At 55.4% G+C, this 55,641-nt stretch carries 59 protein-coding genes and 3 pseudogenes (1 of these 62 only partly in view); 32 read left to right on the forward strand and 30 right to left on the reverse strand.

Annotated features, from left to right (window positions below; genetic code table 11):
• Positions 1-390: 390 nt before the first annotated feature.
• From ACQZ51_RS17750 to ACQZ51_RS17770, 5 genes and pseudogenes are all read right to left on the reverse strand, one after another.
• Positions 391-1,038, reverse strand: coding sequence for an HAD family hydrolase (locus tag ACQZ51_RS17750; RefSeq protein WP_448779234.1), 648 nt, complete (start codon positions 1,036-1,038; stop codon positions 391-393).
• Between the two features lie 685 nt (positions 1,039-1,723).
• Positions 1,724-2,336, reverse strand: a pseudogene (locus tag ACQZ51_RS17755) (tyrosine-type recombinase/integrase).
• 401 nt (positions 2,337-2,737) lie between these two features.
• Complete coding sequence (locus ACQZ51_RS17760; protein WP_448779236.1) at positions 2,738-2,941, reverse strand: DUF4287 domain-containing protein; 204 nt, start codon at positions 2,939-2,941, stop codon at positions 2,738-2,740.
• 845 nt (positions 2,942-3,786) lie between these two features.
• On the reverse strand, positions 3,787-4,392 hold the full coding sequence (locus ACQZ51_RS17765) for a DUF6985 domain-containing protein (RefSeq protein ID WP_448779238.1): 606 nt from the start codon (positions 4,390-4,392) through the stop codon (positions 3,787-3,789).
• 282 nt (positions 4,393-4,674) lie between these two features.
• A complete protein-coding gene (locus ACQZ51_RS17770; RefSeq protein WP_448779239.1) occupies positions 4,675-5,208 on the reverse strand; it encodes an SMI1/KNR4 family protein in 534 nt (177 codons plus the stop codon).
• 306 nt (positions 5,209-5,514) lie between these two features.
• On the opposite strand from ACQZ51_RS17770, the gene ACQZ51_RS17775 reads away from it, so the two are divergent.
• Positions 5,515-5,808 (forward strand): hypothetical protein, encoded by a 294-nt coding sequence (locus ACQZ51_RS17775; protein WP_448779241.1) that lies wholly within the window; start codon positions 5,515-5,517, stop codon positions 5,806-5,808.
• A gap of 843 nt (positions 5,809-6,651) precedes the next feature.
• Here ACQZ51_RS17775 and ACQZ51_RS17780 read toward each other — a convergent pair.
• The gene (locus ACQZ51_RS17780; RefSeq protein WP_448779243.1) at positions 6,652-6,993 is read right to left on the reverse strand and encodes a hypothetical protein; all 342 of its coding nucleotides are present in this window, start codon (positions 6,991-6,993) and stop codon (positions 6,652-6,654) included.
• Between the two features lie 96 nt (positions 6,994-7,089).
• Positions 7,090-7,602 carry a hypothetical protein gene (locus ACQZ51_RS17785; RefSeq protein WP_448779245.1) on the reverse strand — a complete coding sequence of 171 codons (513 nt, stop codon included), beginning with the start codon at positions 7,600-7,602 and terminating at the stop codon, positions 7,090-7,092.
• A gap of 248 nt (positions 7,603-7,850) precedes the next feature.
• On the opposite strand from ACQZ51_RS17785, the gene ACQZ51_RS17790 reads away from it, so the two are divergent.
• From ACQZ51_RS17790 to ACQZ51_RS17805, 4 genes and pseudogenes are all read left to right on the forward strand, one after another.
• Entirely contained in the window at positions 7,851-8,102 is a 252-nt protein-coding gene (locus ACQZ51_RS17790) for a hypothetical protein (RefSeq protein ID WP_448779247.1), read from the forward strand.
• Between the two features lie 81 nt (positions 8,103-8,183).
• Positions 8,184-8,918 carry a hypothetical protein gene (locus tag ACQZ51_RS17795; RefSeq protein ID WP_448779249.1) on the forward strand — a complete coding sequence of 245 codons (735 nt, stop codon included), beginning with the start codon at positions 8,184-8,186 and terminating at the stop codon, positions 8,916-8,918.
• Between the two features lie 48 nt (positions 8,919-8,966).
• Positions 8,967-9,446 (forward strand): hypothetical protein, encoded by a 480-nt coding sequence (locus tag ACQZ51_RS17800; RefSeq protein ID WP_448779250.1) that lies wholly within the window; start codon positions 8,967-8,969, stop codon positions 9,444-9,446.
• A gap of 63 nt (positions 9,447-9,509) precedes the next feature.
• Positions 9,510-9,692, forward strand: a pseudogene (locus ACQZ51_RS17805) (hypothetical protein); the annotation flags it as partial.
• 58 nt (positions 9,693-9,750) lie between these two features.
• Here ACQZ51_RS17805 and ACQZ51_RS17810 read toward each other — a convergent pair.
• On the reverse strand, positions 9,751-10,371 hold the full coding sequence (locus ACQZ51_RS17810; protein ID WP_448779252.1) for a tyrosine-type recombinase/integrase: 621 nt from the start codon (positions 10,369-10,371) through the stop codon (positions 9,751-9,753).
• 95 nt (positions 10,372-10,466) lie between these two features.
• Positions 10,467-10,931 carry a GNAT family N-acetyltransferase gene (locus tag ACQZ51_RS17815; RefSeq protein ID WP_448779254.1) on the reverse strand — a complete coding sequence of 155 codons (465 nt, stop codon included), beginning with the start codon at positions 10,929-10,931 and terminating at the stop codon, positions 10,467-10,469.
• Between the two features lie 175 nt (positions 10,932-11,106).
• On the opposite strand from ACQZ51_RS17815, the gene ACQZ51_RS17820 reads away from it, so the two are divergent.
• From ACQZ51_RS17820 to ACQZ51_RS17845, 6 genes are all read left to right on the forward strand, one after another.
• The gene (locus tag ACQZ51_RS17820) at positions 11,107-11,637 is read left to right on the forward strand and encodes a sigma-70 family RNA polymerase sigma factor (protein WP_448779255.1); all 531 of its coding nucleotides are present in this window, start codon (positions 11,107-11,109) and stop codon (positions 11,635-11,637) included.
• Positions 11,630-12,397 (forward strand): anti-sigma factor family protein, encoded by a 768-nt coding sequence (locus tag ACQZ51_RS17825; protein ID WP_448779257.1) that lies wholly within the window; start codon positions 11,630-11,632, stop codon positions 12,395-12,397. The genes ACQZ51_RS17820 and ACQZ51_RS17825 overlap by 8 nt, the downstream gene beginning before the upstream one ends.
• 19 nt (positions 12,398-12,416) lie before the next feature.
• Positions 12,417-13,133: a Bax inhibitor-1/YccA family protein gene (locus ACQZ51_RS17830; RefSeq protein ID WP_448779259.1), complete on the forward strand. Its 717-nt coding sequence runs from the start codon at positions 12,417-12,419 to the stop codon at positions 13,131-13,133.
• 25 nt (positions 13,134-13,158) lie between these two features.
• Positions 13,159-13,758, forward strand: a complete 600-nt coding sequence (locus ACQZ51_RS17835; RefSeq protein ID WP_448779261.1) for a DUF2076 domain-containing protein — start codon at positions 13,159-13,161, stop codon at positions 13,756-13,758.
• A 153-nt stretch (positions 13,759-13,911) separates the two neighbouring features.
• Entirely contained in the window at positions 13,912-15,489 is a 1,578-nt protein-coding gene (locus tag ACQZ51_RS17840; RefSeq protein ID WP_448779606.1) for a TerC family protein, read from the forward strand.
• A 59-nt stretch (positions 15,490-15,548) separates the two neighbouring features.
• On the forward strand, positions 15,549-15,740 hold the full coding sequence (locus ACQZ51_RS17845) for a CsbD family protein (protein WP_448779263.1): 192 nt from the start codon (positions 15,549-15,551) through the stop codon (positions 15,738-15,740).
• Between the two features lie 76 nt (positions 15,741-15,816).
• Here the strand turns inward: ACQZ51_RS17845 and ACQZ51_RS17850 are convergent, their stop codons facing one another.
• A complete protein-coding gene (locus ACQZ51_RS17850; RefSeq protein WP_448779264.1) occupies positions 15,817-16,113 on the reverse strand; it encodes a hypothetical protein in 297 nt (98 codons plus the stop codon).
• 249 nt (positions 16,114-16,362) lie between these two features.
• Here ACQZ51_RS17850 and ACQZ51_RS17855 point away from each other — a divergent pair, with 249 nt between their 5' ends.
• Positions 16,363-16,854, forward strand: coding sequence for a GyrI-like domain-containing protein (locus tag ACQZ51_RS17855; protein WP_448779266.1), 492 nt, complete (start codon positions 16,363-16,365; stop codon positions 16,852-16,854).
• A gap of 97 nt (positions 16,855-16,951) precedes the next feature.
• On the opposite strand, the gene ACQZ51_RS17860 is transcribed toward ACQZ51_RS17855, so the two are convergent.
• The 4 genes from ACQZ51_RS17860 to ACQZ51_RS17875 form a co-directional block, all read right to left on the reverse strand.
• A complete protein-coding gene (locus tag ACQZ51_RS17860; RefSeq protein ID WP_060642114.1) occupies positions 16,952-17,377 on the reverse strand; it encodes a VOC family protein in 426 nt (141 codons plus the stop codon).
• A 265-nt stretch (positions 17,378-17,642) separates the two neighbouring features.
• A complete protein-coding gene (locus tag ACQZ51_RS17865) occupies positions 17,643-18,389 on the reverse strand; it encodes an SDR family oxidoreductase (protein ID WP_448779268.1) in 747 nt (248 codons plus the stop codon).
• 54 nt (positions 18,390-18,443) lie between these two features.
• Positions 18,444-18,878 carry a MarR family winged helix-turn-helix transcriptional regulator gene (locus ACQZ51_RS17870; RefSeq protein ID WP_448779270.1) on the reverse strand — a complete coding sequence of 145 codons (435 nt, stop codon included), beginning with the start codon at positions 18,876-18,878 and terminating at the stop codon, positions 18,444-18,446.
• 133 nt (positions 18,879-19,011) lie between these two features.
• On the reverse strand, positions 19,012-19,632 hold the full coding sequence (locus ACQZ51_RS17875) for a tyrosine-type recombinase/integrase (protein ID WP_311273771.1): 621 nt from the start codon (positions 19,630-19,632) through the stop codon (positions 19,012-19,014).
• A gap of 461 nt (positions 19,633-20,093) precedes the next feature.
• Between ACQZ51_RS17875 and ACQZ51_RS17880 the strand changes: the two genes are divergently transcribed.
• Complete coding sequence (locus ACQZ51_RS17880) at positions 20,094-20,675, forward strand: LOG family protein (RefSeq protein ID WP_448779272.1); 582 nt, start codon at positions 20,094-20,096, stop codon at positions 20,673-20,675.
• On the opposite strand, the gene ACQZ51_RS17885 is transcribed toward ACQZ51_RS17880, so the two are convergent.
• Entirely contained in the window at positions 20,672-20,959 is a 288-nt protein-coding gene (locus tag ACQZ51_RS17885; RefSeq protein ID WP_448779273.1) for a hypothetical protein, read from the reverse strand. The genes ACQZ51_RS17880 and ACQZ51_RS17885 overlap by 4 nt on opposite strands.
• A 133-nt stretch (positions 20,960-21,092) precedes the next feature.
• On the opposite strand from ACQZ51_RS17885, the gene ACQZ51_RS17890 reads away from it, so the two are divergent.
• Positions 21,093-21,482, forward strand: coding sequence for an ACT domain-containing protein (locus tag ACQZ51_RS17890; protein ID WP_448779275.1), 390 nt, complete (start codon positions 21,093-21,095; stop codon positions 21,480-21,482).
• Positions 21,475-22,098 carry an alpha/beta fold hydrolase gene (locus tag ACQZ51_RS17895; RefSeq protein ID WP_448779276.1) on the forward strand — a complete coding sequence of 208 codons (624 nt, stop codon included), beginning with the start codon at positions 21,475-21,477 and terminating at the stop codon, positions 22,096-22,098. The genes ACQZ51_RS17890 and ACQZ51_RS17895 overlap by 8 nt, the downstream gene beginning before the upstream one ends.
• Before the next feature lie 371 nt (positions 22,099-22,469).
• Here the strand turns inward: ACQZ51_RS17895 and ACQZ51_RS17900 are convergent, their stop codons facing one another.
• From ACQZ51_RS17900 to paoA, 4 genes are all read right to left on the reverse strand, one after another.
• Positions 22,470-23,351: an XdhC family protein gene (locus tag ACQZ51_RS17900; protein WP_448779607.1), complete on the reverse strand. Its 882-nt coding sequence runs from the start codon at positions 23,349-23,351 to the stop codon at positions 22,470-22,472.
• A 99-nt stretch (positions 23,352-23,450) separates the two neighbouring features.
• The gene (gene paoC / locus ACQZ51_RS17905) at positions 23,451-25,646 is read right to left on the reverse strand and encodes an aldehyde oxidoreductase molybdenum-binding subunit PaoC (RefSeq protein ID WP_448779278.1); all 2,196 of its coding nucleotides are present in this window, start codon (positions 25,644-25,646) and stop codon (positions 23,451-23,453) included.
• Between the two features lie 2 nt (positions 25,647-25,648).
• A complete protein-coding gene (locus tag ACQZ51_RS17910; RefSeq protein WP_448779280.1) occupies positions 25,649-26,599 on the reverse strand; it encodes an FAD binding domain-containing protein in 951 nt (316 codons plus the stop codon).
• Positions 26,596-27,231: an aldehyde dehydrogenase iron-sulfur subunit PaoA gene (gene paoA, locus ACQZ51_RS17915; protein WP_448779608.1), complete on the reverse strand. Its 636-nt coding sequence runs from the start codon at positions 27,229-27,231 to the stop codon at positions 26,596-26,598. Before paoA ends, ACQZ51_RS17910 begins: the two co-directional genes overlap by 4 nt.
• Before the next feature lie 215 nt (positions 27,232-27,446).
• On the opposite strand from paoA, the gene ACQZ51_RS17920 reads away from it, so the two are divergent.
• Positions 27,447-28,871: an adenylate/guanylate cyclase domain-containing protein gene (locus ACQZ51_RS17920; RefSeq protein ID WP_448779282.1), complete on the forward strand. Its 1,425-nt coding sequence runs from the start codon at positions 27,447-27,449 to the stop codon at positions 28,869-28,871.
• A 44-nt stretch (positions 28,872-28,915) separates the two neighbouring features.
• Here the strand turns inward: ACQZ51_RS17920 and ACQZ51_RS17925 are convergent, their stop codons facing one another.
• Entirely contained in the window at positions 28,916-29,803 is an 888-nt protein-coding gene (locus ACQZ51_RS17925) for a LysR family transcriptional regulator (RefSeq protein ID WP_448779284.1), read from the reverse strand.
• Between the two features lie 214 nt (positions 29,804-30,017).
• Between ACQZ51_RS17925 and ACQZ51_RS17930 the strand changes: the two genes are divergently transcribed.
• From ACQZ51_RS17930 to ACQZ51_RS17950, 5 genes are all read left to right on the forward strand, one after another.
• On the forward strand, positions 30,018-31,139 hold the full coding sequence (locus ACQZ51_RS17930; RefSeq protein ID WP_448779286.1) for an MFS transporter: 1,122 nt from the start codon (positions 30,018-30,020) through the stop codon (positions 31,137-31,139).
• 73 nt (positions 31,140-31,212) lie between these two features.
• Positions 31,213-32,316 carry an alpha/beta hydrolase gene (locus tag ACQZ51_RS17935; RefSeq protein ID WP_448779287.1) on the forward strand — a complete coding sequence of 368 codons (1,104 nt, stop codon included), beginning with the start codon at positions 31,213-31,215 and terminating at the stop codon, positions 32,314-32,316.
• Positions 32,317-32,405: 89 nt separating this feature from the next.
• Entirely contained in the window at positions 32,406-33,152 is a 747-nt protein-coding gene (locus ACQZ51_RS17940; RefSeq protein WP_448779288.1) for an SDR family oxidoreductase, read from the forward strand.
• Positions 33,153-33,230: 78 nt separating this feature from the next.
• The gene (locus ACQZ51_RS17945; RefSeq protein WP_448779290.1) at positions 33,231-34,421 is read left to right on the forward strand and encodes a (R)-mandelonitrile lyase; all 1,191 of its coding nucleotides are present in this window, start codon (positions 33,231-33,233) and stop codon (positions 34,419-34,421) included.
• Positions 34,422-34,550: 129 nt separating this feature from the next.
• Positions 34,551-34,904, forward strand: coding sequence for a cyclophilin-like fold protein (locus tag ACQZ51_RS17950; protein ID WP_448779291.1), 354 nt, complete (start codon positions 34,551-34,553; stop codon positions 34,902-34,904).
• 137 nt (positions 34,905-35,041) lie between these two features.
• Here ACQZ51_RS17950 and ACQZ51_RS17955 read toward each other — a convergent pair whose 3' ends face one another.
• The 4 genes from ACQZ51_RS17955 to ACQZ51_RS17970 all read right to left on the reverse strand — a co-directional run bounded on the left by ACQZ51_RS17955 (position 35,042) and on the right by ACQZ51_RS17970 (position 37,789).
• Entirely contained in the window at positions 35,042-35,629 is a 588-nt protein-coding gene (locus ACQZ51_RS17955) for a DUF1349 domain-containing protein (protein ID WP_448779293.1), read from the reverse strand.
• A 135-nt stretch (positions 35,630-35,764) separates the two neighbouring features.
• Complete coding sequence (locus tag ACQZ51_RS17960) at positions 35,765-36,580, reverse strand: oxidoreductase (protein ID WP_448779295.1); 816 nt, start codon at positions 36,578-36,580, stop codon at positions 35,765-35,767.
• Positions 36,581-36,654: 74 nt separating this feature from the next.
• Positions 36,655-37,428 (reverse strand): SDR family NAD(P)-dependent oxidoreductase, encoded by a 774-nt coding sequence (locus ACQZ51_RS17965; protein ID WP_448779296.1) that lies wholly within the window; start codon positions 37,426-37,428, stop codon positions 36,655-36,657.
• A gap of 64 nt (positions 37,429-37,492) precedes the next feature.
• Positions 37,493-37,789 (reverse strand): YciI family protein, encoded by a 297-nt coding sequence (locus ACQZ51_RS17970; RefSeq protein ID WP_448779297.1) that lies wholly within the window; start codon positions 37,787-37,789, stop codon positions 37,493-37,495.
• Between the two features lie 123 nt (positions 37,790-37,912).
• On the opposite strand from ACQZ51_RS17970, the gene ACQZ51_RS17975 reads away from it, so the two are divergent.
• A complete protein-coding gene (locus ACQZ51_RS17975; RefSeq protein WP_448779299.1) occupies positions 37,913-38,350 on the forward strand; it encodes a winged helix-turn-helix transcriptional regulator in 438 nt (145 codons plus the stop codon).
• 153 nt (positions 38,351-38,503) lie between these two features.
• Here ACQZ51_RS17975 and ACQZ51_RS17980 read toward each other — a convergent pair whose 3' ends face one another.
• Together ACQZ51_RS17980 and ACQZ51_RS17985 are read right to left on the reverse strand one after the other, a co-directional pair.
• Positions 38,504-41,620, reverse strand: a complete 3,117-nt coding sequence (locus ACQZ51_RS17980) for an efflux RND transporter permease subunit (protein ID WP_448779300.1) — start codon at positions 41,618-41,620, stop codon at positions 38,504-38,506.
• Positions 41,620-42,732 carry an efflux RND transporter periplasmic adaptor subunit gene (locus ACQZ51_RS17985; RefSeq protein ID WP_448779302.1) on the reverse strand — a complete coding sequence of 371 codons (1,113 nt, stop codon included), beginning with the start codon at positions 42,730-42,732 and terminating at the stop codon, positions 41,620-41,622. The genes ACQZ51_RS17980 and ACQZ51_RS17985 overlap by 1 nt, the downstream gene beginning before the upstream one ends.
• A 98-nt stretch (positions 42,733-42,830) precedes the next feature.
• On the opposite strand from ACQZ51_RS17985, the gene ACQZ51_RS17990 reads away from it, so the two are divergent.
• Positions 42,831-43,418: a TetR/AcrR family transcriptional regulator gene (locus tag ACQZ51_RS17990; RefSeq protein WP_448779303.1), complete on the forward strand. Its 588-nt coding sequence runs from the start codon at positions 42,831-42,833 to the stop codon at positions 43,416-43,418.
• 509 nt (positions 43,419-43,927) lie between these two features.
• Positions 43,928-44,815: an IS110 family RNA-guided transposase gene (locus ACQZ51_RS17995; RefSeq protein WP_448779305.1), complete on the forward strand. Its 888-nt coding sequence runs from the start codon at positions 43,928-43,930 to the stop codon at positions 44,813-44,815.
• Positions 44,816-45,247: 432 nt separating this feature from the next.
• On the opposite strand, the gene ACQZ51_RS18000 is transcribed toward ACQZ51_RS17995, so the two are convergent.
• Positions 45,248-45,595, reverse strand: a complete 348-nt coding sequence (locus tag ACQZ51_RS18000; protein ID WP_448779307.1) for a winged helix-turn-helix transcriptional regulator — start codon at positions 45,593-45,595, stop codon at positions 45,248-45,250.
• Between the two features lie 95 nt (positions 45,596-45,690).
• Here ACQZ51_RS18000 and ACQZ51_RS18005 point away from each other — a divergent pair, with 95 nt between their 5' ends.
• Together ACQZ51_RS18005 and ACQZ51_RS18010 are read left to right on the forward strand one after the other, a co-directional pair.
• Positions 45,691-46,437 (forward strand): SDR family NAD(P)-dependent oxidoreductase, encoded by a 747-nt coding sequence (locus ACQZ51_RS18005; RefSeq protein WP_448779309.1) that lies wholly within the window; start codon positions 45,691-45,693, stop codon positions 46,435-46,437.
• A gap of 286 nt (positions 46,438-46,723) precedes the next feature.
• A complete protein-coding gene (locus tag ACQZ51_RS18010) occupies positions 46,724-47,047 on the forward strand; it encodes a hypothetical protein (RefSeq protein WP_448779310.1) in 324 nt (107 codons plus the stop codon).
• Between the two features lie 120 nt (positions 47,048-47,167).
• Here the strand turns inward: ACQZ51_RS18010 and ACQZ51_RS18015 are convergent, their stop codons facing one another.
• The gene (locus tag ACQZ51_RS18015; RefSeq protein WP_448779312.1) at positions 47,168-47,788 is read right to left on the reverse strand and encodes a response regulator transcription factor; all 621 of its coding nucleotides are present in this window, start codon (positions 47,786-47,788) and stop codon (positions 47,168-47,170) included.
• Positions 47,778-49,604 (reverse strand): PAS domain S-box protein, encoded by a 1,827-nt coding sequence (locus ACQZ51_RS18020; protein ID WP_448779313.1) that lies wholly within the window; start codon positions 49,602-49,604, stop codon positions 47,778-47,780. The genes ACQZ51_RS18015 and ACQZ51_RS18020 overlap by 11 nt, the downstream gene beginning before the upstream one ends.
• A 306-nt stretch (positions 49,605-49,910) precedes the next feature.
• Here ACQZ51_RS18020 and ACQZ51_RS18025 point away from each other — a divergent pair, with 306 nt between their 5' ends.
• From ACQZ51_RS18025 to ACQZ51_RS18045, 5 genes are all read left to right on the forward strand, one after another.
• On the forward strand, positions 49,911-50,639 hold the full coding sequence (locus tag ACQZ51_RS18025; RefSeq protein WP_448779315.1) for an alpha/beta fold hydrolase: 729 nt from the start codon (positions 49,911-49,913) through the stop codon (positions 50,637-50,639).
• Between the two features lie 123 nt (positions 50,640-50,762).
• Complete coding sequence (locus tag ACQZ51_RS18030) at positions 50,763-51,740, forward strand: MBL fold metallo-hydrolase (protein WP_448779317.1); 978 nt, start codon at positions 50,763-50,765, stop codon at positions 51,738-51,740.
• A 114-nt stretch (positions 51,741-51,854) separates the two neighbouring features.
• Positions 51,855-52,472, forward strand: coding sequence for a pyridoxamine 5'-phosphate oxidase family protein (locus ACQZ51_RS18035; protein ID WP_448779319.1), 618 nt, complete (start codon positions 51,855-51,857; stop codon positions 52,470-52,472).
• Positions 52,473-52,474: 2 nt separating this feature from the next.
• Positions 52,475-52,948: a nuclear transport factor 2 family protein gene (locus ACQZ51_RS18040; protein ID WP_448779321.1), complete on the forward strand. Its 474-nt coding sequence runs from the start codon at positions 52,475-52,477 to the stop codon at positions 52,946-52,948.
• Between the two features lie 56 nt (positions 52,949-53,004).
• Entirely contained in the window at positions 53,005-53,811 is an 807-nt protein-coding gene (locus ACQZ51_RS18045) for a GNAT family N-acetyltransferase (protein WP_448779323.1), read from the forward strand.
• 307 nt (positions 53,812-54,118) lie between these two features.
• Here the strand turns inward: ACQZ51_RS18045 and ACQZ51_RS18050 are convergent.
• A pseudogene (locus ACQZ51_RS18050) lies at positions 54,119-54,619 on the reverse strand (transposase); the annotation flags it as partial.
• 436 nt (positions 54,620-55,055) lie between these two features.
• Here ACQZ51_RS18050 and ACQZ51_RS18055 point away from each other — a divergent pair.
• Positions 55,056-55,641, forward strand: partial view of a GntR family transcriptional regulator gene (locus ACQZ51_RS18055; protein WP_448779325.1) — the 5' portion only. The gene runs 182 nt beyond the window's last position; only the first 586 of its 768 coding nucleotides appear in the window; the start codon lies at positions 55,056-55,058; the stop codon falls past the right edge of the window.

Here is a 55,641-nt window from a genome sequence, read left to right on the forward strand (position 1 = left end):
CTAGAGCAACTGAAAGAGATGACTGCAACGCTCCAGATGCAAATAACTTGCCGGATCGCTCCAGCAAATTGTCAATCTCTTTACGAATTGCGGTGTCGATCTGTGGCTTCCGCATCAGCATCTCCGGCGTGAAGAGAAAATATAATAGAGCATCTCCCCATCACCGCAATGACGCGATTTGCGCGAAGCGGATGGCGGTCATTGGGCCGTAACTGACAATAAATGTCATATAGCCGCAACGGGGCCGTGCTTTACAACCGTCGTGATGCACCAAGATGATCTGCCTGTGACCGATGCACTGATTCGTCAGCTCTTAGAGAGGCACACGCCTCAGTGGACTAACTTGCCTCTGGATCGAGTCACGTCTTTCTAAGCGGTCATCAGAGCACCTCAGGCGAGGATGCTTGAGACGACCCTGTCGATATTCGCGTCGGGCCAATGCTCAGCGTGGCTTAGCCCAGGCGGCAGATCGTACCCGACGAAATAGCTTTTGGACGCTAGGTTGAGCATGGGGATATCGCCCCAAGAATCACCTGTGGCCGCGAGCGCATTCGGGCCGAGGTTCAGTTCAGACAAAAGAGCCTCAAGATAGCTCGCTTTGTCCTCAGGCCAAAAATGCTGGACCGTGTCGTCGGCCTGCCATCCGGTACCAACAGCGTAATCCGCCTCCAGTTCGGCAGCGAGCCAATCGACCGCGAATGCCCAAGTTATGGAAACGAGAGCTGTTTTGATCCCAGCTTTCTTCAGACGGGCAAATCCGTCTTTTACGCCGGGCGCGAGCCGCAGCTCCATCAGATGCCTGGTCAGATTCTCCTTACCGAAAGGCAGATACCATTGAAGCATTGTATCGCGACCAGCGATAATCTCCTCGCGAGATCGCAGCAGTTCGAAGGCGTCCATCTCGTTTGAGCGACCAATATTCCGAGCGATACATCCGCAGATGTTTTCGCCGCGTAGCAGTGTGCCATCGACATCAAAGGCGGCTAATGTAATACCGGTAATTGTGGGTCCCCTCTCGACGCTCGAACCGTCGCCCATGGTAAGCAGAGACACGGTTTAACGCAACGACCGCTTCTGGCGGATACTGTTGAAAAACTCCAGCAGGCGGTTTTTCCTTCGGGCCCACTGAAATAATATTGCGCATGCCACGCTTCCCAGCACGTCAGGCGCAATGTGGTTTCATCTCTGCCGCACCGTCAGAAAACTATACCTGACGATCCGGACAAGGCGCGCCTTTACCGATGCCCAGGGGAGTTTTTCAACGGTATCGGCGCAACGCGGCCAAGGCAGCAATTGACCCATTGCGGACCTCTCTTGATCGCTAGAATCTTACCGTCACAGTATAGCTATCGGCTACTCAGGTGTATTACGGTCTGTTTGCAGGAGGTGGATCGTATGAAGGACAAGCTACAGACGTGGTGCCTCATAATCGGGGTGAGTATGTTTGGCCCAGCCTTATTGGGCTTACCGGTCAGATGGCTTTTCGAGGGAGAAATTACCCGCAGGCACAGTACTCTCGTGCGAGCCACTGACAGCCCAGTTATCTTTTACGTGATAGTTATCGTCGCCATCTATGCGGGGATAAAGGCGACACAGATTAGCTGGGTTCTTGGCCGTCTTTTTTACAAAAATTCAAGGCGGCGAACTGACAACCCGCATTGACTGCTAATGGCGCGAGGGAGACCATCGGCGAACGCCGATGGTCAGACGTCTACAGCTCAATCTACTCAGCGATTCTCAGAGCGTCATCCACCTCGACGCCAAGGTAGCGAACTGTGCTTTCGAGCTTCGTGTGACCGAGGAGAATTTGGACGGCTCGCAGGTTACCTATCTTTTTGTAAATCTGCGCTGCCTTGGTTCGCCTCATGGAGTGGGTGCCATAGGCATTAGCGTCAAGCCCGACCGACGCGACCCAGCGGTGGACAATCCGGGCATATTGCCCCGTGGACAAATGATGCGACATCTTCCGACGGCTTGGAAACAGATAGCTGCCGCCATTCCTCCGAACGAAGGGGAGCCACGCCAGGAGCGCGATCTTGGTCTGTTCGGTGACCTCGAACTGCACGGGCCGCTTCGTTTTCTTTTGGATAATGGTGGCTGGCTCGATCTCGGATCGAACTACCGGACCATAAGTCTTCAACCTCCAGCTTGACGAGGTCACAAGCGCGAAGCTTGCTGTCGACGGCGAGGTCGAAGAGCGCCAATTCCCGTATCGCGCCGCTCATCTCCAGTCGAACGCGGATCGACCACACGTTCTTCGGCTGCAGTGGGCGCTTCTGTCCCACCAAAATTCCCTTGTTCCATGGATATCGATTATGCAGTACGGCGGTGTCCATGCCAAAGCCTCCGCCACTCCTCCCACCGCGTCGCCTCCGTCAGGCGGCCGGACTATAGCACGCTTGTCGCTGTGTGGCCCATTGTGGACATATGAGTTGTTTCAAGCAAAAGTTGAGCTAAGGTCTTCCAAGTCAACTGGCATTTAAATTTGGAGACCAAATGAAAAAACATCTGCCAAGTGTTTTAGGCGGCATCGCCGCTGGCCTATCATCGTCGTTTGCAGGTGCTTTCGACTCCCCATTTTGGGTGCTATGCATTGCGGCCGGATGCGGAGCTTTCGCGGGAACATACCTCGGGCAGAAGCTCGCTGGCTAAAGGAATCCATCAAGGGCACAATGTCCGCAGTTGGCGCATCTGCGCCATGAAAGCCATTGGCCCGAAGCGGTCAATATTTTCGTGACTACTCGCGCAGCGTATCAGCCACCAGCGCGTTGGCATGACCATGGCCCATGCCATGCTCTTGCTTTAACCAAGTGACGAGTTCCATGTGCTTTTTTCCGCTTTGTCCGCGAATGAGGTCTTTCCAATATCCAATTGGATGACCGTACTTGGTCTCGATAGACGGAAAATAAGTAGCAGGACCCCTTACAGAATCTGTTGCCATGTCACTCCTCCAGAACACCAGGGGCCAAGGATAACACGACCGGAAGCATTGTCACCATCGACGGCCACATCTCGAAATCCGACGAACCGTCTCGGCTGCTTTTGGCCCGAGCGGTCGTTGCCGACTTCTGGACATACCTCAAACCAAGTAGTCTTCTGCATTAGGTGGCGCTATCGGAGAGACTCATGACTACATGCTCGACGACTAATGGACTTAGGCAAGCAATACAGGCAGGCAATTTATTTGTAGCGCTCTGTGCAGGTGATGAGATTAACATTGTTTGTCGACGTCTGTCAGCAGCCACCGAATTTCTTATTGCCCTGGATTACGTATTTCGACCGTTGCCATCGCCGCCTTACGAGGCGGAAAAAGTTGAAGGCCATTACTTCATCCTCCCTGTTTCAGATGATGCAATGAAAGCGTCACAGCTAATGGTTTTACGAGATCACGGCGTACCTTTTTCCGAGGGAAAGGAGTGGAGCCCCTGCGAAGTATTCGAGTACCTTCGAGACGATCTTGGTTTAGCGGAGGGCGGGTACTGGGCAATCGGATGGTCGAAGCCCGACAATTTCAGAGTAAGCTGGAGGGGCTTGGACTGCAGACGACCACCTAGATAAGGCTCACGCGGTGATGCGATAAGGCACACAGAAAGGTCCAATAGCTCACGAGAAGCTGGTAAACAGCTACCCTTCATTTGGGAATGTTATGTCCGCTGTTGGCGCGCTGTCGCCGTAATCCCAAATTTCGCAACAACGCCTTGAACTGGTTTTTCAGCCCATCCGCTTTGAAGGGCCCAGGACAGGGTCAACCGCAATGCAAACAAGTTGGGTGCTGTACGTTCAAAGCTAACTCCGCCCTTCGGCATGGCGAAGGGCAATCCAAGGCAGGTTTGGTACGTCTCCAGCGCCCCACTCCACGACATCCGTGCCGTGGAACATTATGCCATAGCCGTTCTCCGTATCCCAACTGCAGGCAAGCTCGACACCAAAATAAGGAGGCTTTCCTACCACGTCTGGTAGCGCGATGTGGAGAAGGCTGACTCTAGGGCGCAACTGTGCTTCTTCCCATGTCTCATTAATGGCCTCGTCGGTCACGCCGTCAATCCCCTTCTGAATGTTGATAAGCTCATCAAGCGAGGATCGAATAGTAGCGATGATCGCCTGTTCCACTTCTGCGTCGTTATCGATCAGCCACCGCGCTGCTGCGATCATGTTCGAACTGGGCACGTCACCCGTACCGTCGCCGTTCTCCAAGATGACCGGCACTTCTCCCGGCTCAGCGAACTCGGCGTTGCCACGTCCGAGATGGGGTAGAGCGACAAGCGAGTGTTGAAACGTTGAAGTCAAAGGCATTGGTAGCGCTGTGACCCAAGCCCCCTTGCCGCCGTAGAGCGTAGGTAAACCATCGATTTTGTAGGGCTTATCTTTAGGCGAAAGCTTGTCGAGGCGCATGAGACCCATCTTCAACTGAACTGGCTTCGCGTGCGAACATTGCACGCCAGACAGAGCGTGCCAAGCCGCTCACCGCGCCGAGCAGCCAACACGGATCGAAGACATCATCAATGTGCATGCGGCCAACGACCGCACTTGGCGCTTTTGGCCCAAAGCGGACGTAGGCCGTCGCAAAAATTGGCCGCGAAACTCTGACTTTTGCGACTGAGTTCTGCGACAGAAATTCCCTTTTGATTTCAGCGGCGGCCAATCTGTCGTGAAAGTTAGGATTTGTGCGACATCCTAGAGGAAATCCGGCGTCAGCCCGTCCAGAAACCCCTGAAAGTCATCGGCCACTACACCAATCTGATCCCAGCCGTATCCCGTATCGCCAAAGGTCTTCGCCCTGATGACAATGTAGAGCACCCGGCCATAGGTCTCCTTGTTCAGATCGACTAGGCAATGACCATAACCGTCATCGAATGTGAAAGGGTAGACATGCTCCGGCAGACGTGGCCCCGAATTGTTGTAGATCGGATCCATATAGCGCTGATAGGTCTCCAGAATGTAGGGCGGCCCTGAGATCGATCCTACATCAGCTTTTTTTGATTTTCTGTCGGTGAACATCACCTTCGTCTTGAAAGCATATATCTTCCTGTTCTGTAAGGCTCTGGAGCCATATCGAAGGCAATAATCCTTGTAGCTTGGCGGCAGAACTACTCCCTGTGACCGCTCGAATTCTTCCAGATCGGTCTGGGTGATAGGTTTTTCCGGCCGTCCCATCTCGTCTGGTTTCTCAAGGAGGCTCTGAAGTTCGGCTGGTAACGTCAGTTGCATTCTCCGTCGTCCTCCTTGTTGCGAAAATCCCGATTAACGCGGCACTTGTTTTACTGACTTCTGCGACGTCGCAGAATAGGGAGTTTTGCGACAGCCGCAATGACCGCGGTTGGCGCAACGCAGCCAGGGCGGCAGTTGGCGCATTACTGCCAAGGTTGCCTTTGGCCCTCAGCGGTCATTCAGGTCCGAACCTAATCTGTATTGAAATGGTAGCTAACATTTCCGATCCCGCTTGCTTTGAATTGCGTGCTGATTCTTTTTTACGCATTTTTACCTTAGACAAATACCAAACTAACGGAGAACATCATGCGACTGGAGAACTACCTTGAAGGATCAGAATTAAAAAACGTTGAGTTCAACGAAGATTCCATATCCCTTGCGTTTGATGATAATTCCGGAATGACCATCTATTCCAACGTAACCGTTGACATAAAATTCACCGGGAAGCCGCTGATGTTTTCTAGTTTTCAAGAATTTGAGGAAAGATTTGAACTGATATTTTCACCGAATTCCCTCGTTAGCATTTCTCGCACTCCGGCCAAAAATAGCCCTGAAATATTTGTATACCGTTCTGCCTCTGGTCAGTACGTCATTGATTGAAAGGGAATCCGCCAAGGGGCAATGACCGCTGTTGGCGCAACGCTGCCAAGGCAAGTCGGCCCAAAACAGCCCTCAGCAGAAGTGGTCAGAAGAGGGCCTTGCTGGATCAAAAACGACAAGCGAGGCACTCCAATCCTTCTTGGTAAAGATATTCCGCTTTCCAATAATGCGGATCATTCAACTCATTGTAAGTTAAGCCTGATGAAAGTGCATGTGTCGTTATGAACGGAAGTGACAACATCACAAACAACCTGCATTTTGGCGGCCAATTGGCGACCTCTACGATTTCGTTTCCTCGTGCTACTTCTAATCGAAGAATGGATTGAAGCTCGGGTACCATCACCGGGAGTTTTTCAGACACGTTTGTATCTCCGAAATTTTGCCTAGGTGTTAGAGTTCGTCTCGACCCCATTCTGCCTACGTACGAAAATCCACCTGAGACGAGAAATGCGTGACGTAGCGACACTACGCGGACACGATTGCATCGGCAGTGTCCGGTGTTGGCGCATTGCCGCCAAGGCTGCATTTAGCCCTGACCGGACTGTGAAGTTGCTCAGCCAAATGGGGTAGCTGTTGGACATGCTTCGTTACTTTATCATCCTGGCAGCAGCAACGTCAGTTCAGCCCGCTTCAGCATCGGAAACTAAAACCGCGTTGCATCCTGCCCCACTAGAGTATCTATGTGCGGAGCAAGACCACGTCGTAGCGATTTGGCAAAATCAGAACGTGATCTGGGCGGTTGAGCTTGAGAGAAAGCCACCGACCCTCACTGTGAATCGGAGGCAGTGGTTGGGAATCTCGGCCAATCATCAGTCTAGTATAGCCCTGGCCTCATACTGTCGCCTAGGAGCAGCCGACGGCGCGGCTGAGATGCAAGTGGTTGACACGGGGGGAAGCCTCTTTGGCGTAGTACGTGAAGGAAAGTGGAAGAACCGCCTGACTGGTGAATAAACCCATGATGCTGCGGCTTGGTTGCCGTAACCGCTTCTGGCGCAGGGCGGCCACCGGCTCGCGCCGTTGGTCTGGAAGCTTTACTTCGTTCTGCTCTGCAATCCGTAACGCGTCATCCACCTCGACGCCAAGGTATCGCACGGTGCTTTCGAGCTTGGTGTGTCCGAGCAAGATTTGCACCGCACGGAGATTGCCTGTCTTCTTGTAAATCTGGGCCGCTTTGGTTCTTCTCATGTGCGTTCCTTAGGCATTGGTTCCACTCCGATAGAAGCGCCGCGGAGTTGAAGACGTGAGTCGGCCTTGGAGCGGATCGATGTGAAGGTTGCTTTTTCATTTTTCTGTTTTCGAGAATTTCTCCGCGTCTGTTCTACGAATATACACAGTCTCACCAGCCGCCGCTAAAAGAGCGCTGTCCACCACCCCCAGCACATGGTAGCGAATGACGAGTGGTGTGGGCCCCATAATCGGAGAGCTTTGACCGGTCGGGTGGACAAGCGTGATGAAGTCGCCCGGATTGATTGACAGGTGTTGTGACAGGTTCGCACTGACGAACCCGCCTTCGCCGAGCCTGAACTTATCCAGCGCTCCATCGATGATGGAACTTGAAAGAGCCTTGAGCACAGGAATGTTGTCGGGATCGATACCCAGGATCAAAACCCCACTACTTCCTCCTGCTGTTGTGGCTAGAGCTTGCCCCTCTATGACAGAACCGGCTGGCTGTCTGCTGTGTGCGGATTCCGAACCCATTGCAAGATTTGGCAAACAAAACGCGAGGCAAAGTGCATATGAGGAAAAGTGAAGTTTAAAAATGTGCCGCAATGTCGGGCCTGTCGGATCGGCCAAGATGAGGTCCTCCGTAATGAGGTAGCCGGGAAGTGAATGAGTAGCTTCTTATCGAGCGCAGCAAAATCTATTTTTCGTAGAGCGCCTTTGTCCCAAGATGGTTGAAAGACAATAGGTAAATGACACCAAACTTCAAGAGTATCCGCTCATAGCGCATTGCCGCCAAGGCTGCATTTGGCCCATTGCAGCCATCCCGGTGGCTGATTATCGTCGTCTTCCGAGGAAGACAATAGACCGGAGCGATTCAATTGAGCTACAAAATTGCGATAACCTCAGACACGGCATATGAAGAATTAGTTGCTGAAATCCTCTTCGACAATGGCGAACTGGTGGTGGTGAGCCAGGAGCGATCTTCGGATCAGTTTGAGGTGAGCATTTATTCTCGCTATCGGGACAGCGATCCCGCCACTGCTCCTCTCGTCATCGATTTCGAGACGTTTTCCGATGCGTTAGCGGATGCGAAGCAGAAGTTGATTTCCTTCTGCCCTCGACGGGCCTAGCGCCCTTGACGCAAAGCGGGATTGACCATGGCTGGTGACCACCAACGCTGTTCAAAGCGAAACTGATAAATAGGATTGCCTGTGCCTGACACCCTCAATTTACGTCAAAAGCTTGACGTTGCGTACGATGCGTTTGCTCGATACCGCCGTCCACTGGTTCTTAACGCTTTGCCGCTGCGCGATCCAGAAATGCTCCTGAAGCAACTGACCGCCAAGCCTATAAGGCTTCTCGACCTTGGAGATGTTCAAGAATATGCATCTGCAGCATTAACGACCGTCGGTACCGTCGAGGATTACAAGCACTTCCTGCCACGGCTCCTTGACCTTGCAACGGAGTCTGGTGTCGTTGAGCCTGAAATGATTGCTCTGAAGCTGAAGTCGGCAGAATGGCGGGCTTGGCCGAAAAACGAGCAGCAATCCCTCGAAGAGATTTTCGTCCTCGCCTGCGTGGATGCTTTCAAGCAGCATACGGATGATTACCTTGCGGGTAAGTGGCTCGTGAGCCTTGCGATACTGAACATCGACCTTGGTCGCTTGCGGACCGACGTCCTCGCATCAAATGATGACTGTTGCGCCCTCCAAATCGCTGACCTACTGCTATCAGACAACCTTTTTGCCAGCGATCCATCCGAGCGAGCCTATTGGGAGAATGTGCCCCAGACGACTGTGAACGAAACGCGTTCCTGGCTGCTCAGCGAGCAAACACGGTCGTTGCTCCTATCCGTGAGCCTTCGGACACGCTCGGAGGATGGTTGGCTTCTTGAAAAAGCGATAGCTAGACAAGAAGAGCTAGGCCGTGAACCCATAAAAGGTTGATCATTGCGTAAGGTAAAAATCGTCATGCAATTCGACTATTCTTCTTGAATGCTAAAATTTGGAGAACAACAGCTCGGTGAAGGCTGGGTGGACGAGCCCAATGCGCCAGAGCCTCAGGTCTTGGTCGCGGACTCCTCGGTTAACGTCTGTTTCCGCGCCCATAGGCTCGTCAAAGAAAAGAAGCGGTCGATTACTACCGGTTGGGTGACCCCACTTTCGAAGGCCGCTCCGCAGCTTGATGAGACATGGGGCACGCTAAGCTTCATTGGTTGCACCCGATGGCGATGGGACAGCACCAACGATCACGAATGGTATAAGGCGGATGGCCACGGTCGCTACAGTCGCATCGCTCCCCACTGGGGTAAATTCTATGAGATAACTGGCCCCGACCCCACCCGCGATGCCGTGCCTTGGGAAACAATCCGGGCGGACGCTGCTAACTCAAGACATTTTCTCTATTATTTTCGCGACGAGACGCTTGAATTCATGGCAGAGAGTTGGTCGTTCAACCTGAACCTAAAATTATAGTTTTGAGTTTGGATGGAGTTGAGCCTTTTCCGAAGAAGACCACTGGTGTTTAGCCCTTAGCGATATAGAAAGCGGAACCTGTTCGAACGCTTCTTTAGTAAGCTAAAATGTTACCGACGGATCACAACTCGCTATGACAAGTTGAGTATGACGTTTCTTGCTGTGACTGAACTGGCTTGCGTACGTGTGATCCTCCGCCATAACGAGTCCAGGGCCAAGTTCGACAGCGCTTCATTGACCGGCTGACTCGGATGTCCGGTGTTGGCGCGAGGGAGACCATCGGCGAGCGCCGATGGTCAGAATTCTACAGCTCAATCTGCTCCGCAATTCTAAGGGCGTCATCCACCTCGACGCCAAGGTAGCGAACCGTGCTTTCGAGCTTCGTGTGACCGAGGAGAATTTGGACGGCTCGCAGGTTACCTGTCTTCTTGTAAATCTGCGCTGCCTTGGTTCGCCTCATGGAGTGGGTGCCATAGGCACTAGCGTCAAGCCCGACGGACGCGACCCAGCGGTGGACAATCCGAGCATATTGCCTCGTGGACAAATGATGTGACATCTTCCTACCGCTTGGAAATAGATAGCTGCCGCCATTCCTCCGAACGAAAGGGAGCCACGCCACGAGCGCGATCTTGGTCTGTTCGGTGACCTCGAACTGCACGGGCCGCTTCGTCTTCTTTTGGATGATGGTGGCTCGATCTCGGATCGAACTACCGGACCATAAGTCCTCAACCTTCAGCTTGACGAGGTCACAAGCGCGAAGCTTGCTGTCGATGGCGAGGTTGAAGAGCGCCAGTTCCCGGATCGCGCCGCTCATCTCCAGTCGAACGGGGATCGACCACACGTATTTCGGCTGCAGTGGGCGCTTCTGTCCCACCAGGATTCCCTTGTTGCATAGATATCGGTTACGCAGTACGGCGGTGTCCATGCCAAAGCCTCCGCCACTCCTCCCACCGCGTCGCCTCCGTTAGGCAGCCGGACTATAGCACGCTTGTCGCTGTGTGGCCCAAAGACGTCACACTGCTACGATTTGTGAGAGAGGCGGTGAACTATTTCGCCGTCCAAAACGATTTTTTCACTCTCCGCCACGCCAGCGCTTGCCAACGCATTCTCCCAAAATGCCGTTCCTGCTTCGTTTTTCGACATCACACTAAGCTCCCAGATGCCGGAACGGTTGCGAAGGAGGCTGGCAAAAGCTTGTTTTCCGACCCCCGCGCCCCGAAACTCCGGCAGCACATAGAACTCAGCAACAGCGAAATCAGTACCGTTACCTGAAGGCGACCAAGTGTTTACGAGCGCAAACCCAGCGGTGCGTTCGCCAATGGCAATGATGTAGGGCCAGCGGTCCCGGTCTACCCAGTAGGTATCAAAGAAACGGTATTCGCGGTCCACCTCGCCATACTGGCTTAGCTCGCCAAGATAAGCAGAGAGCATTTCCCAAACCTGAGGTTTCTCAGCTTCGCTTGCTGGGTGAAGTTTAATTTCCAAGATACCCTCATAAAGGCGACGGATGAGCGTAGAATCCATAAAATTGGGATGACTGCAATTGGCGCATCGTCGTCGTGACAGCGTCTGGCCCTAAGCGGACATCATCAAAACAAGGCCATCCAATTTTCTTCAGTACTTTTGGAATAAAAGCGCCTTGAGTTCCGTATACTAAATCATGGACCCGAAGAACCGACCGTTTGACGTTATTGGACAGCTTTCGAGCTTGAGGCGCTATGCGCGTTCGCTTGTACGGAGCACCAGCGATGCCGACGACCTCGTTCAGGACGCGCTTGTCAAAGCATACGAACGCCAGCGCACCTTCAAAAGCGATGGAAACCTGCGTCATTGGCTTCTTTCCATCCTGCACAACACGCATATCGACCGCCACAGATCAGCCTCCGCACGCCAGCGCAGTGATGATATCGTTTCGTCAGATGCCGCACTCTCCTATCCAGCGCCCCAGGAACAGAGCGCGTACCTATCACAGGTCAAGGATGCTTTCATGCGCCTGCCTGACGAACAGCGTGAAGCTCTCCATCTGGTGGCCATCGAAGACCTGTCTTACCAGGAAGCTGCCGAGACGCTCGGCATTCCAGTTGGCACCTTGATGTCACGAGTATCTCGCGCCCGAGCAGCGTTGCGTTCCGGCGAGATGCCAAACCAGCCCCGCAACCATCTTAAAATCGTAGGAGGCGGCCATGACTGAGCACGACCCCGTACAAGACTTCGATCTCGAGGCCTATGTCGACAACCAGCTCGATCCGGCAGGTCGTTTGCGTGTCGAAAAACACTTGGCCAATGATCCTTCAGCAGCCGCGAAAGTTATGGCCGATCTTGCGACGCGAGGCGCACTGCGATTGGCTCTTCAGCGAGAAGAACAAGCACCGCGGCCTCTGAAGGATGCTGCTCATCGTCTGTCCGATGGGCTTTCACGTAAGCGCATGTGGTCGAACCTTCAGCGCGTTGCGGCCATCGGTATTCTGGTGACCACGGGATGGATCGCCAATTCCATCATAGGTCCGTTCGCCGCAACGGATGTTGTCGCATCGGTTCATCCGCCTGCTTTCGTCGAACAGGCTATCAAGGCGCACCAGACAACGCTCATTCGTGCTGCCATGCCGTCACAGCCAGAAGTCAAAGACTTCGACCCGGAAGACATCCGGTCAGCGACGGCTATCACCATGCCAAAATTACCAGACGACTGGGAGGTCGTGGATGTTCAGGTTTTCCCATCCGACTTTGGCCCCAGTGTCGAGATGAGCATCGTGACGCAGGAGGGCACGCGCATGTCCCTGTTTGCCGTGCGACCGGGGACATTCACGGTCAAGCCCGTCATCAACGTCAACATCGCCAGTTCCGAGGCCGCCTACTGGCAGATCGGCGAGATCGCCTATGCTCTCGTCGCAAGCGCACCGGATACGGGGCTGGCAGACGAGGCCGAACTTCTCACGAAATCGTACTTCTAAAACAGACACAGGAGCATTCATGTACAACAACGAACGGCGCTTCGGCGCAACCACGCTCCAATCCGGAGCAGCCTTTGACGAGGGCCTGCGCCAGCACATGCTGCGCATCTACAACTACATGGGTCTTGGCCTTGTGGTTACCGGCCTTGTCGCACTCATCGTCGGCAGCACGCCTGCGCTCTACGTGCCGATTTTCTCCACGCCTCTCAAGTGGGTCGTGATGCTGGCACCACTGGCATTCGTCCTCTTCTTCACTTTCAAGATGCAGACCATGTCGGCGTCTGCGGCACAGATGACCTTCTGGGCGTTTTGCGCCGTCATGGGGCTTTCACTGGCATCGGTGTTCCTGGTTTTCACAGGGGCCAGCATTGCCCGGACCTTCTTCATTACGGCCACGATGTTCGGAGCCACCAGCCTCTATGGTTACGTGACGAAACGTGATCTTTCCAAGTTCGGGTCATTCCTGATGATGGGTCTGATCGGGGTCGTCATCGCCTCGGTCGTCAACATTTTCCTTGGCTCCAGCGCCCTGCAGTTTGCGATTTCGCTCATCGGTATCGTGGTGTTCGTCGGTCTGACGGCTTACGATACGCAGAATATCAAGGAGCAGTATGGCGAACATGCCGATCACGAATCCCAGCAGAAAATGGCGGTCTTCGGTGCTCTCTCACTCTACCTGAACTTCATCAACATCTTCCAGCTTCTGCTGAACTTCACCGGAGATCGTGAAGAGTAATATCGACCGTATAGGAGTGCATGACATGGATAGAAACGATCAACAGGCTATCGAGAACCTTTTTGGCAAACTGGCAAAGGTTGAAAGCCAGGTGCCCGAGCGGGACGGAGACGCCGAGCGCTTTATCAGGGATCGGATCAACTCCCAGCCTGGCGCTCCCTACTACATGGCACAGACCATTGTTGTTCAGGAGCAGGCTCTGGAAAAGGCGCAGCAGCGCATTGCTGAACTGGAAGCACATAGTACTCAGGGAACTCAGGGTACTCAAAGCCCACAAGCTGCCCCGTCTCAGCGCGGCGGCGTGTTTTCCTCCATGTTTGGCAGCAACGCTGCGCCAGACAGAACGACTGGTGCATCGGCTGCGGAGCGTCCTTCTCCCTGGGGTCAACGATCCAACGCACAGCCTGCCCAGCAGCGTGGCGGCGGTGGCGGTGGATTTCTGGCTGGAGCCGCGCAGACAGCGGTGGGCGTTGCTGGCGGCATGATGCTCGGCAATGCCCTCATGGGCATGTTCGGCGCAGATGAAGCACAGGCAGCAACGCCAGCGCCTGAAGCTCCTGCCGAAGCCCCCGCCGAGGATGTCGATGACGGCGGTGATCTCGGCATGGATGACATGGAATTCTAGTCTTTGAACTCTAGCATTGACGGTCGCCTCGACGGAGGCGGCCGTCACCCTTTCTGCGCCCTTCCAGCATGTAACGCGCCGCCGCTCCTGGCGGTGTCCTTGATTTTTCCAGTAGAAGGAAATGCCGCCTGAAACGGTCGGCTTTTGACAATGATGATATTTGAATGGATGTCCGACCCAGCCGCTTGGGCGGGCCTTGCCACCCTGATCGTCCTCGAAATCGTGTTGGGGATCGACAACCTCGTCTTCATTGCCATCCTCGCAGACAAGCTTCCGGAACATCAGCGCGAGAAAGCCCGCCTGATCGGTCTCGGTCTCGCCCTCGGCATGCGGCTTATCCTGCTGGCCTCCATTGCCTGGATCGTCTCGCTGACCGCGCCCTTGTTCACCGTGCTGGGCGTCGAAATCTCAGGACGTGACCTCATTCTCATCTTCGGCGGTGTCTTCCTATTGTTCAAGGGAACGATGGAACTGCACGAGCGTCTGGAAGGCCATACCGAGCGCAAGGATGGCCCGATTGAGCACGCCATTTTCTGGCAGGTTCTCGTGCAGATCGTGGTTCTCGACGCCGTCTTTTCGCTCGACAGCGTCATCACCGCCGTCGGCATGGTCCAGCATCTTTCCGTCATGATGATCGGTGTCATTGTCGCCATGGGCGTGATGGTGGCAGCCTCCAAGCCATTGATGGCCTTCGTGTCGAAACATCCGACCGTCGTCATTCTGTGCCTGGGCTTCCTGATGATGATCGGCTTCTCGCTGATCGTTGAAGGCCTCGGTTTCCATATACCAAAGGGCTACCTCTACGCGGCCATCGGTTTCTCTGTCCTGATCGAAGCATTCAACCAGGTCGGACGTCGCAACCGCGAGCGGTTCGTGACCACGGGCGACATGAGAGAGCGGACGGCAAACGCAGTGCTGTCATTGCTCGGCCGCCGTCGTGGAGAGCCGCAGCTCGGTGAAACGGCAGACCTGATCGCCGAGCGTGCGACCGAGGGCGAGCTGTTCACCACGGTCGAACATGAAATGATCGAAAGCGTTCTCACGCTGGCGGACCGCCCGGCCAAATCCGTCATGACACCGCGACTGGATATCGACTGGCTTGACATAGACGACAGTGACGAAGAGCTTCGGCGCAAAGTGATCGAGATGGGGCATTCCCGCTTCCCGGTTGCCCGTGGCAGCCTCGACGAATTCCTCGGCGTGGCACTTACCAAAGACCTGCTTCGCGACTTTATCGAAGACGGCAAGTTCGATTTCACCAAGTCGTTGCGCCAGCCGCTTGTCGTCCACGAAAGCATCAACGCGCTAAGATTGCTTGAGCAGCTTCGCAAATCACCCCTGCAGGTAGCCATGGTGCTCGACGAGTTCGGTTCGGTAGAGGGTATGGTCACACCCACCGATCTGCTGGAAGCCATCGCAGGCGAATTTGCCGATGATGACGAAGATCAGTTGGCCGTCGAACGAGGCGAGGACGGCTCGCTTCTGGTCGATGGCTGGATCGATATCCGCCATGTTTCGAAGCTCCTGGATATCGATCTTGTCGATGACACGGATCGCTACTCCACGCTTGCAGGTCTGATCCTCTGGCGGCTTGGACACATGCCTGCTGTCGGAGAAAAGGTGGCATTCGGAGGGCTCGTCTACGAAGTGATGGCGCTTGACGGGCATACCATCGACAAGGTCAGGATTGGCAAAGTCGAAGACGTCAACAAAGTTTCCGAGGAACCATAACGCGCCATAACCCGTTGTTTTACCAATCGAGCAATGCAGCTCATATAAGGAGAACGATAATGGGTAGCACCATGGACAAGGTTAAAGGCACGGCCAACGAAGTTGCTGGCGAAGCGCGTCAGGCAGTAGGCGACGCTACCGACAACCACGAGATGGAAGCCAAGGGCGCAGCCCAGGAAGCCAAGGGCCACACACAGCAGGCCAAGGGCGAAGCGAAAGAAAAAGTGAAAGACGTTGTCGACCGTGCATAATGGTCACGTCTAATTCTCAAAAAGGCTCCGGACTTGTTCGGGGCCTTTTTTGATTCCGCGTCGTGGCTTATTCGGATCATCCGATGACCTGAGCGATGGCGACCACCATCAGGACGGGTCCGACCGTAACTTCGGGCCCTCGGGAGATTGTCTCCAGCAGTCCGGGTCTCCCATTCATCAGTGCCACCAATCGCTCGCGATAGACGACGGATAGCAGGGCGACCACGGACAACGTGATCCCGATCCCAACCGTGATCGCGACGGCGAAAAGAACGCCTACGACCGTCACGTCCTGGACCGCTGCAAAGTTCGAAGCCGCCGTTGCCGGAAACAATGGATGGTTCTGGCGCAATCGCAAGAGCGCTCCGGTCACCGTGACTCTGAAGACCAAAGGCGCATACAGCGAAATCAGGCGGATGCTGTGAGCTTACCCTCTGAGGGAATGAACGATTGGTGTCTCGAAAGCGCGATGTCCGCTCTTGGCGCTTCTGCGCCATGACGGCCGTCGGCCCGAAACGGACCTCGAAAATGCCGTAAGTGGTGCCCCAACAAAAACTAAGGAGCAGGCCTGTCGAAGTCGTTGTATTCTGTACGTCTTAAACAAGAACAACAGGAGAGGCCAATGCTAACGATGCCCGAAATGGTCGAACGCGAACCACAGCGTTATGTCGCTGTTCGTCTGCCAGTTGTGATCCCTTTCGACGAAGACGTCGATCCAGCTTTCGATGAACTTTTCGATGCTTTCGCGCGAGCGGGAGTTGCACCAGACGGTGTCGAGTTCATCAAGTTCAACCTAATTGATATGCCGCGTCTCGAGATTGAAACAGGTATGACCACAGATGGGTCAATTCCACTTTCGGGCCGTCTGGTCGAAGGCGTCCTGCCTGGAGGACGATATGTCCGAATGACCTACAATGGCCCCTATAAAGGACTATATGATGCTACTGCCATGCTCGTCGGATGGGCAAAGGAGAAGGGCTTAGTATGGGACTCATCGAGCACAGAGGCTGGAGAGCTGTTCGCGTGCCGGCTCGAGGTCCACGATAACAATCCTTCAGTTGAAACTGATCCAAGCAAGCTGATAACAACGTTGCTGTTCAAGCTGGCAGACTGATTAGGAAATTGGAGTATGGCGGCTGTCGGCCTGAAGCGGACAAGCCGAAGCAGGTTCAAGCGTCCAACTTCCGGTGTTGGCGCACCGTTCAAAAAGCTCAGTCTGCTGGAGGGAGCAGATGAGGATTCCAAACCACATCCCACAAATGTCCGTCGGGATCACGGAAGTAGCCAGCGTAGCCGCCGTAGAAGGTGGACACGGGGCGTTTCACGATCTCGGCTCCGGCCCGCTCAGCGGCAGCCATCACCTCCTCGACCTCTTCCATCGTTGACACATTGTGGCCAATGGTGAAGGACGTGGAGCTAGGCGGCTGTAAGGGCAACCCAGTGTCGTGAGCAACGTCGCTCTGCGACCAAAGCGCCAGCTTTAAACCTCCACCCAGATCAAAGAACGCAACCGTGCCATGTTCGAACTCTTGTCCGATGATCCCTTCAGTCGGCAGCCCGAGACCATCGCGGTAGAATGAAACCGATTTTTCCAGGTCGGAAACGCCTAGCGTCAACACTGATATTCTAGCTTTCATACCCATACTCCTACTCTCGGCGCGCGCACCATGCTCATGCCGTCGTAGTCTTGGGCCGCTAGATAGGAGCGGAAGGACCCACATCGTGGGGGTCGGGCCAACCTTCCCGAGCCTAACCTGTTTTAGACAGAACCAAGCTAGCTTCCTGTGGCTCCATCGTCAAGCACGACCGCTTGTGGCGCGATGCGGAAGCCAGCGTGCGATCCGGAGGAGACATCGAGATGCGAAACCGGTGGGCCCTCATCCCATAATCGCTGAATGCGTATCACCAACTCTTTTGCAAAAGTTCGCCTGATGGAGCGCAAGCGTAGAAACCTGCTGTGGGTCCATATGCGTGGGTCGTTGCTAGAGCGAATGCAGGACGCGCGCCATCTTCGGGTGAGTGCCCCGCTCCGTTGCCTGTCATATCGGTCGATGTCAGGCCGGGGTCCACCGCGTTGACTTTGATCCCTTCCCGATCCAGTTCCTTCGCGAGCTTTACGGTCAACATGTTCAGCGCAGTCTTGGAGGCGCAGTATCCGCCAAAACCGACCGCCCATGTTTCGCTGCGCATGTCCAGGGCGTCTGTCAGCGAACTCAGTCCGCTGCTCATCATGACAATCCGGGCCGCTTTCGATTTGCGCAACAACGGCAAGAAGCCTTGAGTGACGCGCATTACCCCGAATACGTTCGTGTTGAACATCCGCTGCATCTCATCGATTGACTCCTCGGCAAGAGAGGGAGGCGGACCGAACATGAGCCCGGCATTGTTGACCAAAACGTCGAGGCGCCCCACCTCACTCTCGACGGTTTTGGCGGCGCTGGAAACGCTCGCATCGTCTGTGACATCGAGTTGCAATGCACGGGCGTCGATCCCGTCTCCTCGCAGTTCGCGAGCTGCTAACTCCCCCCGTGAGATATCTCGGCAACCCAGCCAGACCGTGTGTCCGGCTACGCCAAGCTGCCGCGCGATGGCGAACCCAATTCCCTTGTTTGCTCCCGTGACGAGCGCAGTGGGCGATGTGTGAGTCATGATAAAGTCCCTGACCATTTCGATGCCAAAGGCATACTACGAAATTCGTATTATTCAACCTTCGTATTTTGCGATTTGTTGGGTTAGCCTCAGAAATTCGGTTTGGTCAACGGGATCGAGGGCTTGAAGCATTGCTTTGCAGGAGGCTCGATATCCGTCGACATAGCCTGCAACCGCTTCCTTTCCCTTGCTTGTGATCGTGAGAGCCACCGACCTGCGGTTTGCCTCTGGCCGCTGCCGTTCAATCATGTCCCGACGGACCAGCCGGTCGGCCGAAGACGACATTGTCGTCAGCGCGACCTTAAGGTGCCGGGCAACATCCCCCAGGTTACACTCGGGATGCTCATCGATAAAAAGTAGCGCCTGAATGTCGAGGGGGTTGAGCGAGTTTTGCATGACTGCCGCTGCCTCCGCAACCTTGAAACGACGGGTAAAGCGCTCAAAGGCGGTAGCCAGTTTTTCTATCTGTTCGGGCGTAGGTTCTATCATTCCTGGTATTAAGCATTTCTGCTCGGAAGACGTAAGTCATATAGCCTGGAATAGGCATTCCTTGAATTTATGCGATGACCGCTAATGGCGCGAAAGAGGCTATCGGCTCGTGCCGATGGCCACGAGCCGATAGCTATAGCTCAATCTGCTCCGCAATTCTAAGGGCGTCGTCGACTTCGACGCCAAGGTAACGGACGGTGCTTTCCAGCTTGGTATGGCCGAGCAAAATCTGGACGGCTCGAAGGTTGCCCGTCTTCTTGTAAATCTGCGCTGCCTTGGTTCGCCTCATGGGGTGGGTGCCATAGGCGTTGGCGTCAAGCCCGACGGACGCGACCCAGCGGTGGACAATCCGGGCATATTGCCTCGTGGACAAATGATGCGACATCTTCCGACGGCTTGGAAACAGATAGCTGCCGCCATTCCTCCGAACGAAAGGGAGCCACGCCAAGAGCGCGATCTTGGTCTGTTCGGTGACCTTGAACTGCACAGGCCGCTTCGTCTTCTTTTGGATAATGATGGCTCGGTATCGGATCGAACTACCGGACCATAAGTCCTCAACCTTCAGCTTGACGAGGTCACAAGCGCGAAGCTTGCTGTCGATGGCGAGGTTGAAGAGCGCCAGTTCCCGGATCGCGCCGCTCATCTCCAGTCGAACGGGGATCGACCACACGTATTTCGGCTGCAGTGGGCGCTTCTGTCCCACCAGGATTCCCTTGTTCCATAGATATCGATTATGCAGTACGGCGGTGTCCATGCCAAAGCCTCCGCCCCTCCTCCCACCACGTCGCCTCCGTCAGGCGGCCGGACTATAGCACGCTTGTCGCTGTGTGGCCCATTGTGGACATATGAGTTGTTTCAAGCAAAAGTTGAGCTGAGCTCTTCCAAGTCAACTGGCATTTAAATTTGGTGATCAAATGAAAAAACATCTGCCAAGTGTTATAGGCGGCATCGCCGCTGGCCGATCATCGTCGTTTGCAGGCGCTTTCGACGCCCCATTTTGGGTTTTATGCATTGCGGCGGGATGCGGAGCTTTCGCGGGAACCTACCTCGGGCAGACGCTCGCTGGCTAAAGGAATCCATCAAGGGCACAATGTCCGCAGTTGGGCCCGAAGCGGTCCTCATGCACACACACTCACTGCCATTCAATCCTATCGTCAGGTTCGACATCGTGTTAGGACCCAGTTTTCATGCCTTGAACAAGGCTAGGGGGACGACGTGCAACGAATTTGTGTGTTTTGTGGTTCAAGCTCTGGACCCACAGATCAGTATCTTGCCGCAGCCACGGGCCTTGGCACTCTGCTCGCAGACAAGGGCATTGGACTTGTATACGGCGGCGCGGCTGTGGGTTTGATGGGAGCTGTGGCTGATGCAGCGATGAAGGCAGGCGGCGAGGTAATCGGGGTAATACCCAAGGCTTTGGTTGATAGAGAAGTTGCTCATACGGGGCTAAAGGACTTACGCGTCGTTAGCTCTATGCACGAGCGAAAAGCATTGATGGCTGAGCTGTCAGACGCATTCATCGCGATGCCCGGTGGCATAGGAACATTTGAAGAGATTTTCGAGGTCTGGACATGGACGCAACTTGGGAGTCACGCCAAGCCGTGCGCATTGCTCAACGTCGGAGGCTTCTACGATCAGTTGTTGGGCTTTCTAGATCACGTCGTGAATGAGTCGTTCATGAAGTCTGTTCACCGCGATATGTTGCTTGTCGAAAATGATCCTATGTCTCTGCTAGCAAGACTTGAAACGTTCGTTGTTCCCTCCGAAACAAAGTGGATTGGAAAAAGTGAACGCTAGAAGGGTTGGCAACGCCGCCAAGGCAGTAGTTGGCCCAAAGCAGTCCGTTCGATCATTTCCCAACGCACCTGCCGGTCGGCCGAACAGGACATTGTCGTCAGGGCGATCTGAAGGTGCCGGGCGACATTCCCCAGGTCACACTTCTGATGTTCATCGATGAAAAGAAGCGCCTGAATGTCGAGGGCGTTGAGCGAGTTCTGCATGACTGTCGCTGCCTCAGCGACCTTGAAGCGACGGGTAAAGCGTTCAAACGCTATGGCGAGTTTTTCGATCTGTTCGGGCATAGGTTCTCTTGGCTTCACCAAAAGCGTGATGTACTCTCGCCTGCATATCATCTTGGAAGATGAAGCTCCCGCCAGACGCAAATACTTGTAATTCGGGAATGTCCTTCTTCAGTCAAACTGTGGAGGGACTCTTGTGAGCCTAAATTTGAGAATTCGTTTTGTCCCAGGTCGCTATGCCGTTTCGCGTATAGAGGCAAAAGAGGATGTTCCCGCTTGGCTAAGCGGCCCAGGTTTCAAGGCCGTCATAGATTCAGATGACGAGTTAACTCTCGTCTGCCTTGAGGAACGCGTGCCGAGGGGGATCACAGCCGAGACGGGCTGGGCTTGCCTACGCACTATTGGCCCTTTCCCGTTCGACGCGGCTGGCATCGTTAAGTCCCTCATCACTCCGCTTTCTGACAACGGAATTGGTGTGTTCGTTATTTGCACGTTCGACGGAGAACATGTGTTGATCCCTGCAAGCGAGACGGACAGCGCAAAGCGTTTCCTCGAAATCGCCGGACACACGGTGGAAAATGACTAGAACACTTTTTCTTCCGGGGGCAGTCGGCAGCGCGGCATTTTGGAAGCCGGTGGCCAGGCACATGGAGCTGGATGGTCTATTTTTCGATTGGCCTGGACTTGGTGATGAACCGGCCCGAACTGATGTCGGCAATATCGATGATCTTGTAACGATAGTATTGGATCGCATGAACGAACCGGTCAACATCGTCGCTCAATCGATGGGCGGCCTCGTTGCCATCAAAGCAGCATTGGCGGCACCTCAAAAGATAGTCCGTCTCGTATTGACAGTCACCTCCGCTGGCGTGCCTGTTACGGACCTTGGCGGATCGGACTGGCGTTCTGATTATTTTCAAGCATTCCCAAACACGGCGCGTTGGATCGCAGAGCCGGTGGCCGACCTTTCTCATCAGATAACCTCAATTGAAGCGCCGACGCTCTTACTCTGGGGCGACATTGATCCAATTAGCCCGGTTGCTGTAGGCAAGCGATTACAAGCTCTCCTTCCAGACGCAGACCTTCACGTCATTCCCGGTGCGGATCACGATCTGGCGCGGACGCATGCTGGCTATGCTGCCGAACTTATAGAACGACATCTGACTGTAACTCCCAAAAACACCTTAAAGGGAAACGGCTGATTTTAAGGCATAAAGCCAAGGCCACAAACGCCGTTGCGACAAGCTTGTTGTCGCGAAAATCCCGATTTATGCGGGAGTTCTTTTCCTGACTTTTACAAAGCCGCAGAATTGGCAGTTCTGCGACACCCGGAATGTCTCTTATTGGCGCCCAGCGGAACACCGCAATTGACTCCAGGCGGCTTCAACCTTGAGTGCGAGGCACTTTTTTTGATCAATGTCTTTTCAATAACTCTGCTCTGCAAGGATATCAAAAGAAGGCGCACTGTTAAGCAGTCAATGAAACGCAAGAACACCAGAGATCTACTTGACCACGAGTTTATCGCCATTTGGAAGACCGTACATCAGGCGCGACTGACTACATTCCGAAAATCTCATGGATATCTCTGTGAACGCTTCTTCGCGACGTCAGCTAGCACAGAAAGTCCGAGTGTCGCTGAATCTCGGGCTGGCCCGAAAATTCCAATCGGCGCATTGATACGGTCAATCTCACAAGCAGTGTAGCCGGACTCGGAAAGACGTTCGATGCGCCGGCGATGTGTATTCAAGCTGCCCAAAGCGCCGATGTAAAAAGCGGAAGATTTCAAAGCAATATCTAGAACTTTGGTTTCTTGATCAAGGTCGTGATGAAGGAGAATAAATGCAGTGTAAGCATCTATGTGTTGAGCCAACTCAGCCGTGTGCTCATTTTGCTCACATAGAAGCACCTCATAGCCTGAAGCGACTGCGATTTTTTGTACGCTTTGCGTTTCGCTCTTTTGCCCAGAAGCAATGATGCGGGTGACTGGTCGATAGAGAAGATAGACATTCCCGTCTTTCACTCCTGCACGTTCAGGCGGCTCAACGGATATCAGCGCCTGTCGTTCGGGCTCATATTTCAATCCCGCAGATTTGCGCTGCGCCAGGCTTTGAAGCACATGCTCGATAATATCGACCGATCGCAACACATGAATAGCGATCGTGATGCCACCCCCGCACGGGAGCACGATATCGAGAAATGGGGAACCGTCGCCGAAGGACACCATGCGGTCAGATCGCGTCTCCATGGCTAAAAGGGCTTCGGCGGCAACCGCCGCTTCGACACATCCGCCTGACACATAACCGGAGAAACGACCATTTGCGGCTACCACCACGTGCGATCCAAGCGCGCGAGCTGCTCCCCCTCTGATGTCAACGAGTGTGGCAAGCGCAACTTGTCCTTCTCGGTAAGCTTGGACGGCGAACCGAAGAATGTCGCGAGGATCGTCACTCGACATCGCCCTCACGGGGGTTGGAAGCAATTTCCTAAAAACATCGACCACGAAAGAATCCCTTCAGGGAAGACGGCAGACCCCCAAGGCCTGCCGTCAGATGCGCTACGCCACATCCGGAAGGCCATCGAGCAGCTTCTCGAGCGTGACAGGATAATGGCGAACTCTAACACCGCTTGCATTGTGGATGGCATTGGCTATCGCTGCTGAGACACCGCACAAGCCGAGTTCGCCGATGCCCTTCGCCTTCATCGGCGATGACATCGGATCGGTCTCGTTAAGGAATATAACCTCTTGATGAGGCACATCGGCATGAACTGCGACTTCGTAACCGGCAAGATCATGGTTGACGAAGAAGCCGCGGCGCGCATCAACTGCAAGCTCCTCCGACAGCGCTCCGCCTACGCCCATGGTCATCGCACCGATGACCTGGCTGCGGGCAGTGACCGGATTGAGAATTCGCCCGGCAGCACAAACCGCCAGCATACGGCGGATCCTGGTCTCACCAGTTGCGACATCTACGCCGACCTCGACGAAATGCGCGCCAAATGTCGATTGCTGATGCGTCTCGGTAAGGTTGCCCCACTGCATCGTATCCTCTGCCACAAGTCCCTCGGGACCAGCAGCCTCGGCAAGCGACACCGACCGGCTCCCCGACCGAACCTGACCATTTTCGAAGACCACGTCTTCAGCCTTCAAGCCGAGCTTCTGAATGATGGCGTCGCGCAGCTTCACGCATGCGGCGTAGACACCAGACGTCGAAGAGTTGGCACCAAACTGTCCACCAGAACCAGCCGACACGGGAAAGCGGGAGTCGCCCAGTTGCACACCCACCTTGTCGATGGTGACGCCCATCATCTCGGCTGCAGTCTGCGCAATGATGGTGTAACTGCCGGTTCCAATGTCTGTCATGTCGGTCTCGACCGTCACAATGCCCTGATTGTCAAGCCGGACCCGTGCACCGGATGGCAGTACCATATTGTTGCGAAAGGCAGCGGCGACACCCATGCCGATCAGCCAGTTGCCTTCGCGCCGCGATCCGGGCGCGCCGCGTTTGTCCCAACCGAAGCGCTCGGCGCCAAGCTTCAGACAGCCGACAAGGTCGCGATGGGAAAAGGGCCGCTCGGGATTTTCCGGATCGACCTGCGTGTCATTGATGATCCTGAACTCGATCGGATCGATCCCGAGCTTTTCCGCCATCTCATCCATCGCAACCTCAAGAGCCATAAGACCCGGCGCTTCACCTGGCGCTCGCATGGCATTACCCTCTGGCAGATCAAGCGTTGCCAACCGCATCGCGGTCATGCGATTTTCGCCAGCATAAAGCAGCCGTGTCTGTAGCACGGCCGCCTCTAGCTGCCCGCCAGCCTGATCACCAGACCAGCTCTCATGCCCGATGGCTGTTATTCGTCCATCGCTCTGTGCACCAATGCGGACGCGCTGAATAGTAGCCGGACGATGGGTCGTGTTGTTGATGACAAACGGGCGCGGCAATGCAACCTTGACCGGCCGTCTGGCAGCCTTTGCACCAAAGGCTGCGAGTACCGCATCTGCGCGCAGGAACAGCTTGCCGCCAAAACCTCCACCAATGAATGGCGACATCAGGTGGATCCTCTCCTTGTCGATATCGAGCGTCGTCGCAAGGTCGGAGCGCCACCAGTCGATCATCTGGCTCGATGTCCAAAGTGACAGATCATCGCCATCCCACGCAGCGATGGACGCATGCGGTTCCATCATGGCGTGGGACTGATCAGGCGTGGTGTAGGTCTCTTCGCAGGTCACAGCGGCTGCCTTGAAAGCAGCGTCGAAGTCGCCGGCACTGGAATCGGGATCACCTGTTTCGGGTTTCGTCGCTGCATCCATGGCCTTGCCTAGCTCGAAGCTCCCCTGCTCCTCGCTGTAATCGACCTTAACGAGAGCTGCCGCCGCGCGCGCCTGCTCGAACGTCTCGGCTACAACGACCGCGACCGCCTGATGATAATGCTGAATCTGACGACCGCCAAAGAGCCTCACCGTGTTGAACTTGCCCTTAGTCCGCTCACCGACATCAAGGGCAGTGACCACTGCGATGACACCCGGCGCCTTTTGGGCGATGCTCGTATCGATGGATTTGATCGAACCCTTGGCTATCGCTGAACCGACAGGATAGCCGTATGCGTATCGAGTATTTGGATCGTGCCATTCATATGCGTAGATAGCTTGGCCGGTCGCTTTAAGTTGCCCGTCAATGCGAAGAATTGGCTGGCCCACAACCTTCAATCTATCAATCGGATTTGTGCCCGCTGGTTTATCGAACTGCATGATTAGCTCCTTGCTTGGGCAATGACGGCACTCAAAGCGCGTTCGACCAATTTGATCTTGAACCGATTATGTTCGGTTGGTTTTGCATCCGCAAAAAGCACAGCCGATGTTGGCGCAGCCCCCTTTGGCAACTGAGCATCTGCTTCTTCGATGCGCCATGGCTTATGCGCAACGCCCCCAACCGCAACGCGCCCGGTACCGTCTGGCTGGATGACGGCGCCTACCGAAATAATGGCAAAAGCGTAGGATGCCCTGTCGCGGACTTTGCGGTAGATATGCTGTCCACCAAGAGGCTTGGGGAGGCTGACGGCGGTGACAAATTCGCCCCGTTCCAGACTGGTCTCGATATGCGGCGTTTCGCCTGGCAGTTTGTGGAGTTGAGCGATGGGTATGACATTTCGGCTGCCATCCGGCTTGACGGTTTCCACGACCGCGTCGAGAACCCGCATGGCGATTGCCATGTCACTTGGATGGGTCGCGATGCAGGTATCACTGGTGCCGACGATGGCATGGAGGCGGCTAAAGCCGCCGATAGCCGAACAGCCGCTACCCGGCTGGCGCTTGTTGCACGGCTGATTGGTATCGTAAAAATACGGACAGCGAGTCCGCTGCAGCAGGTTTCCGGCAGTGGTTGCCTTGTTACGCAACTGTCCCGATGCCCCGGCTAGGAGCGCGCGCGACAGAACCCCGTAGTCGCGACGGACCGTTTCATGAGCGGCAAGTTCGGTGTTGCGCACCATCGCCCCGATGCGCAGGCCGCCCTCCGGCGTGGCTTCGATCTTGTCCAGGCCGAGGCCGTTGACGTCGATCAGATGCGTTGGCGCCTCGATCTCAAGCTTCATCAGATCGAGCAGGTTCGTACCACCTGCGATGAACTTAGAGTCTGGATTTGAGACCGCGGCCTTGACGGCGATGTCGATGGATGTGGCGCGCTCGTATGTAAAGGCTTTCATGTTTTTATCCCCGCAGCTTCGGCAATGGCCTCAACGATGTTAGAATAGGCGCCGCACCGACAGATGTTACCGCTCATGCGCTCCCGAATTTCTTCAGGCGTAACGCTCACCTGTGCGGTCAGATCGCTGGTGACGTGGCTTGGAATGTTGGCCTTGAACTCCTCCAGCAATGCTACGGAGGAACAGATTTGGCCGGGGGTACAGTACCCGCACTGGAAACCGTCGTGCTTGACGAAGGTTGCCTGCATGGGATGCAGATCGCCCGGCTTTCCAAGTCCCTCGATCGTGACCACGTTGTCACCTTCGTGCATCACCGTCAGCGTGAGGCAGGCGTTAATGCGGCGGCCGTCTACCATCACGGTACAGGCACCGCATTGCCCGTGGTCGCATCCTTTCTTGGTTCCCGTAAGATGAAGGTGCTCGCGCAGCCCATCGAGCAACGTCGTGCGGTTGTCGACGTCGAGAGTCCTGCTCTCGCCGTTGACGGTCAGGGAAACCTTAGAGGTCAGTTTTCCTTCCTCAGGTGGCGACTGTGCAATCGCGTCCCCGGCCACACCGGTCACTGCAACTGTCGCGGCTGAGGATATGAGCAGGTTTCGACGCGATATCTCAAGTTGAATGGGGCTTTGCATATCCGGCTCCGCTTCGTTTTCGGTTTTGTCGAGCGCGGATGAACCACGCCACACTACAAAGTAACGGTGCATTGGAAAATGATTAGGGGCGTTCAGTCGCTTGTACTTATCGGGTCTCGACATAAATACCTCGACTTGAAGAGCACTCCATTGATGTTGGAAATCCATAAGTCCATGCGGCATTCTCCGGCTAATCCCGAATGATCGATTGACGTATGGTGGACTACGGTTCGACAAGCCTGAAAACCGATCCTGTCCTATCCCAGCTTGTTCGCCCGCCTTGGTCTGCAACGGGACTGGACGATTGGAACAAGATGGTTGAAAAACGCCCCGCACTCGACTTTGCCGAAACGACCGCTAATGCGCTGCGAAAGGCCGAGCGTGCAGGCTTCAGGTTCGCCGTGTTAGGCCGCACCGTGGCCGTTATGGCGCTCGCGACCAGCTTCTTGCTCAGTTACTACTACCCCATCAATCTGGGAATTTTCGGCATAACAACGTTCATCGCCCTCGCAGGCCTCACGTCGCTTGCGGCGATCCGCACGCGCTATGAGAAGCCTGCCAGATTTGCGCTCTTCGCCTTCGATGCGTCATCCGTGACCGTCTTGCTCGCATTCGTACCCTTGAGCAGCGGCGGCGACATACCCCAGAACCTTGTCTTCCTGACAAGCTCGGTGCAGCACTACTATCTGGTCGTTGCCGCCGCCGTTCTTACGCTTTCACCCCCGCTTGTTCTGTGGACAGGAGCCTGGGCAGCAGGCGGACTTCTCTTTGCAACATGGTGGATCATGTCCGGCATGGCGCAAGTTATCACCTATGCGAGCCTTCCCATTTCCCCAACGCGGGATGTTTATCTCAAGACCGTGCTCAACCCAGATTTTCTTGGTCTGGCGTCACGGGTTCAGGAAATGCTGCTTGTCCTTCTGGTCACCGCCATTGCGGCGCTGGCGGTTCACAGAGCACGACGGGTTGTGAGCGATCATGCCGAGGCCAGAGCGAGTGAGCGGCGCGTTCAAAAGATCTTTGGCCGGTATGTTCCGGCCCCAGTCCTTCGCGAGCTCCTCGATGAAGGACATCTGGCTCCCCAGACCAGGCTGGCAACGCTTCTCTTCGTCGATATCAGGGGATTTACCAGCCTTTCCGAGGGTTTGCCGCCCTTGCGGCTCGTCCGTTTTCTGAATGCGTTCTTCAGCGCTGTCACTGATATCGCCGACGAAAATGGTGGAGTCGTGGTGAACTATATCGGTGATGCGGTGCTGATATCGTTCAATGCGCCACTTCCCGTTTCAGACCATGCCAAGCGCGCACTCGCCGCGTCTGGGGACATTTTGAAGGCAACGCAGAATCGGCAGTTCGATGGGATTTCTATCGGTGTGAGGATTGGAGTAGCCACCGGGCTTGTTGCAGCCGGAACGCTGGGTGCTGACGATCGCCAAACCTACACGGTGTACGGAGACGCGGTCAATCTGGCGCAGAGGCTCCAAGAGTTGAGCAAACAGACGAAAACTGATTGCCTAATTTGTGAAACAACAGCGCGTCAGGCAGGTCATGATCTCGCCCTGACAAGCCTTGGGGTCCATCCGATCCGAAACTTGCTTTCACCGGTCGAAGTCTTCACATTCGCCGATGGCGTTTTGAGGTAGCCTGCACGGCACGTCTTACGGGGTGTCCAGTGCAAGTGGAAGCGTCAAGCCTTTAATGCATCGACGATGACCTTGAAAGCGGGCGAGTTTTGCCGTCTGCTTGGATAAAACAGATAGTAGCCTGTAAACATGGGACACCATTCATCGAGTATCTGTATCAATTGCCCCGATGCCCGCTCTTTTTCAACGAGACTTTCCGGCACATAGGCAATGCCATATCCGGCAACTGCTGCATCAATCATCGCGTATGACGAGTTGAACGTCAGTTGCCCCTCGACACGAACCCGGACTTCTCTGCCGTCCTTTTCGAACTCCCATGCATAAAGCCCACCCGCTCGCGATTGCCGGTGATTGATGCAATCGTGACCCACCAGTTCTTGCGGCGTCGAGGGCGTTGTCCGGGTCTCCAGATACCGGGGAGACGCGACTGCGACCAACCGCCAGTCTGGGCCGATGCGAACAGCGATCATGTCCTTATCCAGGCTTTCACCCAAGCGGACACCTGCATCGAACTTCTCTTCAACGATATTTCGAAACCCATTATCACTGTTCAGCTCAACCTTGATATCGGGAAACTCGTGCAGCACCGATCGCAGTTTAGGCCACACGACGCTTTCAAGCGCGTGATCGGAGAGGGTTATCCTGACCGAACCGGATGGTTTGTCCCTGATTTCCATGAGCGCGTCGATCTCGGTTTCGATTTCCTGGATTCGCGGTGCCAGTGATCTAATCAATCTCTCACCCGCTTCCGTTGGAGCGACATTGCGCGTTGTCCGCGTCAGCAGGCGAAGACCCATCCGAGCTTCAAGTTTTTTGATTGTGTGGCTGATGGTTGATTGCGAGGTGCCAAGTTTCGCCGCCGCCTTGGTAAAGCTTCGCTCCTCTGCGACTGCCAGAAACCACAGCATGTCATTAAGATCTTCCCGTTTCATGGTCGCCTCCGCCATCATTTATTGATGTCATAGGTCGATAAGTCCAAGCGAATTGCAATGGCTAATCTCAATATTGAGCCCGACATATAGTGGCGCCATGACACATCAAGCTTTAACATCATCCGACCTCGACAACGGTGACAATAGCGCTGCAACCCCTTTGACACAGACGTCGCATGGACCCAGGGCAGCCTCTTGGGGAGCTGTCTTTTCAATGGCATTGTGCGTGGCCGTCCTTATTGCGTCTGAGTTCATGCCGGTAAGCCTCCTCTCACCGATTGCAACCGAGCTGGGCGTGACGGAAGGTCGTGCCGGCCAGGCAATCTCGATCTCCGGGGTCTTTGCTGTCTTGACCAGCATTTTCGTTGCGGCACTGGTGCGCAGGTTCGACAGGCGGATCGTGCTCGCGACATTTTCGTTGATGCTGGTGCTCTCGGGAGCGATCGTCACGTTCGCCCCTGACTATACCGTCCTGATGGTTGGGCGGGCTATGCTCGGTGTCGCTATCGGCGGGTTCTGGTCCATGTCGACCTCGATCGTCATGCGGCTGGTACCGGAGGATTCCGTTCCCAAGGGCATTGCCATGCTAAACGCAGGCAATGCCATTGCAGCGACGATATCCGCGCCGCTGGGAAGTCTGCTCGGGAGCTATGTAGGCTGGCGCGGCGCATTCTTTACAGTCGTCCCTCTGGCCCTTGTCGCACTGGTTTGGCAGTGGATGAGCCTGCCGTCGCTTCCACCCCGCCGCCACGAGGGTTCGTCGAATGTCTTCAGGCTGCTCGCCCGGCCTCAGGTTGCCATTGGCATGGCCGCGATCATGCTGCTTTTCATGGGTCAATTCGCCCTGTTTACATATCTGCGCCCATTTCTGGAAACCGTCACCGCGGTCTCGATATCGACGCTCTCGCTCCTGCTTCTTTTGATGGGTCTGGCAGGCGTCGCGGGCACCACAATCGTCAGCCAACTGCTGCACAAACACCTCTTCCTCATTCTGGGCACGATCCCTCTCATCATGGCGACCCTTGCCGTGGGATTGATCGCGTTCGGATCGTCTCCCGTCGTGACGGCCATTCTTCTCATCGGCTGGGGCCTGTTCAGCACGGCCGCTCCCGTCGGCTGGGGCACGTGGCTCAGCCGCACCATGCCTGACGATGCGGAGGCCGGCGGCGGGCTGCAAGTCGCAACCATCCAGCTTGCCATCACGCTGGGCGCTTCGATCGGCGGCGTGCTGTTTGATGGCTACGGCTGGTGGACCGCTTTCCTCTTCGCAGCAGCGCTGCTTGTCAATTCCTTCCTGCTCTCCATCGCCGCATCGCGTTTCTCGACACGCCCATGAACCGTCACGGCGGTCCTTCCAGGCAATGCACCCAAGTGAATTCCAGCTCATCACCATTCACGGAAACATGCAGATGTTCAATCAAGATCAAGACGACACGACAACACAGAAAACCGCCATGGACCGTCGCAGCCTGCTCAAGATGACAGGCGCTGGCGTCGCTGCCCTAGGGGCGATGTCTATTTTCGACGCAAAAATTGCAAAGGCTCAAGACATGTCCAACGGCGCCTCCAATTTCTACACCAGCGATAAGGTGACGCTGCAGAAGGTCGCATTCAAAACCCAGTATCAGACAAATGTCGCCGGCAATCTTTTCCTGCCCAAGAACCTCGACCAGGCGTCGAGGAACCCGGCGATCATCGTTGGCCACCCAATGGGTGCGGTCAAGGAACAGAGCGCCAATCTTTACGCCACCAAGATGGCCGAACAGGGTTTTGTCGCGATGTCCATCGATCTGCCTTTCTGGGGCGAAAGCGAAGGACAATCGCGCAATCTGGTTTCTCCGGAAGCCTATGCCGAAGCCTTCAGCGCCGGCGTCGATTTCATCGGCTCGCATGCCTTCGTTGACCGCACCAATATCGGTGCCATCGGCGTCTGCGGCAGTGGCAGCTTCGTTATCAGTGCGGCCAAGATCGATCCGCGCATCAAGGCGGTCGCAACCGTCAGCATGTACGACATGGGCGCTGCTTTTCGCGATGCATTGAACAAATCGCAGACGGTCGAGCAGCGCAAGAAGTTCATCGCCACTGCAGCAGAACAGCGCTGGGCCGAGGCAGATGGCTCCAATATCCAGTACATCGGTGGCACCACATTGCAACTGACGGCCGATACGGATCCAATCCAGCGTGAGTTCTATGACTTTTACCGGACGCCTCGCGGTGAATTCACGCCTGCAGGCGTGGCAAGGGAGACGACGACCAAGCCGACCCTGAGCAGCAGTGTCAAATTCATGAATTTCTATCCGTTCAACGACATCGAGACGATCTCGCGCCCGATGCTGTTCATTTCCGGAGACCAAGCCCATTCGAAGGAATTCAGCCAGGATGCTTACAACCGGGCGTCCGAGCCAAAGGAACTGGTCTGGGTCAAGGGAGCCGGCCACGTCGATCTATATGATCGTGTCGACCTCATCCCGTTCGACCGGATTGCCCAATTCTTTGAACAGCATCTGGCGTAGGCAAATCCATCGCAGGAAGTGGCTATTTGCAGCGGGGCTTGCCGCTGCCACTGCCCCGTATCTGCCTCCCTCTCTAAAGGAGACCTGAAATGACCGACAACATCGCCGGCAAAACCATTGTCATCACCGGAGCCTCAAGCGGGATGGGAGCGGCGGCCGCCCTTCACCTAGCCGCCAAGGGCGCAAATGTTGTCCTCGGTGCGCGTCGTGCCGACCGCATCAATGCACTTGCCGCCGAAATCATCGATGCTGGTGGCCACGCCACTTCTGTCACGACCGATGTGACGAGGAAGGATGACCTGCGGACGCTGGTGGACACTGGCGTGGAAACCTACGGACGGATCGACGTGCTCATCAATAATGCGGGCATCATGCCACTCTCTCCGCTGGAGAGGTTGAGGGTTGATGAGTGGGACCAGATGATCGACGTCAATCTAAAGGGTGTTCTCTACGGCATCGCCGCAGCACTCCCGCACATGAAAGCCAAGAGATCCGGCCACATCATTAACCTGTCCTCCGTGGCAGGCCACAAGCTTTTCGGCGGCTCGGCTGTGTATTCAGCGACCAAGTTCGCCGTGCGGGCGGTGTCCGAGGGACTAAGGCAGGAAATGGCTCCGTACAACATTCGCACCACGATCATATCTCCGGGCGCTGTCAGAACGGAACTCCTCGAACATATCACTGAGAAAGATGTGCAGAAAGCGAACCAGGACTATGTTGGCCAAGTCGGCGTGCCAGCCGAAACCTTCGCCCGGATGGTCGCCTTCGCGATCAACGAGCCCGAGGATGTTGCGATCAATGAGATTCTTTTCCGTCCCACAGCTCAGGAACTTTAAACCTTGAGCCGCAGACCGTCCTAAGGGCCGCATTCACGACGGCCCCGAAGTTCATGCCAGTAATTGAAGGATACCCAGATGAAGAACATTGCCGCAAGCATTGCCTTCTCGGCTCTCGCCGCAACAGGAGTGGAAGCCCAGGAAGAGCGAAGAAGGGTTGCTCCTCCAGCCGTCTACACGGTCGCACCGGGGCTTGGCCATTTCACGGATGACGTCCTCTTCGGTGAGGTTTGGGTAAGAACCGACCTTGCGCCTCGCGACCGTAGCCTCGTCACCCTCTCGGCAATTGTGTCTACCGGGAAAAACGAGCAGATCGCTGCACATGTGAGCCGCGCCCTGGATAACGACTTAAAGCCCGGCGAGATCGGTGAGCTCATCACGCATCTAGCGTTCTACTCGGGATGGCCGAATGCAATCTCTGCTGTCACAGAAACAAAGAAGGTCTTCGATGAGCGCCAGATTGCACCTTTAAGCAACAGCGAAGCGACACGCATTGAATTGGAAATCGCAGCCGAGGCCACTCGAAAGGGGACGGTCGATGCTGCCGTTGCGCCGACAGCGGCGGCCCTAGCCGACCTTACCAACCGTGTGTTGTTCGGAGACTTGTGGCAGCGACCAGATCTTTCAGCGCGAGACCGGAGCCTCGTGACGATGGCCGCGCTGATCGCGGTTGGTCAGCCGGAGCAATTGCCGTTCCATGCCAACCGCGCGATGGATAACGGCTTAACGCAGTCAGAAGCTTCCGAAATACTGACACATGTTGCATTCTACTCTGGCTGGCCCAGAGCCATGTCCGCGGTACCTGTCCTCAAACAGGTTTTTGAAAACAGGAATGGAATTGAAATGAGCGCTCCACAGGCAAACATTACGATCACTCCCGCAGGAAGCAGTGCTGCGCCAGCGCCTGCTGAGTACTTCACAGGCAGCGTCCATATCTCAGGCCGTTATCACGCCGACGCTCCTGCGCGCATTGGCGGCGCCACGGTTTCCTTCTCGGCTGGTGCTCGCACTGCTTGGCATACACATCCTCTCGGGCAAACTCTGTTCATCGTGAGCGGGCACGGCTGGGTGCAGAAGGAAGGTGAGCCAGTTCAGCAGGTCGGCCCAGGAGACGTTGTCTGGATTCCCCCGCTGATCCGGCATTGGCATGGCGCCTCGGCTAGTGAGCCGATGAGCCATTTCGCCGTGGCCGAGGCGCTCGACGGAAGCGCTGTCACCTGGATGGAGAAGGTCTCCGACGAGGACTACGCCAAGGGCGCCGCAGAGTAGAACCAAAACTATCGCCTGCGGGGTGGATGTCCACTCCGAGCTTACATGCAAAATCGAAACGGAGACGAACACGTGCCCAAGATAATATTGGCCTCTGCTGTCGTCGCACTAGGATTGACAGGACCTGTCATGGCTCAAGGAAGCATCCGGATTTCCTCAGCGTGGGGAGAAGTCACCGCTACCCTCGCCGACAACGAAGCCGCCAGATCGCTGGCGCGGATGCTGCCATTGACAATCGAGATGTCCGACCATCTCCGCCAAGAAAAGACGGGAAACCTGCCCTCTGCCCTGCCTGAGCTTACACGACAGCGAGACTTCTCGGTCGGCACGCTTGGTCTGTGGAGTGCCGATCATTTCGTGATCTATTATCGCAGTGGACGTGTTCCCTCTCCGGGCATTATTATCCTCGGGCAGGTGACGGGAGATGTTTCGGTCTTCGACCGCCCAGGACCTGTCACCGTAAGGCTCGGGGCTACGGACTGAGTGACGCATGCAAACCCAAACGGATTTGCATTTTCGCCATTAACATTTGCGCGATCTTCTGAGATGCCACGCAGCACCCATTTTCACGCGTCCAAGATCGGTTTTGGATCTATCAAATTGAACACTGAGTGGCACCGCTACGCTGTAAGGTCATGAAGATCGGTGGTGATCGCTGCACCTATTGTGAACTCCGAAAAACGAACATCCAGTCCCCCTCGCTCCGGTGTGCACGCTGTCGGCCCGACCAGATAACGAAGTGCCTCCGGAAACGGTGCCAGTCGCAGCAGTGGCCAAATCCTGCCATCGGACGACGCCTGAATACGCATCGCACCTTCCTTTAAGGTAACCCGAATATAGAAATCCTCGAGCTCCTTGAAAGGCTGGGACACCGACCAGTCAGATCTTCCGTCGGTGACAACGGTGCTGAGGAAGCGCTCCCCGTCTGTGAACTCTACTCCGGTCTTCACCCATCGGTTCTCATCAATGCGAACCATGAGGCCTGCCTGATCATAGAGAGACCGGAATTCCCCTTGTATGCGGACACACGCCGTGAACCCGTCGTCAACGGAGGACCCGAGGAAATGACCGCTATCGCGCGTAAATCCATAATGGGTTTTACGCCAGAAATCGGTGTTCGCATCCGTCGTCAAGGTGAGGGCAGTTTCTGTGGCCTCCCACACTGCCGGCTCGTTCAGCCACGTGGCTTCTTTAAGATTCATGACCATGAGACTGTCCTCCGTAACTACCATTTGCGCCCATGAGGGGAGCGTCATTGCCAAGTTGAAGCGATACCTGTGATCGTTGCCTGCGTAAAGAAAGCGTCCCTTTTTTTGGGAGACGCTTGTCCATAAGCAACACTGTCAGGCAGGAAGCTTCATCTGCTTGCGCAGGCTCTTGTCAAACGCGCTCGCTGGCACGAAACGGCGCAGAAAATGCAGTTGGCGAGCGGCTTTCGTGGCGGGGTGCCGCAGCTTCGGCGACTTGGCTGTCGCCGCTCTCACGACAGCTTCCGCAACAAGCTCCGGCGCATCGCCTGCCTTGATGGCGCTGTTCCATAAGGCTTCAATCGTTTTGCGCCCCTGATCGTAAACACTTGTCATGCGGTCGGGCCGTGTCGCGTTATGGTCCAGGGCTGTGTTTGTGAACGCAGGCTCCACCAGAAGCACCCGGATACCAAGTGATCTGACTTCATGGTCGAGAGATTCCGAATAGCCTTCGACGGCGTGTTTGGTGGCTGCGTAAAGCGCGCTGAACGGACTTGGGATAAAGCCAACAACCGAGCTGATATTGATGATGCGCCCGCTGCGCTGCTGGCGCATGATGGGCAGCACTTCATTAGTGACCCGGATGATACCAAAAACGTTGAGGTCGAAAAGCGCCTGCGCCTGCTCAACCGACGACTCCTCGGCTCCGCCGATCAAGGCACCACCTGCGTTGTTCACAAACACATCGATGCGACCCGCCTGATTGACGACTTCCGCGACCATGCTGGCAACCGACGCGCTGTCGGTCACATCACATTCGAGCATGGTGATGCCCGCTGGTGACCCCGCCCTTGCTTTCCGGCTGGTTCCGAAGACCCGATACCCCGCCGACTGGAGCGCTTTGGCAGTAGCGAGGCCGATGCCTGATGCCGCACCAGTAACGACTGCTACGCTGCGATTATTTGTATCCATTTCGATAACTTCCATTTGCTAACGAGGCAGTTGAGTGGGTGAGCGCCGCTGGGCAGGGCACATGTGACGAACACTTATTTGCGGTATCGAGCGGCTGGCTCGGAATTTCCAAAGCCTGTGGCCAGAACACCTCTGGCCTGCTCGAATGCTTCCCATACTGCGACGTCAGGCACAGGCGGGATCGTTACGAGTTCCTTGCGGTCGAAACCGATCAGCGCGGCATCGACAAGGTCTTCGACTTCCATGACGTTCGGAACGCGGCTGATGTCGCCCCCGGCCCGTTCGAAGATTTCCGTACGGGTTGCGGCGGGCAGGACCGCCTGCACATAGATTCCCTTGGAAGATACCTCGGCGGCAAGGCTCTGCGACATCGTCAGCACATAGGACTTCGTCGCCGCGTAGATTCCATGGGAGTGCTCCGGAAGAAGTGCCAGTACCGACGCAATATTTACGATCGATCCACTGCCACGCTCCACCATTCCCGCGATAGCGGCAGATGTGAGCAAGGTCGGAGCCAGGACATTCAGCCGCAGCAGCTTGTTCATCGCGGCGGGATCGGTTGACGTGAAGCCACCGAGCAGGCCTGCCCCCGCATTGTTGACAAGGATATCGATATGCGGCGCAGCCTTGAGGCGCGTTATGACACGGTCAATCTGGTTTTCGTCCGTCAGGTCCGCCGTAATGGTTTCGACAGCGACACCATGCGCCTGCTGAAGCTCAGCGGCGAGCACCTCCAGTCGATCGGTGGCGCGGGCAACAAGGACGAGATCGTGGCCACGAGCAGCAAGGCGACGTGCGTAGACTGCGCCGATGCCGCTGGAAGCGCCAGTTATGAGTGCGATGGGCATGAAGGTTCCTTCAGGCGGCTCTTGCCTGCCAGTTGGTTAGGATGAAATTATGATATCTACGGCCTCAGCCGCGGAACTTCAGGTGAAGCATGGGATGGTGCTCGTAGTGGCCAGCACCGTTCTGCACGATCGGGTCTTTGGAGGTCAGCGTTTGGATCTCTTCCTCGTCGGCGATCTCATAAAGCGAAACACCGTAGCCGCCCGCAGGATCCATGACAGGTCCATGGGCCACGATCTTTCCTTCGCCGAGGAGATTGTCGAGATATGCGCCATGTTGGCCCATCCAGTTTTTCTCTTCCGCACTCATCGTAGCCAGGAAATCGGTGCGTGGGGGTATGTATTTGCAAAGGTAGTATTTCATGATCGGGTCCTGATCGAATGGGTGTCAGCGACTTCTAAAATTCCTTGAAACTGGCGCTGGAATGTCGATGACCAATAGGATACTATTGTTTTGATACTGTGTCACTACTAATTTGAGATGGACATGAAGAATCTTGCAGACCAACCCTGCCTTATCGCTCGAAGCCTCGCCCTGATCGGCGACGCTTGGAGCATGTTGATCCTCCGCGATGCCCATGCAGGATCGACACGCTTTGAGGAATTTCGCAAAAACCTGGGCATCGCGCCAACGATGCTGACGACAAGGCTTACCGCTCTGGCCGAAGAAGGAATTCTTGAAAAGCGACGATACTCCGAACGTCCGCCCAGGGACGAATATCAGCTCACGGCTTCGGGCCGCGACTTTTTGCCAGTTCTCTTCGCTCTTGGAGCATGGGGAGGAAAACATCGTGGCGGGGGCGAGTATACGAGATTCTACGATGAAGAAACGGGCGAGGAAATCGATCCAGTGACCATAGACCAAAGAACGGGTGCACCCATTGGATCGCGCCCTATCAAGGGCGTCATGCCGACCTCAAACTAGCAAGACGTATTTGCAGGGCGGCGTCGTTTCCCGGTTTGATGGTTGCCACACCACGAGCCTCTGACCATCGACCGAGCTATGGCCGCTTCTGGATGCTGCCAACTTCTGGCAGCATCCGTTAAATGGCGGGTTATTTTCGCTGGATCGGTTGGCCTACTCCGCCGCCATAGCATGCCCATGGCCCGGCTCCCGCTGAATATCAGTCTGCTGAGAAGCTTCAGCTTTCGGGGGCTTAATGCGGAACCAAACGGCGTAGAGCGCTGGCAGGAAAAGCAGGATCATCGCTGTCCCAGCCGCTGTTCCACCGATCAGCGTATAAGCCATAGATCCCCAGAACACCGAATGGGTCAAAGGAATGAACGCCAGGATCGCCGCAAGCGCCGTCAGGATCACAGGTCGTGTTCGCTGCACTGTTGCTTCGATAACGGCGTGATAGTCATCGAGCCCCGCCGCCTGGTTTTCCTTGATCTGCTCCGTCAGGATCAACGTGTTGCGCATGAGGATACCCGCCAGTCCAATCAGTCCGAGAATCGCGTTGAAGCCGAACGGCTGATTGAACAGAAGCAAGGTTGGAACCACTCCGGCGAGACCGAGAGGTGCCGTCAACACCACCATCGTCATCGTTGATAAGCTTCGAACCTGCAAGATGATGACAATCAATGTGGCCGCGATCATAAGCGGGAAGACTTGAACCAGCGCCGTGTTGGCCTTGAGCGACTCTTCGATGTTGCCGCCCATCTCGATCCGGTATCCGACAGGAAGCGAAGCGATCAGCGGCTGTAGGGCCTTTATCACCTGTTGAGACACTTCCGGAGGCTGGGTCGCCTCGTTGATATCAGACCTGATCGTGATGACCGGTGTCCGGTCGCGACGCTTCAGTATCGGCTCCTCGAACCGGATCTCGGAGTGCCCAAGTTGATCCAGCGGAACCTGACGGCCGTCCCTGCTCATCAGTGAGAAGTCCGCCAGGCGTGATGGGTCGAGCCGATTTTCACCTGCGCTGCGCGCCACGACTGGTACGTTGCGGATGTTATCGCGTACCTGTGTCACCAGGATGCCGCTCAGCAGCAACTGCATCTGCTGTGCTGCCTCCGAAGGCGAGAGGCCTATCAGATTGAGCCGCTCCTGATCGGACACGAACCGCAGGACAGGGGTTCGGTTGCCCCAATCCCTGTTTGCCTGACGGACATCGGGAACGGTTTTCATGATGGCTAAAGCCTGTTCGGAGATCTTGTAAAGCTCATCCTGATCAGGTCCCATAATGCGGAACTCGACCGGGAACGGTGTGTAAGGACCGAACACAAGCTGGGTCACGCGCACCGACGCCTCGGGAACCAGACCTTCCGATATGGCGGCACGAAGACGGTGCTTCAAATCTTCTCGTGCATGAGCATCTGGGGTGAGTGCGACGACCTTGGCGAAGGCGGGATCCGGCAATTCCGGTGACATGGCGAAGAAGAACCTTGGAGCGCCCTGACCCACATAGCTGGTAACGATATTGGTCTCGGGCTGCGTTTGCAGCCAGTCCTCGACCTTCTTGACCGCAGATGTCGTCGCTTCGATGCTCGTTCCCTCCGGCATGCGCACCTCGACAAGCACCTCCGGCCGATCCGATGTCGGGAAGAATTGCTGCTTCACGCCACCCATTCCAACAACAGAGACAGCCATTGTGATGCCAACGATTGTGCAGGTCATGAACTTGTGGCGAACCGCAAACGCGATTGTTGATCGCAGGCGTCGGTAGTTCGGTGTATTATAGATGGCCTCATGGCCGCCCTCGACAGGCCTGATGTCCGGCAGCATCTTGACGCCGAGGTAAGGTGTGAAGGTCACGGCGACCAGCCATGAAACAATGAGGGCAAAACCCACGACCCAGAAGATGTTTCCGGCGTATTCGCCAGCCGCCGATTTCGCGAAACCAACGGGCATCAATCCGATGATCGTGACGAGTGTACCAGATAGCATAGGGGCTGCAGTATGGCTCCAGGCATAGGCGGCGGCCTTGATGCGGTCCATGCCTTCTTCCATTTTCACGACCATGACTTCGATGGCGATGATTGCATCGTCAACCAGAAGTCCGAGCGCCAGGATCAGTGCTCCGAGCGTTATGCGGTCGAAAAACCGCCCGGTTTCCAGCATAATGAGAAAGACGACGGCAAGAGTAAGCGGCACGGCCAGCGCGACGACGATCCCGACACGCCAGCCCAATGCGACCAGGCTTACGAACAGGACCACGCCAAGTGCCATTGCGAACTTGAGCATGAACTCGCCAACGGCCTCATCAATATTGACCGCCTGATCGCTGACTTTGGTGAGCGTCATACCCAGCGGCAGCGTCTGCGCGATCGCGGCCGATCGTGCTTCAAGCGCCTTGCCGAGATCGAGACCGTTCCATCCTGCCTGCATCACAGCACCCAGCATGATCGTCGGCTCGCCCTCATGGCGAACGATATAGGTCGCTGGATCTTGATAGCCGCGCCGCACCTCCGCCAAATCGGACAGCTTCAGTGTCCTTCCACCGACCGCAATCGGCGTGTCGGCTATTGCCTGCTCACTGTTATAAGCACCGTCGAACCTTATGAAGACTTGCGGCCCTTTCGTGTCGATCGACCCTGCAGGCGTGACGGTGTTTTGTCTCTGCAAAGCTGTGGCAATATCCAGAGCGGAGATGCCGAGCGTAGCGAGCTTCGCGAAGGAGAACTCTACGAAAATCTGCTCTTGGCGTTCTCCAACGATGTTGATTTTCTTGATACCTGGGACGTGAAGCAGATCCTGACGGATGACTTCCGCCTGCCGCACCAGGTCTCGCATCCGCATACCCTTAGCTTTCAAAGCGTAGAGACCGAAGCTGACGTCGGAATACTCGTCATTGACAAACGGTCCCATCACGCCCGGAGGCAGGTTTCGAGCTTCATCGCCAAGCTTCTTGCGCGCCTGATAGAACTCCTCTCCAACGGCAGCCGCTGGCGTATTGTCTTTCAGCGTGACCGTGAGAAATGCATAACCGGGCCGTGTGGTCGTCTCGACACGGTCGTACCATGTCAGTTCCTGAATACGCTTTTCGAGCGGCTCAGCCACGAGGTCCTGCATTTCGCGGGCAGTGGCACCCGGCCAGACCGATGTGACCGTCAGCGTCTTGATGGTGAAGGAAGGATCCTCGGCGCGTCCAAGCTTGATAAAGGCGTAGACGCCCGCAGCGGCCAGCAGCACGATGAAGAAAAGGGTGATAGCGCGTTCGCGAACCGCGATCGCGGAAAGATTAAAGCTCATTATTTTGAACCTTCCTGCTGCGCAGCGACTCTAACGGCGGTGCCATTTTCGAGAAGGTGAGCACCAAGTGCCACGACCTGCTCGCCAACGTCGATGCCAGTGACAAAAGCGTTCTCTTCGCCAATTCTCTTTACGGTAATCGAGGCGAATTTCACGGACGATGACGTCCCATCGATAACCCAAACGCCTGTGCGGCTGCCGTCATCAAGGATAGCACCGACCGGGACAGAGACTTCCGACTGCCGGTCGACGTCTTGAATTCTGATTGTAACAGTCGAACCAAGCGGCGCAGAGCCTGCATCACCATCGAGCACATAGCGGGCTTCGTAGGTGCGGGTTTGAGGGTCTGCGGAATCGGATATCTGTCTCAGTCGAGCGTTTACACTGAGCCCGTTACCACCATAGACACTGGCTTGCGCTTCGGAGCCAACCTCGGGACGTAATGTCTCAGGCAACCAGACCACCGCCTCACGTGGGTCTGCCTTTGCCAATCGCACCACCGTCTGGCCCGCCGTAACAACCTGTCCCGGATCGCCAAGGGTCTCAACGACAGTTCCATCCGAGTCAGCAACAAGTGTGGTGTAGTGTGTTGCGTTTTCAGCAAGCTCTTCCTCCGCTTGCGCTGCAGCGAGCTGCGCTGTGGCCGTATCCAGAGCCGCCTTTGCCTGCTCGTATCGCTGGGGCGTGGCCGCAAGGCCATTCTTCACCAGCGCCGCATAGCGTTTTTCGTCCGCCTGTGCCTGGATCAGGACAGCGCGTGCTGCGGTGACCGCATTTCGTCTGGCTGTTAGCGCCAGTTGCAGGTCAGCTTCGTCAATCCGCATTAACGGCTGTCCAATATTCACCCGCTGGCCGACATTGACCATGCGCTCGACGATCTCGCCCGGAATCCGAAAGCCGAGGTTACTTTGCACCCTTGAAGCGACGGTTCCAGTAAATGATCGCTCGACCGCATGCGTTTTCGTTACCTGCGCGGCACGTACCAGTGGTGACGCTGTTCTTGGATCTGCAACTACCGCCGTTTGCGCAGACGTTTGCGACATCACTACAAAGGCACCAGCGCCTGCTGCGACTGCGAGGCCGAATAGGATCAGGACATGTTTGCGTTTCATTTTCAGTTCTCTTCTTGACGAGCGATCCAAACGAATTAGATTGCGACCTAACTCTATTTACAATATAGATGTCAATCGAAATCTAATTGGAGGTCATCATGAGAGTGAGCCGAGCGCAGGCAGAGGAGAACCGGGACAGGGTCATTGATGTCGCAAGCCGTCTATTTCGAGAGCATGGCTTCGATGGCATAGGACTGAAGGACTTGATGAAAGGTGCTGGTCTCACCCAGGGTGCTTTCTACAAACAGTTCACGTCCAAGGACGACCTCGCGGCACTCGCATCGGCGAGAGCCATGGAGAGCGCCACAATGAGATGGTCCGAAGCCTCTGCAAACAGCTCGGATCCGCTCGAAGCTATCATGGACTTCTACCTGTCGACCGACCACCGGCGAGAAAAGGCAGAAGGTTGTCCTTTGGTCGCGTTGGGATCGGACGCAGCTCGCCAGAACACAGAGGTCAAGCAACCATTCGAGGACGGGATTCTCGCCCATTTCGAGGTGTTGGAAAACTTGATGGGTGGAGGAGAGGAGTTGGAAGCTCGCAACAAGGCCATGGCGATCCTGTCCCTTATGGTGGGTGCGGTCACGCTGTCTCGTCTTTCGCAAGATGAGCCCCTGTCTCAGGGCATCTTGAAGTCAGCGGCTGGCGAAGTCCGGCGTATTGCGGGTCGGGCAAATACGCCCTGAAAAGGGGCTCCAACTGACATCCGAAAACGGAAATTATTTCCAATCGGTTGACCAGTTGACCGATGCCCCAAAGCCAGGGCACACGGTCGCTCGCGATGGGAAAACAGAAGGAATTTTAAAAAACTTCCGATAAACTATTGAAATCATGTGAGAATCTTCGGTCCCAACGGAAGTCATTTTTGACCGATTTTTTCGATCTAAAATGGCGATCATCTCCCTCTCGGAAAAGTGGCATCATCTCAATAACTTGAGCGATCTAGACCGCAGGTTCCTTGAGCCATCCGTCGCGTTCGAAGATCGTCAGGAAAATTGGCTGGGGACCCGCAAGCAACGACCGCACCGGGGCCGGAATCTGGCTGTCGGATAATGTGCGAGTGAAAGCTAATGCTGAAATCTAAGCATTTGTTGCTGTTGCTCGCTTTTGGCCCTAAGCATGCGTAATCGGGCGGTCCCACAAGAGGCAAGCTCCTAGTATAATCCCGGTGCAACCGAGATGAAGGGAGATGACGATGTTCTACGCTGCTTTAGACGTGTCACTGCGCTCAGTGGCAATTTACATCATCGACGAGTTCGGGAAAGTCAGGCTCGAACGCTCTGGGCCATCAGACGTACCTGATATTGTCCGCTGCTTCCACGAGTTCGGCGAACCTATCCATCAAGTCGGACTGGAAGCTGGCACGTTGACGCAACACCTGACTTACGGCCTCACGGAAGCTGGCTTCGATGTCGTGTGTATGGAGGCTCGCCAAGTCAGTGCTGCTCTTTCGGCCATGCGGAATAAAACGGACAAAAACGATGCCCGCGGTATAGCTCAACTGCTTCGGTCAGGTTGGTACAGCCGGGTCCATGTGAAGAGCGTCGAAAGCCACTACACCAGGGCGCTTCTTAGCAGCCGAAAGGTAATACAGCGAAAATGCCTTGACCTCGAAAACGAGATTCGGGGACTGCTCAAGGTCTTCGGCGTGAAGCTGCCGGTACGTCTCAGGGGCGGTGCATTCGAGGAGGCCGTCCGCGGCACAATCGAAAACGATCCAGCGCTCAGTCATGCGCTTTTGCCAATGCTGGACGCCAGGCAGATGCTCTTGGAGACGTTCCTCGAGCTGGATCGACGTGTCCGAAAGGCCGCCAGTCAAGATGCCGTAACCACTCGTTCCATGAGTGTTCCGGGCGTCGGATATGTCACAGCCCCGAGCTTCAAGGCCGCAGTCGACGACCCAGCCCGTTTCAAGAGCTCACGAACGGTCGGAGCTCACTTCGGATTAACACCTCGACGTTCCAATCTGGTGAAAAAGATAATCCCGGCCGCATCTCACACGCCGGTGATGCCGATGTCCGCGCGACGCTTTACGCTGCGGCCAACGCGATGCTCATGCGATCGATTGCGTGGAGTAGCCTGAAAGCATGGGGTGTGCGTCTCATGAAAACCAAAGGGAGGCGGCGAGCTATCGTGGCTGTTGCCCGCAAAATTGCTGTCTTGCTCCACCGCATGTGGATTGACGGCACAGAATTCCAGTTCGGATCGGAGGCTGCGGCATGTACTAAGAAAGTCAAAAATTCCGATCCTGGCCGGATCGCCCCATGCGGACGACGGGATGGATTAAGCCGAATATGAGTGCTGCGCTTCGAGCTCGTCTCTAAGCGAGGCTCTCCAGACCCTGATCCCATGCATGCGTGCAGCGGCTCCAAACGAAACTGAGCCACCAGACTGCGAAGACAAGCGTGACCCGCGTGGACGATCAGGCCATCTAGGATAAAAAGAAAGAGCTTGACCCCAATGCCCGATTAGAGAAGCGGTCGTCCAGAGAAAGATATCAGGCAATCTTACTCAACTAGACAGGCTCTCGTCGTGACATGAGTCTCTCAACCTCCGACATGTGCCGCGTTCCCCAAGCACAAAGAGGCTTCAGCGCCTCAGCAAGCGTTTTGCCAAATGGAGTAAGCGAATATTCGACTTTTGGAGGAATTTCCTTGAAGTCCTGCCGATCAACAATCCCGTCGGCCTCTAGTTCTTTGAGCTGCTGGATGAGCATCTTATCGCTGACATGGCCGATAGCACGTCTGAGATCGCCATAACGTCGAGCTTCGTGAGCTAGGTGAAACAGGATCAAAGGCTTCCATTTACCGCCAATGACAGCGAGTGAGGCGTCGAGCCCGCAGACAAAACTGGATGAAGCCATTCAGTATGCTCCACGTACTTACCAAAAGGTGCATACTAGTCGCTTAGAAACCAAGTGTCTATATTGATCTCGCACATACGTTAAAGGAGATTTCGATGGGCAAACTTCAAGGGAAAATCGCTGTCATCACCGGCGGAAGCAGTGGGATAGGTCTAGCGACTGCAAAGCGGTTCGTTGCGGAGGGGGCTGAGATTTTTATCACCGGACGCCGTCATGAGGAACTTGATAGGGCGGTCGAAACAATTGGCGCTGGAGTGACAGCAGTACAGGGCGACGTGTCGCGGATGGACGATCTCGACCAACTGTTCGAAACGGTGCGAGACAGGAGCGGTCGGATAGACATCCTCTTCGCCAATGCGGGCTTGGGTACGTTTGCCCCACTTGGTGCGATTGACGAGACGTCATTCGATCAGACGTTCAGCGTCAACGTCAAAGGTACTGTGTTCACGGTGCAGAAAGCACTGCCGCTGATGCAGGCGGGTGGATCGATCATCCTCACCGGATCGACAACGGGCTCCATGGGAACAGCAGCGTTCAGCGTCTATAGCGCGACGAAGGCAGCGATCCGCAACTTTGCCCGTAGCTGGGCCTTGGATTTAAAGGGGTCAGGCATTCGGGTCAACGTGCTGTCTCCTGGGGCCACGGAAACGCCCGGCCTGAAGGGTCTTGTAACACCTGCAGAGGAGGCTGCTTTGCTTGAAGGTCTAGCAGCGCAGATTCCGCTCGACCGGGTCGCAAATCCCGACGAGATCGCGGCTGTAGCACTGTTCCTTGCTTCGGAGGACAGTAGCTTCATGACCGGCAGCGAAGTCTTCGCCGACGGTGGCGCAGCGCAGGTGTGACAATTGAAAGGCTCGACGAACACGTGCAATCGTATCAAGATATCGCTGGGATCACGCTTAACGTATAAATCAGTCCAAGTTTTTATCCGCATCCCCACACAATCCCGAACAGATTTGAGCCATCAAAACTAAAAAAGTTGCAATATCAACGATAGATCGATTGTCGGCCAGCGATATAGCAGATCGGGATGTGGACGTGCGCTTCAGCGCACAGACAGAACTGGCCCGGCGTCATGAGAACAAGCCATCTCAGAATGCGACCGGCACAAGGGATGCTTGGATTCGAATGAGCAAGACGTATCCGGACACGCCCGTTGGTCGATACTTCGTCGTAAAAGGACGGCTGTGGCGTCGCAGCAATCCTGCGATCGATGAGCTCACTTGTGCGGCACTGGTCAAGGATTTGATGGCTGCACGCCGGGCAGTTCGCGATGCATCGGCAGGCTCACCAGCGATGATCGAAGCTCGAAAGAAAGTGGATGCAGCGAAAGTTGCGCTTGGAGAACGCGGTCCGGTCTGGTGGGATGACGGCGCGCCGGACTTCAACCGATATCTGGTCAAGAACACTCCAGACGCTCCTTGGTTTTCGGAGCTGAAAACCCACCAATAGCTGTAACGTTTCTGCCCACAGCGGAATTAGGCCCGATTTGCACATGACAGATTGTAAATTTTATTAGTGCAGACGGATCTCTAGATCCACTGACCTGAAAACTTTCAGCGCAAGACGTTATTACAAGAGATCCCCGGCAATCTTGACGAGATGGGCGACTGATGTTGCCTTCATTTTTTGCATCATGTGGCCCCTGTGCAACTTAACGGTTGGTTCAGCGATGAGGAGCTCTGCCGCAATTTGCTTGTTCAGTTTACCAGCGATCACTAGTGCCATGATCTGTCGTTCACGTTCCGTGAGCGTCAGGTATCTCGATTGGATCGCAGCTTTGACTGTTCTGTCCTCGCGGCGCGCTGCGTCATCGGCAATTGCGCGGTTAACGGCTTCTAACAGATCCTGCTCCCGTACGGGTTTGCTCAGAACGTCGATAGCCCCCGCCTTCATCGCCCGCACTGCCATGGGCACATCGACATGCGCACTAATCAGAACGACGGACCTGGGAAGACCGCTTGTGGCCAACGCCTCTTGAAACTCAAGCCCGCTTTGCCCTGGTAGGCGGATGTCGAGCACGATACACCCGGCTTTTTCTGGATCGTCAGCAGCTATAAACTCTTTGACCGAGCCATGGGTTTCAGCGCTCAGGCCAACAGACTCGAACAACCCCTTGAGGGCTTCACGAACGCTTTGATCGTCATCAATGACGATAACAGTGGGCCGCCTGTTTTTCCTGTCATCGATCAACAGTCTTATCCTCAAACTTGGAAAGCGTGAATTTGAAAACGCTTCCGACAGGATGGTTCGGCGTAGCCCAGATTCGCCCGCCGTGCGCTTCAACGATGGAGCGACAGATAGACAGGCCCATGCCTATTCCTTCGGATTTCGTGGTATAGAATGGTTCAAATACCCGATCGAGCTGTTCTTGCGATATCCCTTGGCCCGTGTCGGAGACACTGACCTCAATCTCGCCCTCCTCGGCCTGCTTGCACGTGACCTTGATTACTGCTTCCTCACTATGGTGCGTCGCCTCAGCGCTATTCATAATCAGATTTAGAAGAACCTGCTGGAGCTGGGTTCGATCGCCCAGGATCGTGAGGGGTTCAATCGTCAGATCCGTCACCACCTGCAGGCCTTTGGATTGCAGCTCTTCCTGCAGCAGCAAAAGCACGTCACTGAGTGCCCTCTTGAAGTCAGTTTTTTCCATCCGTGCGGGGGATCTCTGCGCCATCGCGCGGATGCTCGCGACAATTTCGCCAGCGCGATGCCCATCATAAACGACCCTCTCTGCGGCTAAACGAGCCTGATCGAGATCTGTATGCCCATCTTGCAGCCATCGCAGGCATGTTCCTGCATTGGTTACGATTGCCATGAGTGGCTGGTTGATCTCATGGGCGATGGAGATCGCAAGTTCGCCGATCGTCGTGACGCGAGTGACCTGCGCAAGGTGGCTTTGACTTTGACGCAAAGATTCCTCTGCGCGCTTGCGGTCTTCAATATCAACCACGACTCCGTACCACCGGATGACATTTCCATCGGCATCGAGAAGCGGACTTTGTTGCAGGTTAAACCACCGGTACTCGCCATCGAACCGCCTGATGCGGGCGTCTACGGGATTGGGCTGCCTTGTGACGACGATTTCCTCCCAGGTTATCCGCATGCGTTCTACGTCCTCAGGATGAAACACACGGTAGAAGCCAAAGCCTTGAAGGTCTTCAATCGAAAGCCCTACGAAATCGATAAAATTCTTGTTCCAGTACTCAAGTTGCCCGTCCGGCGTGCACGACCACGCCATGGCAGGAATCGTATTGATGATGAGGTTGAGCTTACGTTCGCTTTCCCTGAGCGCAGCCTCGCTTGCTCGCAAAGCGTTCTCTGCATATTGCAGATTCTCGATATCGATATTGACACCGAACCAGCGCATGTTGCCGTGCGCATCCATCAGCCTCCGACCGGAGAAGTAGAACCAGCGGTACTGTCCATCCGCACCACGAATGCGACCCTTTAATTGTGTGTGGTCGGAAAATTCGAGGTCCCGCTTCCAGATCTCGACCATCTCGGCGATGTCATCGGGATGATAAAGTTTCAGAAAACCCCATTCGAGGATCTGCTCGGCGGGCAGCCCTGCATAGTCAAGCCAACTCTTGTTGACGAAATCCGCACTTCCATCCGGTCGTGCTGACCATACGAGCACTGGCAGCGAATTGATGATGAGCCTGAGATTGTCCTCGCTGGCCGCAAGTGCCGATTTCGTTTCTTTGAGAGCATTTTCTGCCTGCTTTCGATCTTCGATATCAAGAACGACACCGTACCACTTGATGACGTTGCCGTCGGAATCAAGATGAGGCTTCTGCCGAAGACTGCACCAGCGAAAGTGGCCATCTGCGCGTCTGATCCTCCCTTCGACTTCCTTTCCCTTTTTGGAGGCCATGATGACCTGCCACTCCGATCCCAGGTGATCCACTTCATCCTGGTGGAATAGCCGATAGAAATTTTCTCCGGCAATGTCTGAAAGTGGCAGGCCGATATATTCAAGAAAATGCTGATTGGCGAAATCGAGCATTCCATCGGATGTCGTAGACCATGCCATCGCCGGGATCAGATCGATAATACCGGCTGAGTCTCTCTGCGTATCCAAGTCGGTTCCCTCAAGCCATAATATTTGGTCAGAAGCTACCCCTTTTACCGGCGTTGCGTTAGGCAAGATTGATAGACGATGGTCTATTTCCGCAGTTCCTTTGGCTAGCTTCAGGTGACCTAGATCGCAATTGAGACGCTGCTAAAACGCACTTATTGATAGCAGGTAAGTTACTCAGCATCCCCCCCAATCGGTACCGACCGAATAAAAAGCAACCGTGGAGTTTGACGCATGACACTTCAGGAGCACACCGTTGCAGCCAGCCCAAACGAACCCGTCACGATCGTGCTCGTGCACGGAGCATTTGTAGATGCATCCGGATGGCAGGCGGTTTTCGAGCTTCTGTCACAGGATTATGAAGTTCTCGTCGTGCAGAACTCGGCCATCAGTTTCAGCGCCGATGTCGAGCGCACGCGACATGCGCTTGCCGCCGCGACTTATCCGGTGATCCTCGTTGGACATTCCTACGGTGGCGCGGTGATCACCGAGGTTGGAACCGACGAAAGGGTTCGTTGCCTAGTTTATTTGGCGGCATTCGCACCAGACGTTGGAGAGTCCGTGTTTGATCTTGCCTCTACGGATATTCCAGGCGTTGAAGCAGCTCCCCTCCTACCGCCAGCCAATGGGTTTGTGACGGTTGATCCCGTCAAGTTTCCGATGGCCTTTGCTGCCGATATCGATCCAGCACAAGCACGTTTCATGGCTGTCGCCCAGCGACCTTGGGGGTTGGAGGCGGTTCAGGGCAAGATCACGTCTCCCGCGTGGAGAATCAAGCACTCCTTTTATCTTCTTGCCACCGAGGATCGAATGATACCGCCTGCAGCACAGTCGATGATGGCGGCACGAGCAGGCGCAAAGGTCGTGGAAGTGCGAAGCAGCCATGCGGTGATGCTGTCGCAGCCTGCCGCAGTCGCGGCGTTCATCAAGACCGCGGCGGAAGCTGAAGCGAGAGAAAACTGAAGCCTGGAAACCGCTGCATTCATCACGCAAATTATCAAATGGGGAAGTCAAATGCGTAATCTGTTCATGTCGAAACGTTCACCAACGCCTCTGTCATCTTCGCCGGATCGTGAGGACGAAGGCATGCCTCAACTTTCACGCCGCGCCTTTGCAAGCGCCTTGCCGCTCGGCCTTGTCGGGGGAAGCCTCCTCGGAGGCGGTCTGCTGGACTTTTCCCGCACCTATGCCGCGACACCAGAGCCGGCAAAGGCGCCGCCGCCGTTCGCCCAGATCCACATTGGCCGGTTCACCGTGACGGCATTGACCGATGGCTATGCCGATATGCCCTATGACTATTTTCCGGGACGCTCGATCCCCGAGGTCGAGAAGGCTGCAACAGAGCAGTTTACCGCCCGGTCGAGTGGCGTCCGTTTTCTCTTTAATCAGTACCTCATCGAGGATGGCGAGCGCCGCATTCTGATAGACGCAGGCGCCGCCGGTTCGATCGGGCAAACTGGACACTTGCCTCAAGCGCTCGCAGCCCTTGGTCTGCGGCCCAACCAGATCGATGCGGTCATCGTAACCCATATGCATCAGGACCACATGGGTGGACTGGTTCTGGGGGGCAAGAACAACTATCCCGAGGCCGAGCTCTACATCGATCGTCGCGACGTCAAGCACTGGACTGATCCAGCCAAGCGCAGCGGCGCACCGGATTACCTCCAGACCAGCTTCAAGATGGCGGAGGAGGTCGTGCGCTTGTATCCGAGGCTGCAGGCGATGGATGGAGAGCGTGAGATCATGCGGGGCGTTTCGATCGTTGACCTGACCGGCCACACACCGGGCCACATCGGCGTGCGGATCGAAGATGGCGGAGATAGTCTGATCATGGTGTCGGACATGGTTTTTCCGGTGGTGCATCCCGCCGCAACCGATGTGTACTTCCTCTTTGAGCAGGACCGCACCGCTGCGAAAGCAATGCGCGATCGCTTCTTTCCGCAAGCTGCAGCAGAGGGAGCGCTTATTGCTGCTACGCACATGCCTTTCCCAGGTCTTGGACGAATTGTCGCCGACCGAGGCGATATGCGTTGGCAGGTCGCAGACTGGGCTCTGCAGGACTGATGTGCGCCCAGGCCTGAAGGCTACGGCCCCACTATAAATCAGGCTTGCCAAATATGAATAATGCTCGCACCGTGAGACAACGGTGCGAGCCTGCGTAAACATGGGGATCAGAGATTGCCGTATCATTTCCTTGAGGTTGCGGTAACGCCAAGCGTCAGGGCCGCTCAGGCGGCCATGGGTGCGGACCAGATTTGGTTTGGTTCTCACAACCGCCCGTCCGACACGCTCACAGAAAACGAGATCGCCTTCATTGCCGCACGCGACAGCTTCTATATGGCGTCTGTCTCTGAAACGAGCTGGCCTTATGTCCAGCATCGTGGAGGCAAAGCCGGTTTTCTGAAGGTCGTTGATCAACGAACTTTGGCATTCGCCGATTATCGGGGAAACCGGCAATACATCAGCGCGGGCAATTTGGCAGCCAACGATCGGGCCTGTCTTTTTCTGATGGACTATGTGCAACGGGCCCGGCTTAAAATCTACGTTCATGTTGAGCGGGTGACACTTGATGCCGATCCAAAACTGACCGGGCTGGTATCCGATCCTACCTTTAAGGGCCGGGCAGAGGCCGTTTTCAGGCTTCGGCTCGAAGCGTACGACTGGAACTGTCCTCAGCACATCACCCCAAGATACACCGAGCAGCAGATTGAACGCGCCGTCGCGCCGCTTCGCGAGCGACTGCAGCAACTGGAAGCCGAAAACGCAAGCTTGCGATCCCAGTTGGAAGGAGTTTGAAGATGGACGAGCCTCAACGACCACCACTTCCTCACTTCACACTCGAAAGCGCGATCGAAAAAGTTCGCCTTGCTGAAGACGGATGGAACAGCCGCGACCCAGCCAAGGTGGCCTTGGCGTACACTGTAGACAGTGAGTGGCGCAACCGAGCTGAGTTCGTCACGGGACGTGACGCCATTGTAGCGTTTCTCTCGATGAAATGGCGCCGCGAACTGGATTACCGTTTGATCAAGGAGATATGGGCATTCGGGGATGATCGGATTGCCGTGCGGTTTGCCTATGAGTGGCATGACGACAGTGGAAACTGGTTCAGATCGTTCGGGAACGAAAACTGGAAATTCGATGAGAGTGGCCTGATGCGGAAGCGCTATGCCTGCATCAACGACCTGCCCATCCACCCAGACGAGCGCTGCTTCCGATGGCCGCTTGGACGCAGGCCGGATGATCATCCCGGACTGAGCGACTTCGGTTTTTAATCGGCTATCATGTCGTCTATCATTGGCCCGCAAAAACGGCAGTTCAGGAGCATGTCTTGGATTTTCAGATTTCAGAACGCATATCCCCGACGAGGGAAGACGCCATTGAGGCAAAGGCCTTCATGGACCTTCATAGGCTCGCACCTGCGGACTTGCGGGATAGGGAGCAGTTTGAATGCCTGCCCATCAGCGGTGGATGCGCGATCTCCCTGCCTAGTGCGCCTGTGATCGGCCTAAATCGTGTTCTGGGGCTCGGTTCTATCCAAGATTTGGACACCGCATATAACTGGATGCGTCAAAAGGCAGGCAATCGATTTCTGCAATTGAATATCGACGCGGCCTCTGACGAGGTGAGACGCTGGGTTCAAACCAGAGGGCTGTCCGAACACGGTAATGGCTGGTCTAAGCTTAAACTTAAAGCGCCCGTCACAAGCCTTGAGCGGCGCGGCGGTTTCCTCACACGCAAAGTGCGAACAGAGGAAGCCCAGCTCTTCGGATCATTGATGTGTCAGGGCTTCAATTTGCCGCCGGTCTTGATGTCTCTATGGGCCGCGATAGTCAGCAAAGATGGATGGTCATGTTTCTTCGCTTTGGACGGTGAAACACCTGTCGGTTCGGGCGCCGTTTACGTGGCGGGCAAATATGCCTGGTTGGGTGGTGGTACCACACTTCCTGAGTTCCGGAATCGCGGTGTCCAGAAGTCGCTCATTAACAGCCGCATCAACCACGGGCTTGCATGCGGCGTATCTACATTTGTCGTAGAGACAGAGGCTCCCTCCATGGACAAGCCCAATATTTCCTATGACAACCTGCGAAAAATGCGGTTCGAGCGAGCTTACGACCGAAAGAACTTCAAACTCTAGCCGATGACGTTCCATGTTGTCGCATTTTGCGCCTGTCGTAGTTACGATGGCTATCAGGCTCTTCTCTGACGCCACCTTTTTGCTCGTGCGCTTCCGGCTCAGGGCAGATTTTGAGATTCTTGGACGGGGTCGCCAATTGTCTTTAACGCTTCGTCCCAAATGCAACTTTTCGACACGGCGCTATCGACCGCAGCATTTTTCCAACTTTTCGCTCCCGAACCTCTGGGCGCTTTGCGCAAGGAAACTGAAAGGAGGCTCGGTTTGTTTGAACAGTTGCGGGTGTTTGGTTAAGTGGATTCCGCCTCGATTATGCCGCCACCATCATCGGTGCCAGCGCGTTAAAGTAATCCTGATCCTGCGTCTGCCGGTCAAGTGATGAATGTGTGGACGTCGAGTATTCTAAAGGTTCAGACAACGACCAATCCACGCGCGGGCCTCGGACACGGTTATTGTAGGCGTGGAGGTAGACCTCTTCGTATTTGATCGACCGTCAAAGCCGTTCGACGAAGACATTGTCCCGCCACGCGCCCTTGCTGTGCATCGAGACGAAAATCTCAGCTTTCTTCAGCACTACCGTGAAGTCGGTGGATGTAAACTGCGATCCCTGAACGGTATTGAATACGTCCGGCTTTCCAAAGAGCCCGCGCTTCCTCGACCGCGTCGAGAAGAAGTCCGCCTCCATCGTGATCGATAATCGCCACGACAAAACCCTACCGCTGGACCAGTCCACGACGGCGCAGAGGTAGACAAAACCACGCGCCATCGGGATATAGGTCAGCTCCAACGCCCATACCTGATTGGGCCGGGTAGCTGAATTCAAGAATTTGCGGATTACCTGCCGCTTAAAATGCGCTCGAAAAAGTAATTCTACGAGTTCATACGAGATCGATCATTGGACCTCAGCAGAAATAAAGAAAACGAGTCTCCTGAATCGGTTAGTCACTGACAAGCTTGAATCTCAGTTCAGAAATTTGCGAATTAGGTTTAGATGAATTGCGGGCGGTCACAGTATCCAGATTTGGTAACTGCAGCGTCGAACATCAAATGATATAAATGACATAACCTTATAATCTTTTAAATTGCACTGCCCTCTCTCCTGTGAGATTATTTCGAGGAAAAACACAACTTAATCCCACTGCGCGAATGAACGACATGAAGGAAGATGGAAAGTCGGCAGCATCGATAGAGGCCGAACTTCTCAAGTTATTGTCTTAAACGCTCTTGTTTTCTGGATTTCATAATAGATGGCTGATCGACACTCCCCGACCCCGCTCTACCATCGAGTTTACGCGGTCATGCGCGAGCGTATTGTCAAGGGCTATTACCCAGCTGACATAGCGGTTCCGAGCGAGGCCGAGCTTTCCGAGAGCTTTTCGGTAAGCCGCATCACCATTCGCAAAGCCATGGAGATGTTGACAGCGGAGGGTTTGGTAACGCGCACGCGGGGGCGCGGTACTTATGTTACCGATCGTACAAAGGACAATAAGCTTAACCGTGTCGTCGTTTCAAACATAAACAGCCTGTTCAGCTACTTGAATACGGTGGGGAAAAGCACGCGCCTGAAAGTTATCAGCCTCGATCTCGGCGAAGCACCTCCGCGCATTTGCGAGCAGATGGGAGTATCACCGACCACGGAATTGGTTCGCGCCGTTCGTGTACGCTCGCTCGACCGCCGTCCCTACTCACTATCGACAGCCTATCTGTTACCGGAAATTGGCAAGACGTTGGAACGGCAGGATCTTGCGACGACCAATATGATTGATCTGGTTCAAAAAGCTGGCGCTGTTGTGGAACAAGTTGAACAGACGCTGACCGCTACATTGGCAGACG

The sequence above is a fragment of the Agrobacterium sp. CG674 genome (assembly GCF_053521645.1).

Coding starts and splice junctions, on each gene's coding strand:
- ACQZ51_RS17750 (WP_448779234.1), bottom strand. CDS start 1,038: ATGGGCGACGGTTCGAGCGTCGAGAGGGGACCCACAATTACCGGTATT.
- ACQZ51_RS17760 (WP_448779236.1), bottom strand. CDS start 2,941: ATGGCAACAGATTCTGTAAGGGGTCCTGCTACTTATTTTCCGTCTATC.
- ACQZ51_RS17765 (WP_448779238.1), bottom strand. CDS start 4,392: ATGCGCCTCGACAAGCTTTCGCCTAAAGATAAGCCCTACAAAATCGAT.
- ACQZ51_RS17770 (WP_448779239.1), bottom strand. CDS start 5,208: ATGCAACTGACGTTACCAGCCGAACTTCAGAGCCTCCTTGAGAAACCA.
- ACQZ51_RS17775 (WP_448779241.1), top strand. CDS start 5,515: ATGCGACTGGAGAACTACCTTGAAGGATCAGAATTAAAAAACGTTGAG.
- ACQZ51_RS17780 (WP_448779243.1), bottom strand. CDS start 6,993: ATGAGAAGAACCAAAGCGGCCCAGATTTACAAGAAGACAGGCAATCTC.
- ACQZ51_RS17800 (WP_448779250.1), top strand. CDS start 8,967: ATGCTAAAATTTGGAGAACAACAGCTCGGTGAAGGCTGGGTGGACGAG.
- ACQZ51_RS17810 (WP_448779252.1), bottom strand. CDS start 10,371: ATGGACACCGCCGTACTGCGTAACCGATATCTATGCAACAAGGGAATC.
- ACQZ51_RS17820 (WP_448779255.1), top strand. CDS start 11,107: ATGGACCCGAAGAACCGACCGTTTGACGTTATTGGACAGCTTTCGAGC.
- ACQZ51_RS17825 (WP_448779257.1), top strand. CDS start 11,630: ATGACTGAGCACGACCCCGTACAAGACTTCGATCTCGAGGCCTATGTC.
- ACQZ51_RS17830 (WP_448779259.1), top strand. CDS start 12,417: ATGTACAACAACGAACGGCGCTTCGGCGCAACCACGCTCCAATCCGGA.
- ACQZ51_RS17835 (WP_448779261.1), top strand. CDS start 13,159: ATGGATAGAAACGATCAACAGGCTATCGAGAACCTTTTTGGCAAACTG.
- ACQZ51_RS17840 (WP_448779606.1), top strand. CDS start 13,912: ATGATATTTGAATGGATGTCCGACCCAGCCGCTTGGGCGGGCCTTGCC.
- ACQZ51_RS17845 (WP_448779263.1), top strand. CDS start 15,549: ATGGGTAGCACCATGGACAAGGTTAAAGGCACGGCCAACGAAGTTGCT.
- ACQZ51_RS17855 (WP_448779266.1), top strand. CDS start 16,363: ATGCTAACGATGCCCGAAATGGTCGAACGCGAACCACAGCGTTATGTC.
- ACQZ51_RS17860 (WP_060642114.1), bottom strand. CDS start 17,377: ATGAAAGCTAGAATATCAGTGTTGACGCTAGGCGTTTCCGACCTGGAA.
- ACQZ51_RS17865 (WP_448779268.1), bottom strand. CDS start 18,389: ATGACTCACACATCGCCCACTGCGCTCGTCACGGGAGCAAACAAGGGA.
- ACQZ51_RS17870 (WP_448779270.1), bottom strand. CDS start 18,878: ATGATAGAACCTACGCCCGAACAGATAGAAAAACTGGCTACCGCCTTT.
- ACQZ51_RS17875 (WP_311273771.1), bottom strand. CDS start 19,632: ATGGACACCGCCGTACTGCATAATCGATATCTATGGAACAAGGGAATC.
- ACQZ51_RS17885 (WP_448779273.1), bottom strand. CDS start 20,959: ATGCCCGAACAGATCGAAAAACTCGCCATAGCGTTTGAACGCTTTACC.
- ACQZ51_RS17895 (WP_448779276.1), top strand. CDS start 21,475: ATGACTAGAACACTTTTTCTTCCGGGGGCAGTCGGCAGCGCGGCATTT.
- ACQZ51_RS17900 (WP_448779607.1), bottom strand. CDS start 23,351: ATGTCGAGTGACGATCCTCGCGACATTCTTCGGTTCGCCGTCCAAGCT.
- paoC (WP_448779278.1), bottom strand. CDS start 25,646: ATGCAGTTCGATAAACCAGCGGGCACAAATCCGATTGATAGATTGAAG.
- ACQZ51_RS17910 (WP_448779280.1), bottom strand. CDS start 26,599: ATGAAAGCCTTTACATACGAGCGCGCCACATCCATCGACATCGCCGTC.
- paoA (WP_448779608.1), bottom strand. CDS start 27,231: ATGCAAAGCCCCATTCAACTTGAGATATCGCGTCGAAACCTGCTCATA.
- ACQZ51_RS17920 (WP_448779282.1), top strand. CDS start 27,447: ATGGTGGACTACGGTTCGACAAGCCTGAAAACCGATCCTGTCCTATCC.
- ACQZ51_RS17925 (WP_448779284.1), bottom strand. CDS start 29,803: ATGAAACGGGAAGATCTTAATGACATGCTGTGGTTTCTGGCAGTCGCA.
- ACQZ51_RS17930 (WP_448779286.1), top strand. CDS start 30,018: ATGGCATTGTGCGTGGCCGTCCTTATTGCGTCTGAGTTCATGCCGGTA.
- ACQZ51_RS17935 (WP_448779287.1), top strand. CDS start 31,213: ATGTTCAATCAAGATCAAGACGACACGACAACACAGAAAACCGCCATG.
- ACQZ51_RS17940 (WP_448779288.1), top strand. CDS start 32,406: ATGACCGACAACATCGCCGGCAAAACCATTGTCATCACCGGAGCCTCA.
- ACQZ51_RS17945 (WP_448779290.1), top strand. CDS start 33,231: ATGAAGAACATTGCCGCAAGCATTGCCTTCTCGGCTCTCGCCGCAACA.
- ACQZ51_RS17950 (WP_448779291.1), top strand. CDS start 34,551: ATGGCTCAAGGAAGCATCCGGATTTCCTCAGCGTGGGGAGAAGTCACC.
- ACQZ51_RS17955 (WP_448779293.1), bottom strand. CDS start 35,629: ATGGTCATGAATCTTAAAGAAGCCACGTGGCTGAACGAGCCGGCAGTG.
- ACQZ51_RS17960 (WP_448779295.1), bottom strand. CDS start 36,580: ATGGATACAAATAATCGCAGCGTAGCAGTCGTTACTGGTGCGGCATCA.
- ACQZ51_RS17965 (WP_448779296.1), bottom strand. CDS start 37,428: ATGCCCATCGCACTCATAACTGGCGCTTCCAGCGGCATCGGCGCAGTC.
- ACQZ51_RS17970 (WP_448779297.1), bottom strand. CDS start 37,789: ATGAAATACTACCTTTGCAAATACATACCCCCACGCACCGATTTCCTG.
- ACQZ51_RS17975 (WP_448779299.1), top strand. CDS start 37,913: ATGAAGAATCTTGCAGACCAACCCTGCCTTATCGCTCGAAGCCTCGCC.
- ACQZ51_RS17980 (WP_448779300.1), bottom strand. CDS start 41,620: ATGAGCTTTAATCTTTCCGCGATCGCGGTTCGCGAACGCGCTATCACC.
- ACQZ51_RS17985 (WP_448779302.1), bottom strand. CDS start 42,732: ATGAAACGCAAACATGTCCTGATCCTATTCGGCCTCGCAGTCGCAGCA.
- ACQZ51_RS17990 (WP_448779303.1), top strand. CDS start 42,831: ATGAGAGTGAGCCGAGCGCAGGCAGAGGAGAACCGGGACAGGGTCATT.
- ACQZ51_RS17995 (WP_448779305.1), top strand. CDS start 43,928: ATGTTCTACGCTGCTTTAGACGTGTCACTGCGCTCAGTGGCAATTTAC.
- ACQZ51_RS18000 (WP_448779307.1), bottom strand. CDS start 45,595: ATGGCTTCATCCAGTTTTGTCTGCGGGCTCGACGCCTCACTCGCTGTC.
- ACQZ51_RS18005 (WP_448779309.1), top strand. CDS start 45,691: ATGGGCAAACTTCAAGGGAAAATCGCTGTCATCACCGGCGGAAGCAGT.
- ACQZ51_RS18010 (WP_448779310.1), top strand. CDS start 46,724: ATGAGCAAGACGTATCCGGACACGCCCGTTGGTCGATACTTCGTCGTA.
- ACQZ51_RS18020 (WP_448779313.1), bottom strand. CDS start 49,604: ATGCTCGATTTCGCCAATCAGCATTTTCTTGAATATATCGGCCTGCCA.
- ACQZ51_RS18025 (WP_448779315.1), top strand. CDS start 49,911: ATGACACTTCAGGAGCACACCGTTGCAGCCAGCCCAAACGAACCCGTC.
- ACQZ51_RS18030 (WP_448779317.1), top strand. CDS start 50,763: ATGCCTCAACTTTCACGCCGCGCCTTTGCAAGCGCCTTGCCGCTCGGC.
- ACQZ51_RS18040 (WP_448779321.1), top strand. CDS start 52,475: ATGGACGAGCCTCAACGACCACCACTTCCTCACTTCACACTCGAAAGC.